Raw genomic sequence first — 57,042 nt, 5'->3', positions numbered from 1 at the left:
TTCCACAGCCCGGCGCAGGACGTCGATCAGGCTTTGGATGCGGGCGTGCTGCATCTTCATCGATGCTTTGTTGACCACCAGCCGGGAGCTGATGTGGGCGATCAATTCCTGGGGTTCCAGGCCGTTGGCACGCAGGGTGTTACCAGTGTCGACGACGTCGATGATCTTGTCGGCCAGGCCGATCAGCGGTGCCAGCTCCATCGAGCCGTACAACTTGATGATGTCGACCTGACGGCCCTGCTCGGCGTAGTAACGCTTGGCGACGTTGACGAACTTGGTCGCCACGCGCAGACGGCCCTTGGGCTCGACTGCGCCGACGGCACCGGCGGTCATCAGCTTGCACTTGGCGATCTGCAGGTCCAGCGGCTCGTACAAGCCCTGGCCGCCGTACTCCATCAGCACGTCCTTGCCGGCAACGCCGAGGTCGGCCGCGCCATGCTCGACGTAGGTCGGCACGTCGGTAGCCCGTACGATCAGCAGACGGACGTCTTCCTGAGTCGTAGGAATGATCAGCTTGCGGCTTTTATCCGGGTTCTCGGTCGGCACGATGCCGGCTTCCGCCAGCAGCGGCAGGGTATCGTCGAGAATGCGGCCCTTGGACAGCGCGATGGTCAACATGGGAAACGTCGGTCCTTATCAGGATACTTCTCGCCGCGCCGGGAACCCCGGCAGGGCGCGAATCAATTCAGTCCAGCATGTCGGGGCGCGTCCGTGCACCCCTTCAGGAAAACTAGCCCGGTACGCGACGGATCTTCGCGCCCAGCATCTGCAGTTTTTCCTCGATGCATTCATAACCACGGTCGATGTGGTAAATGCGGTCGATCAGGGTATCGCCTTCGGCAACCAGTGCCGAGATGACCAGGCTGGCCGAGGCCCGCAGGTCGGTCGCCATCACCGGTGCGCCCTTGAGCGTTTCGGTGCCGGTAACGATGGCGGTATTGCCTTCGACCTGGATCTTGGCACCCATGCGGTGCAATTCATAGACGTGCATGAAGCGGTTTTCGAAAATGGTTTCGATCACAGCGCCGGTGCCGGTGGCGATGGCGTTGAGGGAGACGAACTGCGCTTGCATGTCAGTCGGGAACGCCGGGTACGGAGCGGTACGCAGGTTCACAGCCTTGGGCCGCTTGCCGTGCATGTTCAGCTCGATCCAGTCGACGCCGGAGGTGATTTCGGCGCCCGCTTCCTTGAGTTTTTCCAGTACCGCTTCAAGGATGGTCGGATCGGTGTCCTTGACCTTGACGCGGCCACCGGTCACGGCAGCGGCCACCAGGTAGGTACCGGTTTCGATACGGTCAGGCATCACCTTGTAGTGCGCCGAGTGCAGGCGCTCGACACCGTCGATGGTGATGGTGTCGGTACCGGCACCACTGATCTTGGCGCCCATGGCGATCAGGAAGTTGGCCAGGTCGACGACTTCCGGCTCACGCGCGGCGTTCTGCAGCACGCTTTGGCCTCGGGCCAGGGCCGCTGCCATCATGATGTTTTCGGTACCGGTCACGCTGACGGTATCGAAGAAGAAATGCGCACCTCGCAAGCCACCCTCGGGTGCCTTGGCCTTGATGTAGCCGCCTTCGACCTCGATTTTCGCGCCCATGGCTTCCAGGCCGCGAATGTGCAGGTCAACCGGACGCGAACCGATGGCGCAACCACCCGGCAGCGCAACTTCGGCTTCACCGAAGCGGGCGACCATCGGGCCCAGCACCAGGATCGAGGCGCGCATGGTTTTCACCAGCTCGTACGGAGCGACCAGGGTCTTGATGGTGCGCGGGTCGATTTCCACAGCCAGCTTTTCGTCGATCACAGGCTCAATGCCCATGCGCCCGAACAGCTCGATCATGGTGGTAATGTCGTGCAGGTGCGGCAGGTTGGCAACCGTGACCGGGCCATCGCACAGCAAGGTCGCGGAAAGAATCGGCAGGGCAGAGTTCTTCGCCCCGGAGATGCGGATTTCGCCGTCAAGACGAACGCCGCCAGTAATAATCAGTTTGTCCATAGGGATCTCGACGCCAATTGGCTCAGGTACGCTCAGCCCAGGCTGCGCTGCTGAAAAATTTCATGGTGACCGCGTGGATGCTGCCATCGGCGATCCAGGGGTTCAGATGAGCATAAACCGCCTGCTGACGCTTGACCGGGCTCAGGCCCGACAACTCGTCGCTGATCACGTTCAACTGGAAGTTGCAGCCTTCGCCTTCAACTTCGACCTGGGTTCCTGGCAACTTTCCTTCAAGAAAGCTCTTAACTTCTACGGCCTGCATGCTCAACCTCAATCGGCGCCCAACGCGCGCGGGTCGGCCATCATACAAAAAAGCCCTTCGCCTGCGAACCCCGCAATGGGGAACTCTGACAAAGGGCCTGGCTATTTCAATCCTGGACCAGCAATTCGGTCAGCCCGCTGACCTGGGCAATTTCGCGCATATCGTCGGGCATGGCCCTGATCGACAGCGTCTTGCCCAGCGCTTGAGCGTCGCGCATGAACGCCAGCAGCAAGGAAAGACCCACACTACTGGACTTTTCCACGGCCGAACAATCGACCAGCAGAGCCTGCCCATTGCTGGCATTGATCAGCGCCTGACCTTCCTTGCGCAAGGCCGGGCCAGAGCGGTAATCGAGCACGCCGTGCAGGCTCAACTGCCCCGGCGCGCCAGCACGAACTTCACTGATCGTCATTGTGCCTGTTTCTGCTTCTGTTCATCGGCCGCTTCCTCGGTCACTGCCTTGGCCTTGGCGACTTCGCCCGCCCAGTTGTTGATCGTCTTGTCCAGATCGTTGCCATTGCGCTGCATGGCGTCAGCGAACTGGTCACGGAACAGCTTGCCGACGTTGATCCCGTTGATGATCACGTTGCGGACTTTCCACTGGTCGTTGATCTTCTCCAGGGTGTAGGAAACCGGATAGTTCGCGCCGCTACTGCCCTTGACCGTCATGTCGACGCTGGTACGGTCGCCACTTTCGTCCTTGGCAGGAGAAACGGTAATGCCCTGGTTCTTGTACTCAAGCAGCGCATTGCCATAGAACTGCATCAGGCTGCGCTTGAAGTTCTCCTGGAAGCGCGCCATCTGCTCCGGGGTGGCCTTTTTCGAGTATTTGACCGTCATGATGCTGCGCGAAACGCCGTCAGCATCCACCACCGGCCCGACGATGTTGTTCATGGCATCGTAGAAGGCGCTCGGGTTGGTCTTGTAGGTTTCCTTGTTGGCTTCCAGGTCCGCCAGCAAACGCGTGGTGGTGTCCTGAATCAGTTCATGGGCCGATGGACCGGTGACGGCGTGCGCCAGCATCGGCAGGGCCGCCAACAGCACCAGCAGGCCACGTCGCAGAATAGACATCATGGAATAACTCCTCATTTCACTTGGCTTCTTTGCCAACACTATTGAGCAGGAACTTGCCGATCAGATCCTCGAGCACCAGTGACGACTGGGTATCGTGAATGGTTCCGCCATCCGTGAGCAATTTGTCTTCACCGCCCACGCTGATGCCGATGTACTTCTCACCCAGCAGCCCTGCGGTCAGGATCGAGGCGGTGGAATCGGTGGGCAGGTTGTCCACGCGTTTTTCCAGCTCCAGGGTTACCCGACCGGTATAGGTGTCGCGGTCCAGATCGATTGCCGTGACCTTGCCGATGGTTACCCCGGCCATGGTCACTCTAGCTCTGACAGTCAAACCGGCGATATTGTCGAAGTAAGCGTAAAGTTTATAGGTGTCAGTGCTCGGGGTGGCCGACAGCCCGCTGACGCGCAGCGCCAGCAGCAGCAGTGCCAGAATCCCGGCCAGCAAAAACAGGCCGACACCGATTTCCAGGGTGCGGTTTTGCATCAGAAATCTCCAAACATCAAGGCGGTCAGAATAAAGTCCAGGCCCAGCACTGCCAGCGAGGCATATACCACGGTCTTGGTCGTGGCACGGCTGATCCCCTCCGAGGTGGGCTCACAGTCATACCCTTGGAAAACGGCAATCCATGTGACGACAAAAGCGAATACCAGGCTTTTGACCACGCCATTGAGCACATCATCGGTAAACGATACGCTGTTTTGCATGTTGGCCCAGAATGAGCCCTCGTAGACGCCCAGCCAGTCTACGGCAACCCACGAGCCACCCCAGATGCCGACAACGCTGAAGATGATGGCCAGCAACGGCAGCGAGATGAAGCCGGCCCACAAGCGTGGCGCGACGATGTATTTGAGCGGGTCGACGCCGATCATCTCAAGGCTTGAGAGCTGCTCGGTCGACTTCATGTTGCCGATTTCGGCGGTCAACGCGGAACCGGCACGACCAGCGAACAGCAACGCGGTGACGACCGGCCCCAGCTCACGCAGCAACGTCAGTGCAACCATTTGCCCGACAGCCTGCTCCGAGCCGTACTTGGTCAGAATGCTGAAGCCCTGCAGCGCCAGCACCATGCCGATGAAAACGCCCGACACCACAATAATTGCCAGCGACAGCACGCCCACGGAGTAAAGCTGCTTGATCAGCAGTTGAAAGCCGCCGCCAATACCGCCACGCCCACCCAGGGCATGGGTCAGAAACAGTGTCGAACGGCCCAGGACGGCCAGCACATCGATGCCTGAACGCCCGAACCGCCGAATGCGTTCCAGTAAGGATTTTCTGCGCATCAACGCTTCCCCAGAAGATCAGCGCGGTAGTCCGGCGCAGGAAAGTGGAAAGGTACCGGCCCATCGGGGTCGCCTTTCATGAATTGACGGATGCGCGGGTTATCGGAGCCCATCAGCTCCTTCGGCGTGCCCTGCCCCAGCACCTGGCCATCGCCGACCACGTAGATATAGTCGGCAATACTGGCGGTTTCGGCCAAGTCGTGGGACACCACGATGCTGGTGATGCCCAGGGCATCGTTGAGCAGGCGGATCAGGCGCACCAGCACGCCCATGGCGATCGGGTCCTGGCCCACGAAGGGCTCGTCATACATAAGGATCTGCGGGTCGAGGGCGATAGCCCGGGCCAGCGCCACTCGGCGCTTCATGCCGCCGGAAAGCTCGTCGGGCATCAGTTCGATCGCACCGCGAAGGCCGACGGCCTGCAGCTTCATCAAAACGATGTCACGAATCATTTCATCGGGCAGCTGGGTATGCACCCGCAGCGGAAAGGCGACGTTCTCGAACACATCAAGATCGGTGAACAGGGCGCCGCTCTGGAACAGCACGCCCATTTGCTTGCGGGCATCGAACAGGTCACTGCGCGACAGCTTCGGCAGGTTCTGGCCGTTGACCCAGACTTCGCCGCTGCTGGGCCGCAACTGCGCGCCCATCAAACGCAACAGCGTGGTCTTGCCGCACCCCGATGGCCCCATGATTCCGGTGACCTTGCCACGCGGAATACGAATATCGACGTTATTGAAGATGCTGCGCGTACCGCGCTTGAAGGTAAGGCCCTTCAGCTCGACCGCGTAGGCGTTATCGGCACTCATCTAAACTCCTTGCGATGCAGCCTCTCTCTCAGACGCTCACCCCCTTCTTGGAGGCACGCGCGCACTGGGCGGGCCGAACTGGCGGCGAACTATATCACCGCTGGCACTATCGCCCCAAGGCCTGCGCCGCGCTCGTTCAGTCGCCAGACAGGCAACGCGGCGACGATCGCAGGTGAGGCTTTCGTGCATTACCGCTATAATCCCCGCCTTTTCATCAGGCAATCCGATTTCCGACATGAGCCAATCCAGCGACCTGATCCAATCCGCACAGCGCACCATCCGCCTCGAGCTTGAGGCCGTTGAAGGCTTGCTGGCCCATATCGATGCCGATTTCGTCCGCGCCTGCGAGATGATCCTGGCCAGCAAAGGCCGCGTCGTCGTGGTCGGCATGGGCAAGTCCGGGCACATCGGCAACAAGATCGCCGCGACCCTGGCCAGCACCGGCACCACGGCCTTCTTCGTGCACCCGGCCGAGGCCAGCCACGGCGACATGGGCATGATCACCAAGGATGACATCATCCTGGCACTGTCCAACTCCGGCTCTACCGCCGAGATCGTTACCCTGCTGCCGCTGATCAAGCGTCTGGGCATCCAGATGATCAGCCTGACCGGCAACCCCGACTCGCCACTGGCCAAGGCCGCCGAGGTCAACCTCGACGCGCGCGTTGCCCAGGAGGCTTGCCCATTGAACCTGGCCCCGACCTCCTCGACCACCGCCTCGCTGGTGCTCGGCGATGCCCTGGCGATCGCCCTGCTCGAAGCCCGTGGTTTCACGGCCGAAGACTTCGCGTTCTCGCACCCCGGCGGCGCCCTGGGCCGCCGCTTGCTGCTCAAGGTCGAAAACGTGATGCATGGCGGTGAAGAGCTGCCTCAGGTAGTCCGCGGCACGCTGCTCAAAGACGCGCTTCTGGAAATGTCTCGCAAAGGTTTAGGCATGACGGTGGTACTGGAAGCCGACGGCAAGCTGGCCGGAATCTTCACTGACGGTGACCTGCGCCGCAGCCTGGACCGCAACATCGATATCCACACGGCAAAAATCGAAGACGTCATGACCCTGCACGGCAAGACCGCGCGCCCGGACATGCTCGCGGCCGAAGCCCTGAAGATCATGGAAGACCACAAGATCAGCGCGCTGGTCGTGGTCGACAAGGCCGACCAGCCGGTCGGCGCCCTTAACATGCACGACCTGCTGCGCGCCGGAGTGATGTAAATGAGCAACGATCTGCTGCAACGCGGCAAGGCCATCAAGCTGGCAGTCTTCGACGTGGACGGCGTGATGACAGACGGCCGCCTGTACTTTCTCGAAGACGGCAGCGAGTTCAAGTCGTTCAACACCCTGGACGGCCAAGGCATCAAGATGCTGATGAACAGCGGCGTCACCACCGCGATCATCAGCGGCCGCAAGACCCCGGCGGTCGAACGACGCGCGCGCAACCTGGGCATCCCGCATCTGTATCAGGGCCGCGAAGATAAATTGGTGGTGCTGGACGAGCTTCTCGGCCAACTCAACCTAAGCTATGAACAAGTGGCCTACCTGGGCGATGACCTGCCAGACCTGCCGGTGATTCGCCGGGTCGGCCTGGGCATGGCCGTGGCCAATGCCGCCGCCTTTGTGCGCGAACACGCCGATGGCGTCACCCAGGCCCGCGGCGGCGAAGGCGCCGTGCGCGAGTTCTGCGAACTGATCCTGCGCGCCCAGGGCAACCTTGACGCGGCTCACGCCCACTATCTGTAGAGCGATACATGTTCAGTAAAAAAGCTCGCAACATTGCGTTGTTCTGTGTGATTGCCGCGCTGCTGGCTGCGGTGGGGTACTGGAACATCAGCCCGGAAAGCTTCCTCGACAAGCCGGTAGCGACGGTCGACGAGAGCGCCATCGACTACTACGCCATCAATGCGCGCAGCGTGCAGTTCCTGCCCGACGGCAAGCTGCAATATGAAATGACCGCCGACAAGGTCGAGCACGTGATGACCAGCGAGATCACTCTGCTGACCAAGCCCGACCTGCAGATGTACCGCGGGACTGCCTATCCGTGGCACGTGCAAAGCGAGCGCGGCGAGGTCAACCCTGACGGCACCGAAGTCGAACTGATCGACTCGGTGCGCATCGCCCGGACCGATCAGAAAAACCGCGCCACCCTGATCACCTCTTCGCGCATGACGGTATTCCCGCATAAGGAATATGCGCAAACAGAGCAAGCCGTTAGAATCGAGGGCGCTGGCGGCGTGACCACGGCCACGGGCATGAAAGCGTATTTGAACGACAGCAGGATCAACCTGCTGTCCAACGTAAGAGGACAGTATGAGGTTCGTTAAAACCCTTCCTTTCTTGCTCAGCGTGGGCGCAGCACTGGGAAGCGCGAGCGCCTGGGCTCTGCCGACGGACCGCGACCAGCCTATCCGCATTCAGGCTGACGACGCGCAACTCGATGACAAGCAAGGCATTGCCACGTACAAAGGTGATGTCGTCATCACCCAGGGTTCGATGAAAATCACCGGCAACACTGTGACCTTGACCCGCACAGCCTCGGGCGACGTCGACGTGGTGACCGCCGTCGGCAGCCTGGCGTACTTCGAGCAACAGCAGAAAGCCACCGACCCGGAAAAGGTCAAGGCCTATGCCGTGACCATCCAGTACCACTCCACGCAGGACCGCGTCGTGCTGATCGACCAGGCCAAGGTCATCAACGCCGGTAACACGACCGAGGGCGAGAAAATCGTCTACGACACGGCCAACCAAGTGGCTACCGCAGGCCGCGCCGGCAGCGGCGTGAAAACGCAGCGCCCGCGGATCGACATGGTGATCCAGCCGAAAAAGAAACCCGACGAGCAAAAGGCCCAGTAATGGCGACTCTGAAAGCCCAACACTTGGCCAAGAGCTACAAAAGCCGCCAGGTCGTTCGTGACGTCAGCCTGTCCATCGACAGCGGCCAGATCGTCGGCCTGCTGGGCCCCAACGGTGCCGGCAAGACCACCTGCTTCTACATGATCGTTGGGCTGGTACAGGCCGACCAGGGCCGCGTGCTGATCGACGACATCGACGTCAGCCACCAGCCCATGCATGGCCGCGCGCGCGCCGGCATCGGCTATTTGCCGCAGGAAGCCTCGATCTTCCGCAAGCTGTCGGTGGCCGACAACATCATGGCGATCCTGGAAACCCGCAAGGAGCTGGACAGCGCTGGCCGGCGCAAGGAGCTGGAAAGTCTGCTGCAGGAGTTCCATATCAGCCACATTCGCGACAACCTCGGCATGAGCCTGTCCGGTGGCGAACGGCGCCGGGTCGAAATCGCCCGCGCACTGGCCACCGCGCCCAAGTTCATCCTGCTCGACGAACCCTTTGCCGGCGTTGACCCGATCTCCGTGGGCGACATCAAGCAGATCATTCATCACTTGAAGGCCAAGGGCATCGGCGTCCTGATCACCGACCACAACGTTCGTGAAACCCTGGACATCTGCGAAATCGCTTACATCGTCAACGATGGCCAACTGATCGCCGAAGGCGATTCCGACGCTATCCTGGCCAACGAACTGGTGAAAGAGGTTTACCTCGGCCACGAGTTCCGCCTGTAATCTCGAGGTGTTTGGCGAGTTGCCCAGAGCGCCTGACTGTCGCTTAATTGTTACAGCGCTCTAGGCAAACACTTCAGATTCAGGCATATAACTTGCTTATGTTTGGCGCTTCGGCGCCCTGTAGTGGATGGCGCATGCGCGCCGGCAAATAAGGTGTAAAGCCCCTGCCATGAAACCATCGCTCGTCCTAAGAATGGGCCAGCAACTGACGATGACTCCTCAGTTGCAACAGGCCATCCGTTTGCTCCAGTTGTCGACCCTGGACCTCCAACAGGAAATCCAGGAAGCGCTGGAATCCAACCCGATGCTCGAACGCCAGGAAGAAGGCGACGACTTCGATAACAGCGACCCGCTGGCCGACAACGTCGAACAGAAAACCCCGGCGGAGATCCAGGAGCCCAGCTACCAGGAAAGCACTCCAACCGTGGAGAACCTGGAAGAAGGCGAGTGGAACGAACGCATCCCCAATGAACTGCCGGTGGACACCGCCTGGGAAGATATCTACCAGACCAGCGCCAGCAGCCTGCCCAGCAACGATGATGACGAGTGGGACTTCACCACCCGCACGTCCGCCGGTGAAAGCCTTCAGAGTCACCTGCTCTGGCAGCTGAACCTGGCGCCGATGTCCGACACCGACCGCCTGATTGCGGTCACCCTGATCGACTGCATCAACAGCCAGGGCTACCTCGACGAAACCCTTGAGGAGATCTGCGAGTCGTTCGACCCGGAACTGGATATCGAACTGGATGAGATCGAAGCCGTCCTGCACCGCGTCCAGCAATTCGAGCCGGCCGGCATCGCTGCCCGCAACCTGAGCGAGTGCTTGCTGCTGCAATTGCGTCAATTGCCCGCCAATACGCCATGGCTGCCCGAAGCCAAGCGCCTGGTCACCGATTTCATCGACCTGCTCGGCAGCCGCGATTACAGCCAGCTGATGCGGCGCATGAAAATCAAGGAAGATGAGCTGCGCCAGGTCATCGAACTGGTACAGAGCCTCAACCCGCGCCCAGGCTCGCAGATCGAGTCATCCGAACCCGAATACGTGGTGCCGGACGTGATCGTGCGCAAGGACAGCGAGCGCTGGCTGGTGGAGCTGAACCAGGAGTCGGTGCCACGCCTGCGCGTCAACCCGCAGTACGCAGGCTTTGTGCGTCGCGCCGACACCAGTGCCGACAACACCTTCATGCGCAATCAGTTGCAGGAAGCCCGCTGGTTCATCAAGAGCCTGCAGAGCCGCAACGAAACCCTGATGAAGGTCGCCACCCAGATCGTCGAGCACCAGCGCGGCTTCCTGGACCACGGCGACGAAGCGATGAAGCCGCTGGTCCTGCACGATATCGCCGAGGCGGTGGGCATGCACGAGTCGACGATTTCACGGGTGACGACGCAGAAATACATGCACACCCCGCGCGGCATCTACGAGTTGAAGTATTTTTTCTCGAGCCATGTGAGCACCTCCGAAGGCGGTGAATGCTCGTCTACAGCGATCCGCGCGATCATCAAAAAACTGGTTGCAGCGGAAAATCAGAAAAAGCCGTTGAGTGACAGCAAGATCGCTGGTTTACTGGAGGCACAAGGCATCCAGGTAGCCCGTCGCACCGTCGCCAAATACCGCGAGTCCCTCGGCATCGCACCGTCGAGCGAACGCAAGCGATTGATGTAACGGCCTTGAGATGTGCCACAGCGTTTCAGTGGCAGGCCCTTGGGCCTGCCTCTTTATGCACTGGCAACAAAGGAGAAGCTGTATGCAAGTCAACATCAGTGGACACCAACTCGAAGTCACCGAACCGCTGCGCGCTTACATCGGGGAAAAACTCGATCGTCTGGAGCGGCACTTCGACAAGATTACCAATGTGCAGGTCATCATGGAGGTCGAGAAGCTGAAACAGAAAATCGAGGCCACCCTGCGCATACCTGGCGGCGAAGTCGTCGCCAATGCTGAACATGACGACATGTACGCCGCGATTGACCTGCTCACAGACAAGCTCGACCGCCAACTGAAAAAACACAAGGAAAAACAGCAGAGCCTCCTGCAAGGCGCGACCGCTCGCTGACACCCCCCACTCATGATCCGACTTGAAAACATCCTGACCCCCGGCCGTTCACTCATGAACGTGCCGGGCGGCAGTAAAAAGCGTGTACTCGAACAAATTGCAAACCTGATCCACCGGGAAGTCCCGGAGCTGGATATGCAAACTGTCTTCGAAAGCCTTATCGCTCGCGAAAAACTGGGCTCTACGGGGTTCGGCAATGGCATTGCCATTCCTCACTGCCGACTCAAAGGGTGCGAAGCCCCTATCAGCGCCCTGCTCCACCTCGATGCACCTGTAGATTTCGACGCCATCGATGGCGCCCCCGTCGACCTGCTGTTCGTGTTGCTGGTCCCGGAAGCGGCCACCGATGCTCACCTGGAGCTGCTGCGCCAGATTGCCAGCATGCTCGATCGCAAGGAGGTTCGTGATCGCCTGCGTGCCGCAGGCAACAACGAATCCCTGTATAACGTGGTATTGGAAGTACAGAACGGTCAATAATCATGCGCTTGATCATCGTCAGTGGCCGATCCGGCTCGGGTAAAAGCACCGCCCTCGATGTACTGGAGGACAACGGCTTTTACTGCATCGACAACCTGCCGGCAGGCTTGCTGCCGCAGTTGGCCGAGAATGCGCTGATCAACACCGAGCTGATGCAACCCAAGGTCGCCGTCTCTATCGACGCGCGCAACCTGCCCAGCCATCTTTCGCGCTTCCCTGAATTGCTCGATGAAGCGCGTGGCCGGCACATCCAGTGTGACGTGTTGTACCTGGATGCCGACGAAGAAACCCTGCTCAAGCGCTTTTCCGAGACCCGTCGGCGCCACCCGCTGACCAATCCCGAGCGTTCCCTGGCAGAGGCCATCCGCGTCGAGAGCGAATTGCTCGGCCCGATCGCCGACCTTGCCGACCTCAAGATCAACACCACCAGCCTGAACCTCTACCAACTGCGCGACACCATCAAGTTGCGCCTGCTGGACAAACCCGAGGCGGGCACAGCATTTCTGGTCGAGTCGTTTGGCTTCAAGCGTGGCATGCCGGTCGATGCCGACCTGGTGTTCGATGTGCGCTGCCTGCCCAACCCCTACTGGAAGCCAGAACTGCGCGACCACTCCGGGCTCGAGCAACCGGTAATCGACTATCTGGACGCCCAGCCGGACGTCGAGGAAATGTACCAGGATATCTCCAGCTACCTGCTCAAATGGCTGCCTCGCTTCGCCGCCAGCAACCGCGCCTACGTCACGATCGCCATTGGCTGCACCGGCGGGCATCACCGCTCCGTCTACCTGACCGAGCGCCTCGGCCAGGTCCTGCAGCAATCCCTCAAGAACGTTCAGGTTCGCCACCGCGACCTCAGCTGAAAGGACCCTCCCCGCGATGCCCGCTCTGGAAATCACCATCATCAACAAGCTTGGCTTGCACGCCCGCGCGGCAGCCAAGTTCGTCGGCGTCGCTGGCAAGCACCCTTGCCAAGTCAAGGTTGGGCGCACGCCGCAAACCATGGTCGACGGCAAGAGCATCATGGCCGTGATGATGCTGGCTGCCGGCAAGGGCACCCAGGTTCATCTGCGCACAGAGGGCGAACAGGAACAGGAAGCGCTGAATGCGCTGGTCGAGTTGATCAATAATTACTTTGACGAAGGTGAGTGAACGACCTATCTGTCTCGACCCTCGCCCAATTTTCCAAAACCGCCGCATGGCGGTTTTTTTGTACGTTGCGACTCAGGCAGGTGCCCTACCTAGTAGTTCTGCCAGGTATCCAAATAAGTGACTTTGGCAAAAACTAATAGACCTTCTTTGATAGCGCAGGAGCAACAAAGATGTCTAATACGCCAGACCACCTGATTTCACCCGGCACCACTTTGATCGCAAGCGACTCCCTAAGCTCTGCACTGGTATTTTCCAGTCCTACAGCCCGCCAAGCAGTGATCTATTCTGCTTATGGCTATACGCTACCTGAATTGCACAAAAGGCTTGGTTTCTGCGGGCAGATACGTGAATCGATCGCTGGCATCTATCTCTTGGGAAATGGCTACCGAGGTTACAATTCAACGCTCATGAGGTTTAACAGCCCTGATAATTGGAGCCCCTTCGGAGCTGGTGGGATGAATGCCTATGCCTATTGCCTGGGAGATCCAACAAATTTCAAGGATCCAAGTGGCCATATAAGATTTTTTGGTCGTAGCACAGCCACGACACCCAAAGTTTTGAAAAATGTGCAAATCAACAATCTACCGAAAGAAAAACTCGAATTTGCGACAAATTTCCCGAGCGGATCCCCCGCAAAATCGTTTAACTCGATTCAAGATCTTCAATCGATAGAGCAACATGTCTCCCAAAAATTTGTTCTCACTCAGAAAGGTAGTTTGATCGCTGCCCCCTCCGGCGACCACTTTACTTCTACTTACATTCCACACTCTCTGCTCGCCCCGGGAGAGGAAATCATCAGTGCCGGTAGCCTTGAGCGAGTAGCAAGCAAACGATTTGAAATTAGAGAAAAGTCAGGACATTACCGTCCAAAACCGAAGCATCTGAAGCTTGCGGAAAATCACCTGAAAAACCTTGGAGTCGAGGTCGATATACTCAGCGTCTGACCACAAGCGCCATGCCCTGTCGGCTACCCTCACTGCGGGCAGCCTTAATGCCAGTCATCCAAGGCGCGGAACCGGTAGGATCCGGGCTCATCGGGTCGCCGCACCGCCGCGATGAACGATGACGCGCAACCACTGGAAAACCGCGGCGTCCTCATTCGCGGGCAAGCCCGGCTCCTACATCTATGGTTATCCCCTTTTCTGCAATACTGGTTTTGATGCGTGGTTGGCTTGCTTCCATCTATCCGGCGTGGAAGCCCGACGCAGAGGTCGGGCTTATGGGGGTGAGATCTTGAGGACAATTGTGCTTGCGACCCTCACCTAGCCCTCTCGAGGCGTCGGACCGCCCAGAGGGAGAGGGTTGGGGTGAGGGCCAGCGGACACCGCCGAAATCAGCTGCCAGCCACGGTCATTTTTTCGATCAACACCGAACCTGTGTGAATATTGCTACGAGTTTCAAGATCACTGCCAATCGCGACGATTTGCTGGAACATGTCTTTCATATTGCCGGCAATGGTCACTTCCTGAACAGCAAACTGGATTTCACCGTTCTCAACCCAGAAACCCGCGGCGCCACGCGAATAATCGCCCGTCACCATGTTCAGCCCCTGCCCCATCAACTCGGTCACCAGCAAGCCGCGCCCCATCCGCCGAAGCAGTGCGGCCTGGTCTTCAACCCCGTGAGTAACGAACAGGTTGTGCACACCGCCGGCGTTGGCAGTACTCGGCAACCCGAGCTTGCGACCTGAGTAAGTGCCCAGCACATACGATACCAATTGGCCTTTTTCGACGAACGGTTTGGCGTAGGTCGCCAGGCCATCACCGTCGAATGCGGCGCTAGCCAGTGCACGCGGCAGGTGCGGACGTTCGTCCAGGGTCAGCCACTCGGGGAACAGTTGCTGGCCCATGGCACCTTCAAGGAACGAGGATTTGCGGTACAGGTTGCCGCCCGAAATCGCCGAGAGGAAACTGCCGAACAAACCGCCTGCCAGCTCCGCGGAGAACAGCACCGGCACTTCGCACGTGGGTACCGGACGTGCGCCCAGGCGGCTTGCGGCACGTTGAGCGGCGCGCACACCAATGCTGTGCGGGTCGGCCAGCAACTCGCCCAGACGGTTTACGTCGTACCAATAGTCGCGCTGCATCTGCCCGTCACCTTCGGCGATCATCACGCAACTGAGGCTATGCCGGGTCGAGGCGTAACCGCCAATAAAGCCATGGCTGTTGCCATACACGCGGCAGCCTTGGTGGGTGTTGAGGGTGGTGCCATCGGCGTTCTTGATTCGCGGGTCGGCGTCAAAGGCAGCCGCCTCGCAGGCCAGGGCCTTTTCGATCGCTTGCTCGGGCGTGATGTCCCAGGCGTGGTAAAGGTCGAAGTCTTGCGGATCGCGAGCCATCAGGGCTTTATCGGCAAGGCCTGAGCACTCATCTTCGGAAGTGTGCTTGGCAATGGCCAGTGCCGCCGCCACGGTTTCACGAATGGCATCGCTGCCGCTGGCCGAAGTGCTGGCCGAGCCTTTACGCTGGCCCACATACAAGGTAATGCCGAAACCCTGATCGCGATTGTACTCGACGGTTTCGACCTCACGCTGGCGCACGGTGGTGGACAAGCCCTGTTCCAGCGATACCGCCACTTCGCAGGCGCTGGCGCCCTGGCGGCGAGCCTCGGCGATGATCTGCTCGACCTGCTCCTGCAACTCCGGCAAGGCCTGCGGGCCGACGCTTTGGACTGCGTTCATAGTTTTCTCCACTCAAATTCTGCTTTCGGCGCGGGTCAAGCTACGACCGGGCCGGACAAGCGGCCCCCGACTGGTTATCATGGCGGCGTTTATTAGCGGACTGCCCCCATGGTTGATTACGACGACGCCTTCGACGACGGCGAAAAAAGCAAATCTCAGGTCAAGCGCGAGCTGCATGCGCTGGTGGATCTCGGTGAGCGCCTGACCACACTCAAGCCCGACACCCTGGCTCGCCTGCCCCTGACCGATCCACTGCGCAGGGCCCTGGCCGATGCGCCCAAGCACACCGCGCATATCGCCCGCAAACGGCATCTGTCGTTTATCGGCAAGCTGATGCGTGACCAGGAAGTCGACGCGATTCTGGTGTTGCTCGACCAACTCGATGCCTCCACCCGGCAATACAACGAACGTTTCCACAACCTCGAACGCTGGCGCGATCGCCTGATCGGCGGCACTGACGAGGTGCTGGAGCAATTCGTCGGCGAATACCCTGAAGCGGATCGCCAGCAACTGCGTTCGCTGATCCGTCAGGCCCAGCACGAACAACTGCGCAACAAACCGCCTGCCGCCAGCCGCAAGATCTTCAAATACATCCGCGATCTGGATGAAACCAAACGCGGCTTGCGCTGACATCAACGCGGGCAGCCTTCAGGCGGCCCGCGTCTTTTTTCATGCGCCGGTGCCACCCACCGTGATCGCATCGATCTTCAAGGTCGGCTGACCCACGCCCACCGGTACCGACTGCCCATCCTTGCCGCAGGTGCCTACGCCACTGTCCAGCGACAGGTCGTTACCGACCATCGACACTCGGCTCATCGCCTCCGGCCCGTTGCCAATCAACGTCGCACCCTTGACCGGCGTGGTGATCTTGCCGTCTTCGATCAAGTAGGCTTCGCTGGTGGAGAACACGAATTTGCCGCTGGTGATGTCCACCTGACCGCCGCCGAGGTTGGCGCAGTAGATGCCCTTTTTCACCGAGGCGATGATTTCCGCCGGATCGCTCTGGCCGCCAAGCATGTAGGTGTTGGTCATGCGCGGCATCGGCAGGTGCGCATAGGATTCGCGACGACCGTTGCCGGTACAGGCCACGCCCATCAGACGGGCGTTGAGCTTGTCCTGCATGTAACCCTTGAGCACGCCATTCTCGATCAGCGTGGTGCATTCGGTCGGCGTGCCTTCGTCATCGACGCTCAGCGACCCGCGGCGACCGGCCAGGGTACCGTCATCGACAATGGTGCAAAGGCTGGAGGCAACCATTTCGCCCATGCGACCGCTGTAGGCAGAGCTGCCCTTGCGGTTGAAGTCGCCTTCCAGGCCGTGCCCGACCGCTTCGTGCAGCAGCACGCCGGACCAGCCCGAACCCAGTACCACCGGCAAGGTGCCGGCCGGCGCCGGAATCGCTTCAAGGTTGACCAGCGCCTGGCGCAGGGCTTCACGGGCATAGCCCATGGCCCGGTCTTCGCTCAGGAAGTAGCGGTAATCGGTGCGACCGCCGCCGCCATGGCCACCTCGCTCGCGGCGACCGTTCTGCTCAACGATCACGCTGACATTGAAGCGCACCAGCGGGCGAATGTCTGCGGCCAGGCTGCCATCGGCAGCGGCGATCAGTATGCGCTCCCAGACCCCGGCCAGGCTCACGGTGACCTGCTGGATGCGCGGATCCAAGGCACGGGTGGCGGCGTCGACGCGCTTGAGCAACTCGACCTTCTCGGCCCGGCTGAGAACCTCCAGCGGATTGTCTTCGCCGTACAGGCGCGGGATGTCCTGGCTGGCGAACACCTTCACGGTGCCGTTCTGGCCCGCACGGGAAATCGACCGCGCTGCGCGCGAGGCTTGCAGCAAGGCGTCCTGAGTGATGGCGTTGCTGTAGGCGAAGCCGGTTTTTTCACCGGACTGGGCGCGCACGCCGACGCCTTGGTCAAGGTTGAAACTGCCTTCCTTGACGATGCCGTCTTCCAGCGCCCAGGACTCGGAAATCTGGCCCTGGAAATACAAGTCGGCGGCATCGATGCCGGGACCGGCCAACTCGCCCAACACAGACTGCAGGCTCTCGATGGTCAAGCCACCCGGCGCAAGCAGGTGATCACTGACGGTGGATAACAACTCGCTCATAGTCACTCCGAGGTGTGCGCAGGCCGCAATGCGTCCTGCGAGAAAAATCGCCGGTGACTGGACACCGGCATCCGCGCCCGGATGGACGCCTGTTCACTGCTGTCACGTTCGGCCAGCAGCACGGCTTCGCCTTGATCCTGTTCGGCCAGGATGCGCCCCCAGGGGTCGACAATGGCCGCATGCCCGTAGGTTTCCCTGGGCCCGGGATGGATTCCGCCCTGGGCCGCAGCCAGGACATAGCATTGGGTTTCGATGGCACGTGCGCGTATCAGCACATCCCAATGGGCCGCCCCGGTCACGGCCGTAAAGGCCGACGGGGCGGTAATGATCTCGGCGCCCGCTTCTCGCAGAGCGCTGTACAGCTCCGGAAACCGCAGGTCGTAACACACGCTCAGGCCTACCCGCCCGACTGGCGTGTCGGCCACCACAACGTTTTGACCGTGGGCGTAGTCATCTGATTCACGATAACGCCCCCGACTGTCGGCCACATCGACGTCGAACAGGTGCAGCTTGTCGTAGCGCGCCACCGGCTCGCCGTGCTCGTCCACCAGCAGCGAGCAGGCATGGGACTTGGCCTGCGGCCGGTCGTGCGGCGGCAACGGCAAGGTTCCCGCCACAATCCATAACCTGAGGTCGCGGGCGGCCTGTTTCAACCATGGCAGGATCGGGCCCTGCCCCAACACTTCGGCCTGGCCGATGGCTGCAGCATCACGACGGCCCATGGCGGCGAAGTTTTCCGGCAGCACCGCCAGCCGTGCGCCGCCCTGTGCCGCTTGCTCGAGCAACGCCCGGGCCTGGGCCAGGTTGGCCAGTACGTCGCTCTGGCTGACCATCTGAATCACCGCTAACGACATGCACGACTCCGGGCCTAGCGGGCCTTCTCGAAAGGTTTGATAAAGGTAATCTTAGGCTCTTTCCACGGACCTTCGACGCGATACTGCACACTGGCGAATCGCGCTACCCGATCACCGAGCAGTTTGTCGACCAGAAACAGTGCGCCACCAATGGCCGGCGCGCCGACGATCAACGCCGCCAGCGGCAGGTTGTTGGTTACCTGCAAGCTCACCATCAACTTCGCATCGACACGATCAGCGACCATGTCCAGGGTGCCATCGAGCTCTAGATTGCTGGACGGACCGGTCATGGTGATCGGCTCGCGGGTCACGTATACGCCGTTGCTGGCCTGCAGCAGGCCCTTGACCCGGTCATAGGCCAGGCCTTTGCCGAACAGGTCGGAGAAGTCCAGTCGCAGGCGGCGACCGATCGAATTGAAGTTGAGCAGGCCAAACACCCGCAAAGCCTGGGCGCTGCCTTCGACCTCGACGAACTGGCCATTGCGCAACGTCGCGTCGAGGCTTCCGGAAAGCCGCTTGAGGCCGACCCAGGCCGGTGAACCGGGCCAGCGACCGTCGGCATCGAGGTGGAAACTCTCACTGGTGACAGTGGGTGCAAATTTCCAGGCCTTGAGTACATCGGCGAGATTCTTGCCCTCCAGCCGCCCCTTGAACCAGCTGCTGGTAGCGCCTGGCGCGCCTTCCCAACCGGCATTGCCCGCGAGGGTCATACCCTTGAGGCCAAGGCTCATGTTGTTGAAAGCCACCCCGGTGGCCGTCGGGCGCAGCTTCATCGACCAGGCACCGAGCAACTCGTCGCCCTGGAACAACTTGCCGATCTGCACATCCATGGCCGGGATCTTGCGCGGGTCGCTGGAGGCCAGTGGATCGGGCGGATTTTCTTCAGTGACCGCAGCGGGGTCGGGCGCCGACAAACGCACGGTCGTCAGGTTAATCGCAATAGGCGCGTTCTTGGCATCGGGTGCGCGCATGCTCCCGGTGACTTGCTTGCTGTCGATCTGCAGGGCCCAGTTGTCCGGGTTGCGACGCAAGGCCAGGACCACGTCATCCATATCCATCCCGCCGCCTTTGACACGCCCGATAGTGACGTCGGCACGGCGTAGCAGCTGCTTGGCGCTGCCTTCGGCATCGACATGGGAATAGCGTTCGACTTGAGCCTTCCACGGCTCGAGGTCGAGTTCCGCCAGCCTACCGCGAACCCGCAGGCCCTTGGTGGACGGCACCTGCGCATCGGCGCCGCCGAGCACCAACTCGCCGCGGCCATCACTGGGGCTCGCGGTCGGTGCCGCGTAGGCAAGGTTGGCGACATCGGCGTAATCGACGTCGTAGCGGCGCTCGTCACCTTGCAAGGTCATGCTGAAGGTGGTGTCGCGCGTGTCATCGGCCAGCTTGCCGAAGGGCGCTGGCAGGTCGACCGCCAGGCCCTTGAGATTGGAGTTGATGGTCAACAGGTTGTCGTTGCCGCCGAGCGTCAGTTGCAGCTGATAGGGCAGTTCACCCGTCACCGGCAGTGTCTGCTGGACATGCAGCCAATCGGTGAGTTTGCTGACCTCTACCTGGCCTTTTGCGGTCACGCGGGTACGCAAGGCATCGGGCTTGCCTTCGGCGTGGATCTGCGCGGTGATCGGCTTCCCGAACGCCACGGCAGCGATGTTCTGGCCGCTCAGGCCCTTATCGAAGTCGAAGCGGAAGTCACCCTTGAGCTGGGTCAGTTCAAGCTCCGGCTCGCGGATCTTCAGGCGGGCATTACGGGTGCTGAAGTCCACCAGCACTTTGGGGTGCTCGCCCTTGTGCAGGGGGATGTCGAGGTTGAGCTTGCCCTGCAACGGACCTTCGGCTTCCCAGCCAGCGAAGGTCGGGCCGGTGCCAATGGGCGCGTCCTGAAGGATTTTGATGCCATCGCCAAGGCCACCTTCGAACTCGCCATCGAGGTACAGGTGCGGCTGCGCGCCAGCCCGGACGCGGGGCACGCTGACATTGACGTTGCGGACCTGAGTATCGAGCAGCTGGCCGCTGCGGGCCTGGATTCGCACGCCGCCGTCTTCGATGATCACGTCGCCATCGACCTTGCTGACCACCGGCCAGCCCGGTTGATAGTCCAGGGTCACGTCATGAACCTTGAAAAACAGGCTGATGCTGCGGGCATGGTCCGGGGCGCCACTCTGGATCGAGCCCTGGTACTGGAAATAACCCTCGTCCACTGCGCCTTTGACAATGGCGCCGCGCAGCCACTCATTCAGCGCCGGGCTGAGCACCTTGGGCAGATACTTGCCGGTGTAGCGGCCGTCGCCGTCGACCAGGCCGACGCGCAGGTCCATATAGTCTTCACGCGCCGCATCAAACAGCAGGCGGATCAGGAAGTCGCCGGCAATCCTGCCCTCCTCGCCTAATACCTTCAGGTACGGCGCAACCAGGGTGAGGCCGTCCTGATCGAGGCGCCAGGTGAGCCGCGCATTGGCTTTGAGGTAATGCCAGGGGTCGGCGAAGATCGGGGCCAGGTGCAACATGAACTTCTCGGTATCCAGGCGCAGCTCACCCTGGCCGAGATCGCCGCTGATGCTGCCGCTGACATTCCCGGCCGCCGGTGCGCCGCGATAGGCGTTGAAGCCAACGTTGTCGAGGTTGGCGGCAAAGCTCAGGCGTTGATCGCCCGAAGCCTTGGGCCGGACATCGAGCACCAGGTTGCGCACGCCGCCCGTGATTTTCAGGCCATCGACCACAGCGGCCAGCTTGTCAGGCAAGGGTGCCCAGGCATCGATCAGTGGCGTCAGCGGGGTCAGGTCCAGGCGATCGGCCTGGATATGCCAGGTTTCTTCGGTCGGCTCGCGGGTCGTCACCTGTCGTGCCTGCAGGCGCGACTCCCAGCGTTTGTCGCCGACGCTCATGGCCAGCGAGTTGACCAGCACCTCCATGCCTTGATCCTGACGGCGGAACCAGGCGTTGAGGGCCAGATTCCCGACACCGGCCGGCTTGCGGTCGGCATAGGCACCGCGTAGCGCCGGGGCATTGAGTCGGACCACGGCGCTTTGCAACGCGCCTTTATCCCAGTTCAGCCAGAACTCGCCACCGGCGCGGGCTTCCGTGAGCTTCCACTGCCGGGTCAGGCGCGCTGGCAGCCAGGCGGCCCAATTGCTTTGCGGCAGGCTCAGGTAGGCCTCCAGCTGGCCATCGCGCCATTGGCTGGTGCGGATGCGCGTGCGCAGGTTCAGGGCCATGGGCTGACCGTCAGGCAGGGTCAGGCGCAGGTCCAGGCGCTGACGCACGCTGCCGGTCTTCAGGCTCGCTCCGACATAGGTAAAGGTCATCGGGTCATGCTGGAAAGGTTCGACTGTGACCTGGCTGTCGAGCACCGACAGCCGTGTCACCACCTGCATCTGCTTGAGTAGCTGTTCGGGGTCCAGCGGAATGTCGTCCTTGACCGGCAAGCCCTTGAGGGTCCAGCGACCGCTCTCGTCCTCGGCCAGGTTCAGCTGCAGGCCACCCAGTTCGAGATGGGCGATGCGCACATTGCGCTCAAGCAGGCTCGCCCACAGATCGGGCACCACCCGCACCTGGTCCAGGCGCAAGGCACTGGCGCCCTCGCCCACTTGCACGTCATGGGCCAGCAGCACCGGTGCCAGCCCGCTCCAGCGGCCCTCCAGACTGCCGATCCGAAGGGGGATGCCCAGCGTCTGTTCGGCCTTTTCCTGGACCTGGTCGCGGTACTCGGCGACCAGCGGCACCAGCTCGCGCCCCAGGCTGACATACAAGGCGACCAGCACCGACATCAGCGCACACACCCCCAGACCCCATCGGATCGCGGCAGCCAGAAAGCGAGTCAGACGCTCCATGTCAGCGGTCCCCGAAATATGCTGGAGTAACTATGACCGTGAGGCCGGCTTTTGCCAGTGCCCGCGGCCGGGCTTGAACATCCTGATTCAGAGCAGCACCACGTCGTATTGCTCCTGGGAATACATGGACTCGACCTGGAAACGAATGGTTCGGCCGATAAAGGCTTCAAGCTCAGCGACATTGCCCGACTCTTCGTCCAGCAAACGATCGACCACCTTCTGATTGGCCAACACTCGATAGCCTTCGGCCTGATAGGCCCGCGCTTCCCGAAGAATCTCACGGAAAATCTCGTAGCAGATCGTCTCCGGGGTTTTCAGTTTACCCCGGCCCTGGCAGCACGCGCAGGGCTCGCACAGCACTTGCTCGAGGCTCTCGCGGGTGCGCTTGCGGGTCATTTGCACCAGACCCAGCTCGGTAATGCCGATGATGTTGGTCTTGGCGTGGTCGCGTTCCAGTTGCTTTTCCAGGGTGCGCAACACCTGGCGCTGGTGTTCTTCATCTTCCATGTCGATGAAGTCTATGATGATGATCCCGCCGATATTGCGCAGGCGCAATTGCCGGGCAATGGCCGTGGCCGCCTCCAGGTTGGTCTTGAAGATGGTTTCCTCAAGGTTGCGGTGGCCGACGAACGCACCGGTATTGACGTCGATGGTCGTCATGGCCTCGGCCGGGTCGACGACCAGGTAGCCGCCGGACTTGAGCGGCACCTTGCGCTCAAGGGCGCGTTGTATCTCGTCCTCGACGCCATAGAGGTCGAAGATCGGCCGCTCGCCCGGGTAATGCTCCAGACGGTCGGCAATCTCCGGCATGAGCTCGCCGACGAACTGCGTGGTTTTCTGGAAGGTTTCCCGGGAGTCGATCCGGATTTTCTCGATTTTCGGGCTGACCAGGTCGCGCAGTGTGCGCAGGGCCAAACCAAGGTCTTCGTAGATTTCGCTGGGCGCGCCGACAGTCTTGATCTGCGCGCCGATCTGGTCCCAGAGCCTGCGCAGGTAGCGGATGTCCATCAGGATTTCGTCGGCGCCGGCGCCTTCGGCGGCGGTGCGCAGGATAAAGCCGCCGACTTCCTTGATGCCTTCCTGGGCAACGCAGTCGCTGACCACCTGCTTGAGCCGCTCACGCTCGCTTTCGTCTTCGATCTTCAGCGAAATACCGACATGGCTGGTCTTCGGCATGTAGACCAGGTAGCGCGACGGGATCGACAGTTGGGTGGTGAGGCGCGCGCCCTTGGAACCGATCGGGTCCTTGGTGACTTGCACGACCAGGCTCTGCCCTTCGTGCACCAGGGCGCTGATGGTCTCGACCGAAGAGCCTTCGCGCATGGAGATTTCCGAGGCGTGAATGAAGGCGGCGCGGTCCAGCCCGATATCGACGAAAGCCGCCTGCATGCCTGGCAGCACGCGCACGACCTTGCCTTTGTAGATGTTGCCGACGATCCCCCGGCGCTGAGTCCGCTCGACGTGGACTTCTTGCAAAACACCGTTTTCTACCACCGCCACGCGCGATTCCATTGGCGTGATGTTGATCAGGATCTCTTCACTCATGGCTGGGTCTCGTCAAGATGTACACGATAATGATGGATCCTGCGCCGACTGTCTGCGAGTCGGCTGGGGTACGCGCACTTAGCGCGCCCGCAGGCTTTGCCAGCAGGGTATGCCGAAATCAGCCAGCAGCGCTGCTGTTTCGCACAGGGGCAAACCGACAACGGCCGAATAACTGCCATGCAGGTGGGTCACGAAGACGGCTCCCAGCCCCTGGATTGCATAGCTGCCAGCCTTGTCCCGAGGTTCGCCGTTGTCCCAGTAGGCCTGGGCCTCTTGCACGCTGATGGGACGAAAACCGACCTTGCTTCGGACATTGCGCACCTCACAGCGCTGACCATCGAGCACTGCCACGGCGGTCAGCACCTCGTGCTCGCGGCCCGACAAGGCGGCGAGCATGGCCAGGGCGTCGGCTTCATCGACCGGTTTGCCGAGAATCTGCCCGTCGAGCACCACGGCCGTGTCGGCGCCCAGCACGATGGTGGGAGCACCGGACTCGGTGGCCGCCAGCAGCGCCTGCCCCGCCGCCGCCTTGCCGCGTGCCAGGCGCTCGACATAGGCCGCAGGGCTCTCGCCCGGCAACGGGGTTTCATCGATGTTGGCGCTGATGGTGGTGAAGGGCACGCCGATCTGCGTCAGCAGTTCGCGCCGACGGGGGGAGCCGGAGGCCAGATAGAGCGGGTTCATCAAGACATCTCCCTGTCGGAGCCGAAAGACCGTAAAGCGGCTCGCGCCGGGCTCAATTGATGCTCAGTCGACGGCGCAGACCACGCAGCCCAAAGCTCACCCATGGCCAGAGCAAGGCGCTGACCACGGCGGGCAACAGCAGTGCGAGGGTGGGCTGGCGGTTACCGGTCAAGGCACTGAGCCACAGCTGAACCAGTTGAGCGAGACCGAAGATAACCAGGATCACCAGGCTTTGCTGCCACATGGGGAACATGCGCAGGCGCTGCTGCAACGACAGCACCAGGAAGGTGATCAAGGTCAGGATCAAGGCATTCTGGCCGAGCAAGGTGCCATACAGCACGTCTTCTGCCAGGCCCAGTAGAAACGCAGTGGTCATGCCGACCTTGTGCGGCAGCGCCAATGACCAGAAGGCCAGCAGCAAGGCCAGCCACAGGGGCCGAAGGATTTCCATGAACTGCGGCAGCGGCGAGACGCTGAGCAGCAGGCCGATCAGAAAGGTCAGCCAGACGACCCAGCCGTTCCTGGCACGTGTTGTAACCATTAGTGCCTCTCCCGTGAGGTGGTCGACGCTGTGCCGTGGCCGTTGCTGCGCGCGGCCGGCGCCGGGGCGACAGCCGGAGCCGCGGCGGGCGCAACAGCCGGTGTGGCGGCAGGCGGAGCAGAGATTGCCGGCGTTGCTGGAGTGGCGGGTGCAGCTGGAGAAGCCGACGTTGCACCGCTATTGGCGCCGCCTGGCAGGCCTTGTCGGTCAGCGGCTTCCTGCGCCTGGGCAGCATCGCTGGCGCGCTGTTCCGGCGAGCGGCTGTCGGTGAACACCAGCAGCAAATAACGGCTGCGGTTCAGGGCGGCGGTCGGTACGGCGCGCACAATGGCAAACGGCTGACCGGAATCGTGGATGACTTCCTTGACGGTGGCCACCGGATAACCCGCCGGGAAGCGCTGCCCCAGGCCTGAACTGACCAACAGGTCGCCCTCCTTGATGTCAGCGGTGTCGGCCACGTGGCGCAATTCCAGACGTTCCGGATTACCGATCCCGCTGGCAATGGCGCGCAGCCCGTTGCGGTTGACCTGCACCGGGATGCTATGGGTCGTGTCGGTGAGCAGCAGCACCCGTGAGGTGTACGGCATCAACTCGACGACCTGCCCCATCAAGCCGCGCGCATCGAGCACCGGTTGACCGAGCACGACGCCGTCGCGCTCCCCCTTGTTGATCAGGATGCGGTGACTGAACGGGTTCGGGTCCATGCCGATCAACTCGGCCACTTCGACCTTTTCATTGACCAGTGCCGAGGAATTGAGCAACTCGCGCAGCCGAACGTTCTGCTCGGTCAGGGCCGCCAGCTTTTGCAGGCGACCTTGCAGCAGCAAGGCTTCGGTCTTGAGTTTTTCGTTTTCGGCGGCAAGCTCGGTACGGCTGCCGAACTGGCTGGCCACGCCTTGCCACAGGCGCTGCGGCAGGTCGGTGACCCAGTAGGACTGCATCAAGACCAGTGACATCTGGCCACGCACAGGCTTCAACACCGTGAAACGGGCGTCGACCACCATCAACGCGACCGATAGCACCACCAGCACCAGTACGCGTACGCCCAATGAGGGGCCTTTGGCGAAAAGCGGTTTAATAAGCCGCTCCTCGTGGGCAAATGATCAATAGGTCAGTCATACGGCAGCGAACCGGTCTGGAAGCGGATTGGCAAAAACGACGCCCGACAGGCGCCGGCCCGACGCATACAGGTAGCACCGCTGGCGCGACCTGTAAACGGGGCAGCAGGACGTACAGCTCCGGGCTTATTCGCTGGAGAGCAGGTCCATGGTGTGCTTGTCCATCATTTCCAGCGCACGACCACCGCCGCGGGCGACGCAAGTCAGCGGGTCTTCGGCGACGATCACTGGCAGCCCGGTTTCCTGAGCCAGCAGCTTGTCCAGGTCACGCAGCAGTGCGCCACCACCGGTCAGCACCAGGCCGCGCTCGGCGATGTCCGAAGCCAGTTCCGGAGGCGATTGCTCCAGGGCGCTTTTCACCGCCTGGACGATGGTCGCCAGCGATTCCTGCAGGGCTTCGAGCACTTCGTTGGAGTTCAGGGTGAAGGCACGCGGTACGCCTTCGGCCAGGTTGCGGCCACGGACGTCGACTTCGCGGACTTCGCCACCCGGGTAGGCGGTACCGATTTCCTGCTTGATGCGCTCGGCGGTGGATTCACCGATCAGGCTGCCGTAGTTGCGACGCACGTAGGTCACGATCGCTTCGTCGAAGCGGTCGCCGCCGACGCGCACGGACTCGGCATAGACCACGCCATTCAGGGAGATCAGGGCGATTTCAGTGGTACCACCGCCGATATCGACGACCATCGAACCACGCGCCTCTTCAACCGGCAGGCCGGCACCGATGGCGGCGGCCATTGGCTCTTCGATCAGGAATACTTCACGCGCGCCGGCACCAAGTGCCGATTCACGAATGGCCCGACGCTCCACCTGGGTGGATTTACACGGTACGCAAATCAACACGCGCGGGCTGGGCTGCAGGAAGCTGTTTTCGTGAACCTTGTTGATGAAATACTGCAGCATCTTTTCGCAGACGCTGAAGTCGGCGATGACGCCGTCCTTCATCGGACGAATGGCAGCAATGTTGCCAGGCGTACGGCCCAGCATGCGCTTTGCTTCGGTACCGACAGCGACGACACTTTTCTGGTTGCCGTGGGTGCGAATGGCCACAACCGATGGCTCATTCAGGACGATACCGCGCTCACGCACGTAAATAAGGGTGTTGGCCGTTCCCAGGTCGATCGAAAGATCGCTGGAGAACATGCCACGCAGTTTCTTGAACATGGGAAAGTGACCCTAGGCAACGCGTGGGTAAAAAAGTGCGGCAAACTCTAACAATGGCAGGGATTTTGGGCAAGGCGCCAATATGTTAAATTGGTCGTTTTTCCGAGCATGCCCTCACCTGATCGCGGCCATCTGACCGTAGAATCACTGATGTGTTCCAATATCGACGAACGGTAACATTCCGTTTCGTTTTCCACTGGAGAATCCCATGGCGCTTGAACGCTCCGACGTGGAAAAAATCGCTCATCTGGCTCGTCTGGGCCTCAATGAAGCCGATCTCCCACGCACCACCGATGCATTGAACCGTATTCTCGGGCTGGTCGACCTGATGCAAGCCGTCGACACCAGCGGTATCGAACCGCTGGCCCACCCGCTGGAAGCCAGTCAGCGCCTGCGCGCCGATGTGGTCACCGAGCACAACCAGCGCGACGCCTATCAGGCCATCGCACCGTCCGTCGAAAACGGCCTGTACCTGGTTCCGAAAGTCATCGAGTAAGGGATTAAGAGCCTGCCATGCATGAATTGACTCTGGCCGAGATCGCCCGCGGACTCGCCGACAAGAAGTTCTCCTCCGAAGAGCTGACCCGTGCGCTGCTGACGCGCATCCATCAACTCGACCCGCAGCTTAACAGCTTCATCAGCGTCACCGACGAACTGGCCATCAGCCAGGCCCGTGCCGCCGACGCCCGCCGCGCAAACGGCGAAAGCGGTGCCCTGCTGGGTGCTCCGCTGGCGCACAAAGACCTGTTCTGCACTCAGGGCATCCGCACCAGCTGCGGTTCGAAGATGCTCGACAATTTCAAGGCCCCTTACGACGCCACGGTCGTGTCGAAACTGGCGGCTGCCGGTGCCGTGACGCTGGGCAAGACCAACATGGACGAATTCGCCATGGGCTCGGCCAACGAGTCCAGCTACTACGGCGCCGTGAAAAACCCATGGAACCTTGAACACGTGCCCGGTGGCTCGTCCGGTGGCTCCGCCGCGGCCGTGGCTGCGCGCCTGCTGCCCGCTGCGACCGGCACCGACACTGGCGGTTCGATTCGCCAGCCGGCAGCGCTGACCAACCTTACCGGCCTGAAACCGACCTACGGTCGTGTTTCGCGCTGGGGCATGATTGCCTACGCATCGAGCCTGGATCAGGGCGGCCCGCTGGCCCGCACCGCCGAAGACTGTGCGCTGTTGTTGCAAGGCATGGCCGGCTTCGACCCGCAAGACTCCACCAGCATCGATGAGCCAGTGCCTGACTACAGCGCCAACCTCAACGGCTCGCTGGAAGGCCTGCGCATCGGCCTGCCGAAGGAATACTTCGGTGCCGGTCTCGACCCGCGCATCGCCGAGCTGATCATGGCCAGCGTCAAGGAGCTGGAAAAGCTCGGCGCGGTGGTCAAGGAAATCAGCCTGCCGAACATGCAGCATGCCATCCCGGCGTACTACGTGATCGCGCCAGCCGAAGCCTCGTCGAACCTGTCGCGTTTCGACGGCGTGCGTTTCGGCTACCGCTGCGAGAACCCGGCCAACCTGACCGACCTTTACGAGCGTTCGCGCGCCGAAGGTTTTGGTGCTGAAGTCCAGCGCCGGATCATGGTCGGTGCCTACGCCCTGTCCGCCGGCTACTACGATGCCTATTACCTGCAGGCGCAGAAAATCCGCCGCCTGATCAAGAACGACTTCATGACCGCCTTTGGCGAAGTCGACGTGATCCTCGGCCCGACCACGCCTAACCCGGCCTGGAAAATCGGCGCCAAGAACAACGACCCGGTCGCTGCCTACCTGGAAGACGTCTACACCATCACTGCCAACCTCGCCGGCTTGCCGGGCGTGTCGATGCCGGCCGGTTTCGTCGAAGGTCTGCCAGTCGGCGTCCAGTTGCTGGCTCCGTATTTCCAGGAAGGCCGCCTGCTCAACGTTGCGCACCGCTATCAGCAAGTGACTGACTGGCACACGCGCACACCAACCGGCTTCTGAGGGGTCCACACATGCAATGGGAAGTTGTCATCGGGCTGGAGATTCACACCCAGCTCGCCACCCAGTCGAAGATTTTCTCCGGCAGCGCCACCACATTCGGCTCCGAGCCGAACACCCAGGCCAGCCTGGTTGACCTGGGGATGCCCGGCGTCCTGCCGGTGCTGAACCAGGAAGCCGTGCGCATGGCCGTCATGTTTGGCCTGGCGATCGACGCCGAGATTGGCCAGCACAACGTGTTCGCGCGCAAGAACTACTTCTACCCGGACCTGCCCAAGGGCTACCAGATCAGCCAGATGGAACTGCCGATCGTCGGCAAGGGCCACCTGGACATTACCCTGGAAGACGGCACGGTCAAGCGCGTCGGCATCACCCGTGCGCACCTTGAAGAAGACGCCGGCAAGAGCCTGCACGAAGACTTCAGCGGCTCAACCGGTATCGACCTGAACCGCGCCGGCACCCCGCTGCTGGAGATCGTCTCCGAGCCGGACATGCGCAGCGCCAAGGAAGCCGTGGCCTACGTCAAGGCCATCCATGCGCTGGTGCGCTACCTGGGCATTTGCGACGGCAACATGGCCGAAGGCTCGCTGCGTTGCGACTGTAACGTGTCGATCCGCCCGAAAGGCCAGGCCGAGTTCGGCACCCGCTGCGAGATCAAGAACGTCAACTCGTTCCGCTTTATCGAGCGCGCGATCAACAGCGAAGTGCAACGCCAGATCGAGCTGATCGAAGACGGCGGCAAGGTTGTCCAGCAAACCCGCCTGTACGACCCGAACAAGGACGAAACCCGCGCCATGCGCAGCAAGGAGGAAGCCAACGACTACCGTTACTTCCCCGATCCGGACCTGCTGCCGGTGGTGATCGAGGATTCGTTCCTGGACGCCACCCGCGCCACCCTGCCGGAACTGCCGCCGCAGAAGCGCGAGCGCTTCCAGTCCCAGTTCGGCCTGTCGGCCTATGATGCCAGCGTGCTGGCTTCCAGCCGCGAGCAAGCGGACTACTTCGAGAAGGTCGTGAGCATCGGCGGCGACGCCAAGCTGGCCGCCAACTGGGTCATGGTCGAGCTGGGCAGCCTGCTCAACAAGCTGGGCCTGGAAATCGACCAGGCGCCGGTCAACGCCGAGCAATTGGGCGGCATGCTCAAGCGCATCAGCGACAACACCATCAGCGGCAAGATTGCCAAGATGGTCTTCGAGGCCATGGCGGCCGGTGAAGGCGACGCTGACCAGATCATCGAAGCACGCGGCCTGAAACAGGTGACTGACACCGGCGCCATCGAGAAGGTACTCGATGAAGTGCTGGCGGCCAACGCCGAGCAGGTCGAACAGTACCGTGCGGCGGATGAAGCCAAGCGCGGCAAGATGTTCGGCTTCTTCGTCGGCCAGGCGATGAAAGCGTCCAAGGGCAAAGCCAACCCGCAGCAAGTGAACCAATTGCTCAAAAGCAAGCTCGAAGGCTGATTGCCTGTGTGTAGGAGCCGGACTTGCCCTAATGCCAGTCAGTTAAGGCGAGATCCATGTAGGAGCGGCGGTCCGGCGTCCCGGCCTGGCCGCGATGGGCCGCACAGCGGCCCCTTAGGCCAGTGACATCTGCGACTCAGCTTGCGAGTGCAGGTGGTTTCAGAATCGCCGGGGCCGCTGCGCAGCCCATCGCGGCCAGGTCCGCTCCTACAGGAGGTTTGCGCCAGATCTGAAAGCGGCTCTGATGCTTAACTGGCATTGGGGCTCGCCCGGCTCCTACGCAAACCCGACAGGTTCACAAATAATCAGCGAGTTGGAGAACACCTATGTGGCGTCTGTTGAGTGCCAGCCTTATGCTGACCCTGCTGGCCGGTTGCGCCAGCCATGACATTGATTCTGGCGGTTATGACAAGAAAGGCGTCGCCTCTTATTACGGTTCTCGCCACCATGGCAAGCGCACTGCCAGCGGCGAACGCTTCAACCAGCACGGCCTGACCGCCGCCCACCGCAGTTTGCCATTCGGCACCCGCGTTCGCGTGACTAATCTGAGCAATGACCGTTATGTTGTGGTGCGCATCAATGACCGCGGCCCGCATACGCGTGGCCGGCTGATCGACCTGTCGCGCGCCGCCGCCGACAAACTGGGCATGCTGCGCAGCGGTACCGCCCGCGTACGGATACAAAGCCTCGACGACTGACTGGGAGCCTTGACCATTTTCGACCTGGCCGCCTTACCCACCTTCAGCCTGCTGCAGTTGATCATTGGTCTGTTGCTGCTGGTGCTCGGTGCGGAATTGCTGGTGCGTGCCGCCATTCGCCTGGCAGCCGCGCTAAAGGTTCGCCCGCTGATCATGGGCCTGAGCATGGTCGCCTTCGGCAGCAGCGCGCCGCAATTGGCGGTCAGCCTGCAAGCCGCGATTACCGGCGTGCCCGACATTGCCGTCGGCAGTGTGCTGGGTAGCAATATCTTCAATATTCTGGTGACGCTGGGCCTGTCGGCGCTGATCATTCCGTTGCGTGTATCGCGGCAACTGGTGCGCCTGGACATCCCGCTGATGATCGGTGCCAGCCTGCTGGTCTGCGTGCTGGCCTGGAATGAAGTGCTCGGGCCGCTGGAAGGTTTGCTGCTGCTGATTGCGTTGCTGGTGTACCTGGGCCTGCTCTGGAATCAGTCACTTCACCATGGTCGCACTTATCCACATGCCGATGACAAGACCGCACACGTCCCCTGGCTCAAATGCACTTCGCTGATGCTCGGCGCCCTGGCGCTGCTGACGGTTGCAGGCCATCTGGTACTGGAAGCAGCCGTCGAGGTCGCCGTCGACCTGGGGCTGTCGGAGCGGATCATCGGACTGACCGTTGTCGCCGTGTGCACATCGCTACCGGAACTGGCGACCTCCCTGATTGCAGCTATTCGCGGCGAGCGGGAAATTGCCGTGGGTAACGTCATCGGCAGCAACCTGTTCAATCTGCTCGGCGTGCTTGGCGTCACCGCCCTGCTCGCGCCGGCCCCGCTGTCCGTCTCCCCTAATGCATTGGATTTCGACTTGCCGGTCATGCTCGGCGTCGCGCTGTTGACCCTGCCGGTGTTCTACTCCGGCTACCGCGTGACCCGGGCCGAAGGGGTGCTGTTCCTGTGCCTGTACCTTGCCTACGGCCTGCACGTGGTGTCGTTCACCACCGGCATGGCGCTGGCCAATCGGCTTGAACACTTGATGCAGTTTTACCTGCTGCCAGTACTTGCACTGTATCTGCTGCTCAGTACGGTGCGTGCCTGGCGCCACCAACAATAGGAGAGGCTTTGATGACCGATAACAACAACACATCCGGCGAACAGATCCGCCGCCAGGTCATGGGCGATGAGTTCGTCGACCGGGCACTGGGCAATGCGACCGCTTTCACTCAGCCCCTGCAGGAATTCGTCAATGAGCACGCCTGGGGCGGCGTCTGGAACCGCCCGGGCCTGGAGCTCAAGACCCGCAGCCTGATCACCCTCGCGACGCTGACCGCGCTCAAATGCCCGCAAGAGCTCAAGGGCCATGTGCGTGGCGCCCTGAACAATGGCTGCACGGTCGAGGAGATTCGTGAAGCCCTGCTGCATTGCGCCGTCTATGCCGGCGTACCGGCGGCGATCGATGCGTTCCGTGCCGCCCAGGAAGTGATCGACAGCTACAGCAACTGATTGATCACTGCCCGGCGCCTGCGATCAGGAAACGGCAGGCGACTTGGCGGCCTTGTCGTTCTTTTTCTTGAGCCAGTAGGCGAAGCCCAGTACCGCCAGCCACACTGGAATCAACAGCACCGAAATACGGATGCCCGGGGTCATGTACATGATGACCAGGATGACTGCCAGGAATGCGAGACAGAGGTAGTTGGTGAACGGGTAGCCCCAGCTCTTGTAGAAGGTGGTCTGCCCCGCAGCCTGCTTGGCCCGGCGGAATTTCAGGTGAGTCATGCTGATGATGCCCCAGTTGATCACCAGCGAAGACACCACCAACGCCATCAGCAGGCCAAAGGCTTTGGCCGGCATGATGTAGTTGATCACTACGCACAGCCCGGTCGCGAGCGCCGAAATCCCCAGCGCCGCCAGCGGTACGCCGCGCTTATTGACCTTTAGCAGGCTGCGCGGAGCATCGCCCTGCTCGGCCAGGCCGAACATCATGCGGCTGTTGCAGTACACGCAGCTGTTGTAGACCGACAGCGCGGCGGTCAGCACCACCAGGTTGAGCACGGTAGCCACGACGTTGCTGTCCAGTGCGTGGAAAATCATCACGAATGGGCTGCCGCCGTCGGCCACTTTGGTCCACGGGTAAAGGGACAACAGGATCGCCAGTGCACCGATGTAGAACAGCAGGATGCGGTAGATCACCTGATTGGTCGCGCGCGGGATGCTGTGCTTCGGATCGCTGGCTTCAGCGGCGGTGATGCCCACCAGCTCCAGGCCACCGAAGGAAAACATGATCACGGCCATGGCCATCATCAGGCCGCCAACGCCATTGGGGAAGAAGCCGCCGAACTGCCACAGGTTGGCAACGCTGGCATCCGGCCCGCCGGTGCCGGTGGCCAGCATCCAGGTGCCGAAGGCGATCATGCTGACAATCGCGACCACTTTGATCAGCGCGAACCAGAACTCCGTCTCGCCGTAGACTTTGACCTGGGTCAGGTTGATCAGGTTGATGAGTACAAAGAACACCGCTGCCGACGCCCAGGTCGGGAAGCCCGGCCACCAGTACTGGATATAAATGCCGACCGCGGTCAACTCTGCCATCCCCACCAGCACGTACAGTACCCAATAGTTCCAGCCGGACATGAAGCCGGCCAGCTCACTCCAGTAACTGTGGGCAAAGTGGCTGAAGCTACCGGAGACCGGTTCTTCCACCACCATCTCGCCGAGCTGGCGCATGATGAAAAAGGCGATCAGCCCGGCAATGCCGTAACCGAGCAGCACCGAAGGCCCGGCCAGTTGAATGGTCTGGGCGATGCCCAGAAACAACCCCGTGCCGATGGCGCCGCCCAGGGCGATCAGCTGGATATGCCGATTTTTCAAGCCCCGGTGCAAACGCTCGGGGGCAGCTTGTTGTTCCATTGGAGTTCCTTTGGCTGCCGCAGCAGCGATGTGTTCGTGTAACGCGTTCAGATCCAGCCGCCCCATTGCAGCAGGAAGATGCCGATGTTGGTCGTCACCGCCGCTGCCAGGGTGGTTATTACAATGATTGCAGCCGCCAGTTCGTGGTTGCCGTTGGCCGAGCGGGCCATGACATAGCTGGCGGCAGCGGTCGGGCTGCCGAAATAAAGAAACAGGATACCCAGTTCCGCACCACGAAAGCCGTACAACCAGGCGCCGAATGTCGCGAGTATCGGTATCCAGACCATTTTTGCCATGCTCGCACTGATCGCCATTTTGCCGCTGGCACGCAGAGATGCCAACGACAGGGTACCGCCGATGCAAATCAGCGCCAGTGGCAGGGTCATCTGAGCCAGATAGTCGCTGGAAGTCAGCAACCAGTTGGGCAATGGCACCTCCCCATAGGCCATGGGCGTGGCCAGCAGCACGCTGATGATCAGCGGATTGCACAGCACGCTTTTGAAGATGCTCCAGGGGTCGGATTTAATGCTTGGGCTGTAGATCGCCAGGACGATGGTCGACAGCGAGTTGTACAACAGAATCACCACGCCCGCGAGAATCGCCCCCAGGGAAATCCCGTAATCTCCGTACATGCTGGCCGCCAATGCCAGGCCGATGACGCCGTTATTGCCGCGAAACGCGCCCTGAGTGTAGATGCCCCGGTCCTCGCGCGGGCAGCGCCAGATCGCCAGGCCCCAGGCCAGGGCAAAGCCTGCGAAGGTCGCCACCGTGAAAAAGATCAGCAGGCCAGGCTGCATCGCCGCACCCAAGTCGGCGTGATAGATCCCCAAAAACAACAGCGCCGGCATGCACACGTTGAACACGAGTGTCGAGGCGCTGTGGATAAAGTTGTCGTTGATCAGGTTCACGCGCTTGAGAAACACGCCCATGAATAGCATCGCAAATACCGGTGCCGTGATATTCAGGGTTTGGACAAAAAGGGCCAGCATGCGGTAAGAACCTGTTGCCTGTTTTCAGGTGGCCCATGATAAGCCAGCGCATGGGGCGAAGGGCTGCTTTATGCGCTGATCGCCAGAAGTGACCGTGCACAGCATCGTTGACCGCAGAATACTCAGCGTTCTGATGCATCGTTCAAGCTCATGGGAAGGGGTAACGCGAGGCCGGGCAGGTCGCTGCCGACCTCCCGGACTGTGGCGGTGCGCATGGCGCGCTTGACTCAGCGCCGAACCGGCCGCTTCTGAAGCTTGCGCTGCAAGGTGCGCCGGTGCATGCCCAGGGCGCGGGCAGTGGCGGAAATATTGCCTTCATGCTCGGTCAGCACGCGCTGGATGTGCTCCCACTGCAGGCGGTCGACCGACATGGGGTTTTCCGGCACCAGGGAATCCAGGTCGGCGTGCTCGGAGAGCAAGGCGGCCAGCACGTCATCGGCGTCGGCGGGTTTGCACAGGTAGTTGCAGGCACCGCGCTTGATGGCCTCGACCGCCGTGGCGATGCTCGAATAGCCGGTCAGGATCAGCACGCGCATTTCCGGGTCGAGCTCGAGCAGCTTGGGCAGCAGCACCAGTCCGGAATCGCCGTCCATTTTCAGGTCCAGCGCGGCGTAGTCGGGCACGTCCTGCTGGGCCAGGATCAGGCCCTCTTCCGCCGAGCCTGCGGTGCTGACGCGAAAGCCCCGACGGGCCATCGCCCGAGCCATCACGCGGGTGAAGGTGGCGTCGTCGTCTACCAGCAACAGGTGCGGCAGTTCTTCGCCTTCGACCTGGGTTTCGTCACTCATGCTTCGTCTCCTCGGGCGTCGCGGGGCAGGCGCAGCTCGGTGAGCGTACCGCCTTCCTCGTGACTATAGAGTTTCACCGAGCCGCCCGCGCGTGTCACGCTGGCCTTGCTCAAAAACAGGCCCAGGCCGAAGCCTTTGCCCTTGGTTGTAAAGAACGGTTTGCCGATTTGCTCGGCAATCGCCAGCGGCACGCCCGGCCCGTGGTCGCGAATGCTGATGACAATGTCTTCGGCACTCCAGTCCAGATGCACTTCCAGCCCTTCCGGGCAGGCATCGGCAGCGTTGTTCAGCAGGTTCAGCAGCGCCTGGGTCAAGTCCGGCGGCGGTGCCAGGCGCGGCACGCTGCCCTGGCCCAGGCGCTGGAAGCGGTAACTGGCTTCCGGGCGCATCAGGTGCCAGCGATTGAGCGCCTCGTCGACCCAGAACGTCACCTCCTGGTCCTCGACCGCCAACCGGCGGTTGGCCTCGGCGGCGCGCACCAGTTGCTGGAGGGTTTCCTTGCACAGCTTGACCTGATCGGACAGCACTTGCAGGTCGTCCTGCAGCAACGGGTCGTTGTGATCCTGACGCATTTCCTTGATCAACACGCTCATGGTCGCCAGCGGTGTGCCCAACTCGTGGGCGGCACCGGCGGCCTGGGTGGCGACGGCCAGCAATTGCTGATCGCGCAGGCCTTCTTCCCGGCGCTGGCCGCGCCATTGCTCCTGGCGGCGCAGTTCTTCGGCCATTTTTGCGGCGAAGAAGGTGATCACCCCGGCGGCCAGCGCGAAGCTCAGCCACATGCCGTAGATCTGCATCTTCTCTCTTGAGAGCGGCGTTTCCAGCGGATAGAACTGCACCAGCAATAAGGTATAGGCCACCAGCGCAATGCCGGACAGGATCAACGAATAGATCCAGGGCAGGGTCACCGCCGCGATGGTCAACGGCACCAGGTAATACGACACGAACGGGTTGGTCGAGCCGCCGGAGTAATACAGCAACGCACTGTGGATCAGCAGGTCGCAGGCCAGCTGCACGGCGTATTCCAGCTCGGTGACTGGCAACGAAGTGCGCAGACGGATGGCCGTCACCAGGCACAGCACCATGGAACAGGCCAGCGTGATACTGAGCTCGAACCAGGGCAGTGGCAGCAGGTCGGTCCAGTAGGCAACGCCCACCGAGCCGGCTTGGGCAGCCAGGACCAGGATACGGATAAAGTGCAACCGCCAGAGGTTTTGGCGGGTGGCAGACAGCATTTGTACGGGGGCGAGCATGAGCTCTCCTGATGAGCGCTCCAGGCGGATCGTGCTGAGTATAACCAAGCGGCGGCCGGCGCTGGGCAAGTGCGGCAAAGCGCCACAGTTTTTCCGGGCTTGTGAACCTGACCCCAGACGCTAGAGTCTCATGGGTCTGCGTGGCAAGGACCTCGATACGCCACGCCCTCGTTCTCAAGGAGTTCTACATGCACAACCTCAGTCGCCACGCAGCCTGGGCATTGGCCGCAAGCACGCTGGTCAGCCTGCCAGCCCTGGCCGAGGAGCCGCGCTACAACCAGGTCTCGCTGCGCGCCGAAGCCAGCCAGGAAGTGGCTCGCGACCTGATGATCGTCACCCTGTACAGCGAAGCGCAAAACACCGACCCCGGCAAACTGGCCAGCGAAATCACTGAAACCCTAAACAAAGCGCTGGGCCAGGCACGCCAGGTCAAGGACATCAAGTTGAGCCAGGGCAGCCGCAACAGCTACCCGGTCTACGACGAAAAGGGCCAGAGGATCATCGGCTGGCGCGAGCGTGCTGAAATTCGCCTGGAAAGCACCGATTTTGCCGCCCTCTCCAAGCTCACTGGCGAGCTCTTGCAGGACCTGAAAATGGGCGGCATGGACTTCTCCATCGCGCCGCCAACCCGCAAGGCCAGCGAAGACGCCTTGCTCAAACAAGCCGTGGAAGCCTTCAAGGCCCGCGCTCAACTGGCCACTGAAGCGCTGGGTGGCAAGGGTTACAAGGTGGTCAACCTGAACCTGAGCAGCAGCGGTTATCCACATCCCTACGCACGCGGCCCGATGATGAAGGCCAGCATGGCCGACAGCGCACCGGTCACGCCTGAAGTCGAGGCCGGGACCAGCCAGGTCACCCTCAATGCCGACGGCACCATTGAAGTGCTGATGCCGCAATGACGACCAGGCGGTTGACTGCTTCACTGTAACTGGGGCGCCATGCCCGGTAGGAGCAGAGCTTGCTCGCGATGGCAACACCTCGGTCCGACTGATACACCGTGGCGCCTGTATCGCGAGCAAGCTCTGCTCCTACTTCGTGCTTAAAATCGGACATATGCACCAAACTACGGCGATAAAAGTTGCAAAATGCTACAAAGAAAACGTTCAAATAGGTAATTTGTTTCATCAATGCGACATTCCTGTACGCTCGTGCCACAAATGTGGTGCGCCGGCGTCTGGACGCCTTGCATTGGGTACGGGCCCTGCATAAACATCCTGCAGGTCGGCCCACAAGGTCGCCCTCACTCAAAAATGACAACAATGAGGCCACCATGCTCAAACATGCAGTCATTCCGTTTTTAGTCGGCGCAGGCTTGCTCGCCAGCGCACCCTTCACCCACGCAGCGACTAACCTGGTGTTCTGCTCTGAAGGGAGCCCGGCCGGTTTCGACCCCGGCCAGTACACCACCGGAACCGACTTCGACGCCTCCGCCGAAACCATGTTCAACCGCTTGAGCCAGTTCGAGCGTGGCGGTACCGCCGTTATTCCAGGCCTCGCGACCCGTTGGGATATCTCCGATGATGGCCTGACCTACACCTTTCACCTGCGTGAAGGCGTGAAGTTCCACACCACCGACTACTTCAAGCCGACCCGTCATTTCAACGCCGACGACGTGCTGTTCACGTTCAACCGCATGCTCGACAAGGACATGCCCTTCCGCAAGGCCTACCCCACCGAATTCCCTTACTTCACCGACATGGGCATGGACGCCAACATCAAGAAGGTGGAGAAAATCGACGACAACACCGTCAAGTTCACCCTCGCCACCGTCGACGCCGCGTTCATTCAAAACATGGCCATGAGCTTCGCCTCGATCCAGTCGGCCGAATACGCAGACCAGCTGCTCAAGTCAGGCAAGCCGCAGGACATCAACCAGAAGCCGATCGGCACCGGCCCGTTCGTGTTCAGCAAGTACCAGAAGGACGCCCAGATCCGCTTCAAGGGCAACAAGGAGTACTGGGTGCCCGAGGACGTGAAGATCGATAACCTGATCTTCGCCATCACCACCGACGCCTCGGTGCGCATGCAGAAACTCAAGAAGAACGAGTGCCAGGTCACTCTCTTCCCGCGCCCCGCCGACCTCAAGACACTGCAGGAAGACAAGACCTTGCAGATGCCGCACCAGGCCGGCTTCAACCTGGGCTACATCGCCTACAACGTGATGGACAAGATCAAGGGCAGCGACCAGCCCAACCCGATGTCTCAGCTCAAGGTTCGCCAGGCCCTGGACATGGCGGTGAACAAGAAGCAGATCATCGAGTCGGTCTACCAGGGCGCCGGCCAGCTGGCCGTCAACGCCATGCCACCGACCCAGTGGTCCTATGACGACACTGTCAAGGACGTCGCCTACGACCCGGAAAAAGCCAAGGCCCTGCTCAAGGAAGCCGGCATCAAGGACGGCACCGAGATCACCCTCTGGGCCATGCCGGTACAGCGACCGTACAACCCCAACGCAAAACTGATGGCCGAAATGCTCCAGTCCGACTGGGCCAGGATCGGCATCAAGGCCAAGATCGTCAGCTACGAATGGGGTGAATACATCAAGCGCTCCAAGGCCGGCGAGAACGGTGCCATGCTGATTGGCTGGAGCGGCGACAACGGTGACCCGGACAACTGGCTCGGCACCCTGTTCGGCTGCGACGCCATCAATGGCAACAACTTCTCCAAGTGGTGCAATGCCGATTACGACAAGCTGATCAAGCAGGCCAAAGCCACCTCCGACCAGGCCAAGCGCACCGAGCTGTACAAACAGGCGCAACACGTGCTCAAGGACAACGTCCCGCTCACTCCGATCGCCCACTCGACGGTGTACCAGCCCATGCGCACCACCGTGCAGGACTTCAAGATCAGCCCGTTTGGCTTGAACTCCTTCTACGGCGTCAGCGTCAGCCAATAACGCCTTGCCCCGGGCGCGCCAGGGACGGCGCAACCGCGGCCACTGGCCCGACGTGAATTCATGCAGGCACCTGAAGTTCGTGCTGTCAGAAGTAAGCCCGTCTTAACCGGAAACTTCCTACAAGCCTAAGAGCCTACTCGCATAGGCACGCTCCCATTGACCACATACCGTCAACGGGCAGCCGCTGCTTTGCGTTAATTCAGTGGCGCTACCCGCACTGGCTCGCCCGGCCCCGCATGAACACGCACGCCTCGAGCCAGCACCTGAATAAAAGAGATTAGGGATCGCCATGCGCCATACGCATACATTTGCCTCATTGCTGGGCCTGGGCCTTTTTGCCCTCGCCCTGCCCAGCCACGCTACCAGCAGCCTGGTGTATTGCTCGGAAGGCAGCCCTGCCGGGTTCGACATCGCTCAGTACACGGCAGGCACCGAAAACGACGCCGCCGAACCGATCTACAACCGGCTGGTGGAGTTCGAAAAAGGCGGCACCGCCGTACAACCGGCGCTGGCGACTCGCTGGGATGTTTCCGCCGATGGCCTGACCTACACCTTCCATCTGCGTGAAGGCGTCAAGTTCCACGCCAACAAGGACTTCAAGCCGACCCGCGACTTCAACGCCGACGACGTGCTATTCACCTTCAACCGCATGCTCGACAAGCAACACCCCTTCCGCAAGGCCTACCCCACCGAGTTCCCCTACTTCGTGAGCATGAGCCTGGACCGGAACATCGCCAAGGTCGAGAAAGCCGACGAGCACACGGTGGTGTTCACCCTCAACTCGGTCGATGCCGCCTTTATCCAGAACCTGGGCATGAGCTTCGCCGGGATTCTGTCCGCCGAATACGCCCAGCAGCTCACAACCTCGGGCAGGCCAAGCGACATCAATCAGAAGCCGATCGGCACTGGCCCGTTCGTGTTCCAGCGTTACCAGAAAGACACGCAAATCCGCTATCTCGCCAACAAAGAGTATTGGGACCCGGACCAGGTCAAGCTGGACCAGTTGATCTTCTCCATCAACACCGACGCCTCGGTACGCGTACAGAAGCTGCGCAAGAACGAATGCCAGATCACGCTGCATCCACGGCCCGCCGATCTGGCAGCCCTGAAAGCAGACCCGAAGCTGAAGGTTATTGACCAGCCGGGTTACAACCTCGGCTATATCGCTTACAACGTGCAGCACAAGCCTTTCGACCAATTGCAGGTTCGCCAGGCCATGGACATGGCCGTCAACAAGGCGGCGATCATCCAGGCGGTGTATCAGGATGCTGGCCAGATGGCCGTCAACGCCATGCCGCCGACTCAATGGTCCTATGACGACAGCATCAAGGACGCCGCTTACGACCCGGAAAAAGCCAAGGCCCTGCTCAAGGAAGCCGGCGTCAAGGAAGGCACTGAAATCACGCTGTGGGCCATGCCTGTGCAGCGCCCTTACAACCCCAACGCCAAGCTGATGGCCGAAATGCTCCAGGCCGACTGGGCCAAGGTCGGCATCAAGGCAAAAATCGTCAGCTACGAATGGGGCGAGTACGTCAAACGCACCAAAAAAGGCGAGCACGATGCCGTGCTACTGGGCTGGACCGGTGACAACGGCGACCCGGACAACTGGCTAGGCACCCTCTACAGCTGCGACTCGATCGGCAGCAACAATGTGTCGATGTGGTGCGACCCGGAGTACGACGCGCTGGTCAAAAAGGCCAAGACCCTCACCGGCCAGGATGAACGCTCCAAGCTGTACAAACAGGCGCAACAACGCCTCAAGCAGCAGGTGCCGATTACCCCGATCGCCCACTCCACCGTCCATCAACCCGTCAGCGCGAAGGTGGACGGCTTCTTCGTCAGCCCCTTCGGCCGCATGGCGTTCTCCGGTGTGAGTATCGAGTGAATTAACCCCCTCCAAACGCCCCGTCGCGACTGATCACAACAGCCGCGATGAGGTGATTTTTGCCCAAAAATCACGAGCAAACGTTTGTAACAAGGTTCTACCGCAACACCGACCCACAAGGTCAACACCATAAAAAAATAGAAATCAAAGGAGCTTCACCTTGAGACTGACAAAAAAGGCATTACTCGCGATATCCATAAGCGGGCTTTCAACCCTGGTCCATGGCGAGTCCGCCAGCCAGGACTACGTACCCTTCACGCTCAAAAGCAGCGCCCAGGCCGAGGCTTCGGGGTTTATCGAGGGGCAGAGCCTGGGGGGCTCGACCCGCAACTGGTACGCCAATGAGCTGAAACGTCGCGGGGGGACGTTCCGCTACCAGAAACACGGCGAATTCCAAGAAACACCACGGCGGATCAACTGGCTCCAGGGCACCATCCTCAACCACACTTCCGGCTTCACCCAAGGCACCGTCGGCATCAGTACCGAAGTGGCCGCCTACAATGTCATCGCGCTGGACCGCAGCCGCAAGCACATCGCCAACGGCTCCAACCGGACCCTGGCGGAAAACAACGGCGATGCGGTGGATCAGTGGAGCAAGATCGGCCTGGCCAACGTCAAGGCGCGGATCTCCAACACCACCCTGACCGCCGGCCGCCAGGGCTTCAGCAGCCCCACGGTCGATGTGATCGGCAACCGCCCGCTGCCTTCCAGCTTCCAGGGCATCAGCCTGCACAGCGCCGAATTCGACAACCTGTCCTTCGATCTGGCGACTTTCGACCGGGTATCGCCACGCACCGAACAAAGCCTGTCGAAATTTCGCTCCGCGTATTCGGCCAACTCGGCCGAAACCGATCATGTGCGCGTTGCCGGTCTGACCTACCAGCCGCTCAAGAGCCTGACCACCAGCCTGTACGCCACCCAGGCCGAAGATTTCTGGGACCAGTACTACTTCGGTGCCGTGCATAAACTGGGGGACAGCTCGGTGCTGGGCCTGACCACTGGCCTGAACTACTACAAGACTAATGATTCGGGGAGCAAGAAACTCGGCGACATCGACAACGACACCTTCAGCCTGTCGCTGGGTCTGCAGCACCTGGGTCACACCTTGAGCTTCGCCTACCAGCAGGTCTCGGGTAACGAGTACTTCGATTACCTGCATGAAACCAACGGCATCTACCTGGCCAACTCCCTGCTGTCGGACTTCAACGGCCCGAACGAGAAGTCCTTCCAGGTCTCGTACGTGATGGACATGGCCCAATATGGCATTCCAGGCCTGAAGTTCAACATCTACCAGGCCCGCGGCTGGGGCATCGACGGCACGCACTACAAGGGCACCGCCTATGACGTGCGCAACCAGGATGGCGAGCACCACTACGAATATGGCATCGGTACCTCTTACGCGGTGCAGAGCGGCCCGCTGAAAAGCACCGCGATTCGCGCCACCTACACCACCCACCGCGCCAGCGAATTCCAGGCGGATGGCAGCATCAATGAATTCCGTCTGGTGACGACCATTCCGTTCAACATTCTGTAAGTGGCCCCGGGCGGCCGATTCGACGAATCGGCCGCAGCGGCTAATCTGGACTATTGATCGCAGAGGCATCTATGAAACTGCTATCCCTACAGGCTGCCCTGGCAGCCGCCCTGCTGAGCGTCACCATGGGCATCTCGGCCAAACCGCTGGTGGTCTGCACCGAAGCAAGCCCCGAGGGCTTCGATGTGGTCCAGTACACGACCGCAGTGACCTTTGATGCCGCCGCCGAAACCGTGTTCAACCGTCTGGTCGACTTCAAGCCGGGCACCACCGATATCGAGCCGGCCCTGGCCGAATCCTGGGACATCAGCCCGGATGGCCTGACCTACACCTTTCACCTGCGCCCGGGCGTCAAGTTCCACAGCACCGACTACTTCACCCCCACCCGCCAATTCAATGCCGACGACGTGCTCTGGAGCTTCGACCGCCAGCGCGATCCGAAACACCCCTGGCATGACAAAACCAGCATCGGTTTCCCTTACTTCGAAAGCATGGGCTTTAAAGAACTGCTCAAAAGCGTCGAAAAACTCGACGAGCATACCGTGCGCATGACCCTGACCCGCCCCGCAGCGCCGTTCTTGCGTGACGTGGCCATGGACTTTGCGTCGATCTATTCGGCCGAGTACGCCGACCAGCTGCTCAAGGCCGGCAAGACCCAGGACCTGAACAGCAAACCGATCGGCACCGGCCCCTTCATCTTCGTGCGCTATGCCAAGGACGCCCAGGTGCGCTTCAAGGCCAACCCGGAATACTTCCGCGGTGCGCCGCCAAGCGAGTCGCTGGTGTTTGCCATCACCACCGACAACAACGTGCGCCTGCAAAAGCTCAAGGCCAACGAATGCCAGATTGCCCTGTACCCCAAACCCGATGACATTCCCAGCATGAAGGCCGACCCCAAGCTCAAGGTCGCCGAGCTTGAAGCCTTGATGACCGGCTATATAGCCATGAACACCACGCACCAGTACCTCAGTGATGTGCGTGTTCGGCAGGCGATCAATATTGCCTTCGACAAAGAGGCTTATATCAACAGCCTGTATGGCCAAGGCAACGCCCTGGCCGGTATCAACCCTTATCCGCCGACCCTGCTGGGCTTCAACGCAGACCTCAAGGAACCCCCGCGCGACCTCGATCGGGCCCGTGAGTTGCTCAAGCAGGCAGGTGTGCCCGAAGGCACTGTGCTGACCCTGTTCACCCGCAATGGCGGTGGCGCGACCAACCCCAACCCGTTGCTCGGTGCCCAAATGATGCAGGCGGACCTGGCAAAAATCGGCATCAAACTCGACATCCGTGTGATGGAATGGGGCGAGATGCTCAAACGGGCGAAAAATGGCGAGCACGACATGGTCTCGACCGGCTGGTCAGGCGACAACGGCGACCCGGATAACTTCCTCACGCCATTGCTCGGTTGTGACGCCGTCAAAAACGGCGAAAACTACGCCCGTTGGTGCAACAAAGCCTTCCAGGACCTGATCGACAGCGCCCGGATCAAAACCGAACCGGGTGAGCGCGCCGCCCTCTATGAAAAAGCCCTGGCGGTTTTCCACCAGGACCAGCCATGGATCAGCATGGCCCACCCGAAAGTGTTTACCGCAATGCGCAGCAACGTAGAGGGCTATCAGATTAGCCCACTGACCAATAATAACTTCGCCACCACCCAGGTGAAGTAGATCGAACCGCCCGCCGCCCCGACCCTTCGGGGCTTGCGGCGGGTACGCCAGACCGGCTGATGAGGTACCACTGAAGATGTTTAGTTTTATTGCCCGACGCCTGGGATTACTGATCCCGACTTTTTTCGGCATCACCCTGCTGACGTTCGCACTCATACGCCTGATACCCGGTGACCCGGTCGAGGTGATGATGGGCGAACGCCGGGTCGATCCGGAAATGCACGCCCAGGCCATGGAACGGCTCGGTCTGAACAAACCGCTGTACGCGCAATACCTGGACTATATCGGCAAGCTGGCCCAGGGCGACCTGGGCGAGTCACTGCGCACCCGCGAAAGCGTGTGGCATGAATTTACCCAATTGTTTCCCGCCACCCTGGAACTGTCGATTGCCGCGCTGATCTTCGCCGGCATTCTCGGCCTGCTGGCCGGTGTGATTGCGGCGCTCAAGCGAGGGTCGCTGTTCGACCATGGGGTGATGGGCATCTCCCTGGCCGGCTATTCGATGCCGATCTTCTGGTGGGGCCTGATCCTGATCATGTTCTTCTCGGTGAGCCTGGGCTGGACGCCCGTCTCCGGGCGCATCGACCTGCTGTATGACATCGAGCCGAAAACCGGCTTCATGCTCATCGACACCCTGCTCAGCGACGAAGAAGGCGCCTTCAAGGACGCCCTCATGCACCTGATTCTGCCGGCCATCGTGCTCGGCACCATCCCTTTGGCGGTGATCGCACGCATGACCCGCTCCTCGATGCTCGAAGTGCTGCGCGAAGATTACGTGCGCACTGCCCGCGCCAAGGGCCTGTCGCCCGCCCGCGTGGTCTTCGTGCACGGCCTGCGCAATGCGCTGATCCCGGTGTTGACCGTGTTTGGCCTGCAAGTCGGCACCTTGCTGGCCGGCGCCGTGCTGACCGAAACCATCTTCTCGTGGCCCGGCATCGGTAAATGGCTGATCGAAGCCATCGGCGCCCGTGATTACCCCGTCGTACAAAACGGCATCCTGTTGATCGCCTGCCTGGTGATCCTGGTCAACTTCGTCGTGGACATCCTCTACGGCCTGGCCAACCCACGCATCCGTCATCAGCGCTGAGGCCATAGCAATGACTACCCCTATTTCGACCCCCGTGCCCGCTGCAGCGCCCGACCAGAGCCTGCTCTACCCGTCGCCATACAAAGAGTTCTGGCAACAATTTTCCAAGAACAAGGGCGCCGTGGCCGGCCTGCTGTTCATGCTGCTGGTGGTGTTCTGCGCCGTCTTCGCGCCTTGGGTCGCGCCCCATGACCCGAGCGAGCAATATCGCGACTTCCTGCTGACCCCGCCGGTGTGGCTTGAAGGCGGCCAGTGGCAATTTATCCTCGGCACCGACGAACTGGGCCGTGATCTGCTGTCGCGCCTGATCACAGGCTCGCGGCTGTCGCTGCTGATCGGTTTGTCGTCAGTGGTGATGTCACTGATCCCGGGCATCCTGCTGGGCCTGCTGGCCGGCTTCTTCCCGCGTATTCTCGGGCCTTCGATCATGCGCCTGATGGACGTGATGCTGGCGCTGCCGTCGCTGCTGCTGGCGGTGGCCATCGTCGCCATCCTCGGCCCTGGCCTGATCAACACCGTGATCGCCATTGCGATCGTGTCCCTGCCCTCCTACGTGCGCCTGACCCGCGCCGCTGTCATGGGCGAACTGAACCGCGACTATGTCACCGCCGCGCGCCTGGCCGGTGCCGGGCTGCCACGCCTGATGTTCATCACCGTGCTGCCCAACTGCATGGCGCCGCTGATCGTGCAGGCCACCTTGAGCTTCTCCTCGGCGATTCTCGATGCCGCCGCGCTGGGCTTCCTCGGCCTCGGCGTCCAGCCGCCCACCCCGGAGTGGGGCACCATGCTGGCTTCGGCCCGCGATTACATCGAACGTGCCTGGTGGGTCGTGAGCCTGCCTGGCTTGACCATTTTGCTCAGCGTGCTGGCAATCAACCTGATGGGGGACGGGTTGCGCGATGCCCTGGACCCGAAACTCAAGAATGCCGCCTGAGGAGATTCCCATGTCACTGCTGCAAATCAAGAATCTCAATGTTCGCTTTGGCGACGCCAGCGCCGTGCCGGTGGTCGACGGCCTGGACCTGAGTGTGGAAAAAGGTGAAGTACTGGCCATTGTCGGCGAGTCGGGTTCGGGCAAGTCCGTGACCATGATGGCGCTGATGGGCCTGATTGACCCACCGGGCAAGATTACGGCCGACGCCCTCAGCTTCGACGGCAACGACATGCTCAAACTGAGTAATCGACAACGCCGCAAAGTGGTCGGCAAGGACCTGGCGATGGTTTTCCAGGACCCGATGACCGCGCTCAACCCGAGCTATACCGTGGGGTTCCAGATTGAAGAAGTGCTGCGTCAGCACCTGAATCTATCCGGCAAGGCCGCCCGCCAACGGGCGCTGGAGCTGCTGAAAAAAGTTGAAATCCCGGCCCCGGAAAGCCGCCTGAACGCCTACCCTCACCAACTCTCCGGCGGCATGAGCCAACGGGTGGCGATTGCCATGGCGATCGCCGGTGAACCGAAACTGTTGATCGCCGACGAACCCACCACGGCCCTGGACGTCACCATCCAGGCGCAGATCATGGAGCTGCTGCTCAACCTGCAACGCGAGCAGAACATGGCACTGATCCTGATCACCCACGACCTGGCCGTGGTCGCCGAAACCGCCCAGCGTGTGTGCGTGATGTACGCAGGCCAGGCCGTGGAAGTCGGCCAGGTGCCGGAGCTGTTCGACCTCCCTGCCCACCCCTACACCGAAGCCTTGCTCGCGGCGATTCCCGAGCACAGCCAAGGCGCCGAGCGGCTGGCGACTTTGCCGGGCATCGTCCCCGGCCGTTATGACCGGCCACAAGGGTGCCTGCTGTCCCCACGCTGCCCCTATGTGCAGGCAAACTGCCGGCAACAGCGCCCCGGCCTTGATCCCAAATCCCACAGCCTTGCCCGTTGCTTCTACCCGTTGAACCAGGAGGTGGCGTGATGAGCGTCGTACTGACCGCCCGCGACCTTACCCGTCATTACGAAGTCTCCCGCGGGCTGTTCAAGGGCCATGCCCTGGTCCGCGCCCTCAACGGGGTGTCGTTCGAACTGGAGGCTGGCAAGACCCTGGCCGTGGTCGGTGAATCGGGCTGTGGCAAATCCACCCTGGCCCGTGCCCTGACCCTGATCGAAGAGCCGACGTCCGGCTCGCTGAAAATCGCCGGCCAGGAAGTCACCGGCGCCAACAAGCAGCAACGCAAGCAACTGCGCCGCGACGTGCAGATGGTGTTCCAGAGCCCGTATGCCTCGCTGAACCCACGACAGAAAATCGGTGATCAACTGGGCGAGCCATTGCTGATCAACACCAACCTGTCGCGCACCGAGCGTAGGGAGAAAGTCCAGGCGATGATGCAACAGGTCGGCCTGCGGCCCGAGCATTACCAGCGCTACCCGCATATGTTTTCCGGCGGTCAGCGCCAGCGGATTGCCCTGGCACGGGCAATGATGCTGCATCCCAAGGTGCTGGTGGCGGATGAGCCGACCTCGGCGCTGGACGTGTCGATTCAGGCGCAGGTGCTCAACCTGTTCATGGACATGCAGCAGCAGTACCAGACGGCCTACGTATTTATCTCCCACAACCTGGCAGTGGTGCGCCACGTGGCCGATGACGTGCTGGTGATGTACCTGGGCCGGCCAGCGGAAATGGGGCCCAAGGAAGACATCTACACCAAGCCGTTGCACCCTTACACCCAGGCGCTGCTGTCGGCCACGCCAACCATCCACCCGGACCCGCTCAAGCCGAAAATCAAGATTTCCGGCGAGTTGCCCAACCCCCTCAATCCGCCCAGCGGCTGCGCCTTCCACAAGCGTTGCCCGTATGCGACCGAGCGGTGTGCCCGCGAGGTTCCGGAATTTCGGAGGGTGGAGACACGGCTGGTGGCGTGTCACTACGCCGAGCAGTTCCTGTAGAAACGACAATGCCCGCGATGGTCACCATCGCGGGCATTTGAGTCCCCTGTGGGAGCGGATTTATCCGCGAATAAATACGCTGCGGTTTATCAGGCAGACCGCGTTGCCTTTATTCGCGGATAAATCCGCTCCCACATGTATGGGGGCGTCCCACCAGGGGTTTAGTGGTGTTCGCGCGTCGCGCGGAATTTCACATCCGGCCAGCGCTCTTCCATCAGCGCCAGGTTCACACGGGTCGGCGCCAGGTAGGTCAGGTGACCACCGCCATCCACGGCCAGGTTCTCCACGGCCTTGACCTTGAATTCCTCCAGCTTCTTCTTGTCGCTGCAGTCGATCCAGCGCGCGGACCAGACGGTGATCGGCTCGTAGCCGCATTCGACCTTGTACTCTTCCTTCAGGCGGCTGGCGACCACATCAAACTGCAGCACACCGACGGCGCCGAGGATGATGTCGTTGCTGCGCTCCGGGAAGAACACCTGGGTCGCGCCCTCTTCAGCCAGCTGCTGCAAGCCCTGGCGCAATTGCTTGGACTTGAGCGGGTCTTTCAGGCGCACGCGGCGGAACAGTTCCGGGGCGAAGTGCGGAATACCGGTAAAGCCCAGGCTTTCGCCTTCGCTGAAGGTATCGCCGATCTGGATGGTGCCGTGGTTGTGCAGGCCGATGATGTCGCCAGCAAAGGCTTCTTCCAGCTGCTCACGCTCGGACGAGAAGAACGTCAGTGCATCACCGATACGCACGTCCTTGCCGGTGCGCACGTGGCGCATCTTCATGCCCTTTTCGTACTTGCCCGAGCAGATGCGCATGAACGCAATGCGGTCACGGTGCTTGGGGTCCATGTTCGCCTGGATCTTGAAGATAAAGCCCGAGAACTTCTCTTCCACCGGCTCCACGGTTCGCTCGTGGGCGACGCGGGCCAGCGGGCGTGGCGCCCAGTCGACGACCGCATCAAGCACGTGATCGACACCGAAGTTGCCCAGCGCGGTACCGAAGAACACCGGAGTCAATTGACCGTTGATGAACTCATCCTGGTTGAACTCGTGGCAGGCGCCCTGAACCAGTTCCAGCTGCTCGATGAAGCGCTCGTACTCATCGCCCAGGTGTGCGCGGGCTTCGTCCGAGTCGAGCTTCTCGATGATCTTCACCTCGGTCCGCTCATGGCCGTGGCCCGGGGTGTAGACGATGATGTAGTCGCCAGCCAGGTGATAAACACCCTTGAAGTCCTTGTAGCAGCCGATCGGCCAGGTGATCGGTGCGGCCTTGATCTTCAGGACCGCTTCGATTTCGTCGAGCAGCTCGATCGGGTCGCGGATATCGCGGTCCAGTTTGTTGATGAAGCTGACGATAGGGGTGTCACGCAGACGGCAAACGTCCATCAGGGCGATGGTCCGCGGCTCTACACCTTTACCGCCGTCGAGGACCATCAACGCCGAGTCGACCGCGGTCAGGGTGCGGTAAGTATCTTCGGAGAAGTCTTCGTGACCGGGGGTGTCGAGCAGGTTGATCATGTGCTCGCGGTACGGGAACTGCATCACCGACGTGGTGATGGAGATGCCGCGCTGCTTCTCCATTTCCATCCAGTCGGAGGTGGCGTGGCGATCGGATTTACGCGATTTCACCGTACCGGCGACGGAAATGGCCTTGCCCATCAGCAAGAGTTTCTCGGTGATGGTGGTTTTACCCGCATCCGGGTGGGAAATGATGGCAAACGTGCGTCTGCTGTTGACTTCATTGACAATTTTACTATCGGACATCGCTTAAAATCTCGATTGTGTACACGGCTATGTACACAGCTAAAAAAGTACCTTTGGCCGATTGCAAAGGCCAACACAGAGAACCGCGCATTGTAACAAATGGCAGTCCTGAATGCCCGGTGCGATGAAGTCCCGCCTCTGGGCGTAGGATCGATACGCCTCCCCCAAGGCATGCCGTTCTCCGGAAGCCCTCCTCCCTGCCCCTAAGGAAGGCACCCTATGCAGTCGATGGACAGAGTGATGGCAAATAGGTAGCTTCGATCTGCCGCGTTGAGTCCGCAAGAAATTTGCCATCGTTCACGTCACGCTTCTTTCGGGAAGTATGTCCTGTTTGTTGCAGGCTCTCTGAGCTAGAAAAGGGCTTGCAGCGCGACAAGGAAGGTTATACGACATCATTAACGCCCAGCTCGGGGAGAAACATGAGCGAAAATTCTTTCAGGTCAATTCGGAACGGCGCAATCGCTTCTGTGATTTCCGGTATTTTACTGATGCTAACTCCAGACGCCAGAGCATATGCCGTAAGGTTCTTTTCTTGGGTGTGGTCTGGCTTGGCATGGTGCTGGAATAGCCTCATGTCCTCATATGCTTTGCCAGGCTGGATATGGATTATCGTTTTTTTGTTTGCCCTCATAGGCGCGGCTAGTATTTTCTTTAGGCTTAAAGGAGAAACCGCTAAACCCGAATATCACTCCTATGTCGAAGACACTATGTACGGGACAAAATGGCGCTGGCAATGGGTTTCTAATCGGATATTTGACCCATGGTGCTATTGCCCACGATGCGAAGCCACTCTTGTTTATGATGACAGCTCTTGCCGCAAATTTTCTTACGACGCAAAGAAAACAGACTTCATATGCGAAAACTGTGGCCACTCGGTCATTGCCTCTATCCCAGGCGGCAATAAAACTTACGCAATAGGAGCAGTAGAGCGTGAGATTGATAGGCGAATCAGGACAGGCGAATACAAAAGTCACTAACAGCTGACCTCAGCACAAGGAGAGAATATGAAAGTTAAAGAACTCATCGCAGAACTCAGCAAGCAAGACCCCGAGCTAGAAATACTCTGCTACACCGAAGATGAAAATATTCTGCCTGCGGATCATTTGTTTCGGCTGATAGACATTGAAAGCGTCAGTATTCTCGAAGGGGAAAAACGTCGTGGCGACGATGGTGTTCCAACGCTAAAAATCGGCACCGAAGGCTATACTCAGAAGCACGTAATAATTAATCTTCTTACCGACTTCTAACGAGCGTAACATATGCGGCAGCCTCGTTAACTCAAGAACCACATAACGAGCTTCCGCCAGCCAATCCATTCGACACATCATCAATCGAGATTCAAAGAATTGAAGCCCATTACCCCAAACAAAGTTCGCTTTATCAAGCTCGGTGAGGGTGGTGAGTGGGAGCAGTCCTGCATTCAAAATAATGCCATTCGGCTCGGCTACCACAGCCCTCACCACGAAGATTCTTTGACAGGAAACTGGGACAGCGTGAGGCAATATTGGCTAAATTATCGTAAAGGCAGTGAGGGCACGGCAACACGAGATATAAACCAAATTCGAGACTTTTATGAGCTTGAAGAAAGCGATGTCTGGATTACTTTTTACAAGAAGAAATTATACTGGTGCCATGCTGCCAAAGAAGTCATAGAGCTTGACGACAAGAGCCGCATCAGGAATGTCATCGGAAGCTGGTCGTCCACTGACATAAATGGCAAAACCCTAAGAGTTGAAAACATCGATGGACGCGTGACGAAAGTCCAGGGGTTTCGAGGAACCATTTGCTCCATTGAATTACAGGATTACCTTGTAAAGAAAATAAATGGACACTCTATCGACGAGGTTGAAAGCGCAACATCCTCCCTCAACAAACTAAAAGCCGACGTCGAAGAACTTATCAAAGGATTATGGTGGCATGACTTCGAATTGATGATTGATCTGGTATTCTCAAAATCGGGATGGCAGAGATTTTCTGTATTGGGAAAAACAGAAAAAGACATTGATCTTGACGTTTATTCCCCCGCCACACAGAAAAGAGCATTCGTACAAATAAAATCGGCAACCACCAGAGCCGAGCTAAAATCCTACATCGATACATTCCATGAGTACGAGCAATTTGACGAAATGTATTTCGTCTATCACACCTGTCACGAAAACCTATCCGATTTGGAAACGCACTACAAAAACATCCATCTGTGGGATTTAAAACGGATTTCGGGGCTTGTCGTGAATGCAGGCCTGGTTGAATGGTTAATCAACAAACGAACATAACAATTCTCAAACAATACTAAGCTGTGCTGGAGAAGGTCGTGAGCGCAAAGGAAATACTGGAAAAATACGAGGAAGCCATAAAAAGTGCGCCAAGGGTTACACCGCTATCCTTTATTGGCTGGGCCAACCACATACCGAAAGAAGCGGGTATTTATGTGATCTGGAAGGCAGAAACACCTTTTTATGTTGGCGAAACCTCTAGCTTGCGCCTTCGCATGTCCGATCTCGCTCGGCCAATAAATCATTCGTTCACAAAGAAAATAGCGCGTCTGCATAAAATTTCTGAAACCGCCTATGCTGATTTGGCCAGAGAAATTTCAACGCACTACCGACTCTCGCATATCAAAGTTGAATTAGGCCGGGCTGAAATCGAGGAATACCTCATTCTGCGCTGGCGCAATAGTCTAATAAACAAGCCTACTAAACGCCTGCTTCACAGCACGCAGTACCAATGGGTTGAGCATGCCTGACGCCAAGCTAAAGTTCGTCTCACCCGCTGAAGAATTTTCAGGCGTCATCTATCCCGATCATGCTCGTCACCCTTGCGGTGACGTGGCGGCGTGATCGGCTTGGACTTCTCAAGCCCCTCACCTTCCCGTTGCGCCTGCTTCCCTTTGCGCAATATGGCGGTGGCGCGATCAAACGCCGCCATCACGTCAGGGAACGGCCTGCGCGGTACTTGGGCCTTCTCAAACGCGGCCATGACATCAGGAGCGGCTCCCCTGCCCGGAGTGCGCTTGCGGCCCGTCAGGTGATCCAGCGACGGCATCACGCCGTCCTTGCCACGCGCCCGGATGCGTTGCGTCTGCTGCTGGTCGCGCATGAAAGCTGAAAGCTCCCGTTTATCGATCTTTTCCAGAGATGCACTCTGACGGTCGAGGTCGAGCGCTTGAAGTTTGAGCCGGAATGCCAGTGTTCCGGATTCCTGCGATTGCCGCGCTTTGAGCTGAGCGTTTTGATCAAGATACGAGCGGATGCGTTTGGCATCCTGATAGCGGTGAAGCTTGTGCCGCAGGAAATTCACGCCACTGACCTTACCCAGGAAGTCGGCCAATCCGGTGGGGCGGTTCTGATACCGCTCCAGGCGTACCTTCCGCATGATTGCCAGATGATCCCTGCGCAGCCTGTCCCGCTCTGCCTGGTGCTTTGCCTGCTGTGCCAAACGCAGGCAATGCTGCCGGTGTTTAAGAGATTCACGCTGCTGCTCCAGTACCTGTCGTCGTTCCCGCTGCGCGTCTTTGAGCTCAGCGAGCTTGTCGGCGTAATCCTCCTCCCGCACCGATCTCTCGACCTGTTTGCGGTGGTCGGCTACCAGCTTTTGCGCCTCCTCCACGGTGGGCAGCGATTCACATGGGAATTCTTTCTCCAGGAACTCACGGACGTCCTTGGTGCGGACAGACTTGTCGTCGATCAGCCGGGGCAGCGCATTCACGTTTCCGTACAGATCCACCAGCACATACGGGCGGTTGCCGGTGGCGAGCATGTAGCCGCGCTCACTCAAGGCCTGGACGAATGAGCGGGCATTGTCGCTCTGCTGCCAGGCCTCGGTGACCTGCCGCTTGTGATCGTCGGTGGAGAGCCCCGTTTGCTGCAACTGCGCGCGCTCATAGAGGGAGAGCTGACCGGCATTGCGGGACTTCTCATATCCAGGAGGTAACGTCAGCCCGTGATCACGGGCAAAAGACCGCGTCACCCGCATCAGCTTGTCGCGATCAAAGGCAAGATGGACGGCCTTCTGGTTGTCGGCATCAATCCGTGACCAGACCACATGACAATGTTCCCGTCCCTCCTTGATATGGAACACCACGGCGCGGGGCTGATCACCGAGGCCCAGAGCTTCTTCCGTGCGGCAGATATAGTCCATGTACTGATCGCGGGTCAGCTTCCCCTGCGCGGGATCAGGGTTAATCGACATGCTGTAGAGATACTTTTGGCACCGGGTCAGCGTTTCAGCCTGCACCTGCCATTCCTTGAAGGCACCGTGCAGATCCCCGGCAATGGCTCCGCGCAGATGAGCCACTTCCGCCAGCTCATTGTCGTAAGCGTTCAACAGGTGCGTGGCGAGGTCTTGACCGCTGCCCCGCTGTGAGGAAAAAGGGATCATAGCTCGCGCCCCAAGGCCAGCATGAGATAGCTCCTGATCTCCGCAAGCTCATCCCGGCACTCCTGCAGGAGATGACTATGGTCGCCCTCCTCGGACGCACCGCAGGCCTGCTCCAGCCGGTCGTTGATACGGGCGGCCTGCGAGAGCAGCATGGCCACCAGTTTTCTTTCCAGGGATGAGATGGGTCTGGCGCGTTGTAAGGCCTGCCCAAATACCGCTTCGGTGATGAAGGCGTTGATCGACTGACCAGAGTTCATAACGCGCAAATGAAACTCCTCGCGCAGCCGTTCGGGCGGGCGGTAGGAAATAGGCGCAGGGCGTTGTTTCGTTCGTCTGGTCATGCCATCAACATATCCGCTCGAAAAACACTGCCTCCTCTCGGCTTCCACGCGCAGTCAGCACCCGCGCTGCTGGTCGATGGGATTCCAAAGGGAGAGCTGACTTCTCCTTTTGGTCGGCACCGGGCCGAATTCCCGGTCGTGGTTTTAAGGACGCGAAAGTCCTTAATCAAGGGTCGCAAGGGGCTACGAAGTGCCCTTTGCTCGATGGAGTGCAGCAGGAGAACCGAAGTCTCCTCTGCTCGCGATGCAACGACGACACGTTGCGCCTTAATCCCTTGGCGACAAAGTTCCTAGAAGAACATTGAAGCCTAGGGATTCCCAGGGGGGATCGTGGGGGACTGGAAGTCCCCTCGCAAGGTGGGCGTGGTACTACCACGCACACCTTGTGCTCACTTCGTTCGCATCTGGCCCTTACGTCCAGTGTATGGCTGGGGATATGAATATTTTCTAAAAAAATGGCCGCTTCAAGCGAGCCCATCCTTTTCAGCAAATGTCTTGCTGATCGTCCATAGCACGCCTCAGTGTGCATGGATACAAATAAGTCCCGGATCAAAACAGACCGCAATGTACTTGTACGGATTGCCTGTGCCGGGATCGAAACGGACCGGGGCGGACTGATACGGATTGCAAAAAAAAGACGAGCCTTGCGGCCCGTCTTGGTGATGGTCGATCAGTAGCGGTTATTCGCCGGACTGGTCGGTGCTTTCGATTTCGTAAAGCATGAAGTCGGAGACGACCTGCGTACCGGCTAATTTGATGTAGAAAGAGCCATCGGTATTTTTCCAGGCGACACCGATGCGTTCGTACACGGCTTGCTCGCCTGTACCTTTACGAGTCTTCGCAACGAAGCCGGGTTTACGGGATTCAGATGTGGTGGATTTGGTGTTCATGGTTTAGCTCCTTTTCGCTTTAAGGCTGGTTTATTCCAGCGACGAGCCCCCTGACAGCCAGCGGGCGACGACGTGTCATGGGCAACACGGGCCTGCACCAGGGCAACGCCCGAACAGGTGCAGGCTGGCGCGGGCCACCCATTGACACGCTGGCAAGGCATCGGCGAACGGTGGCTAAAGGGTAATGGCTTATAGCTGGGATAAAGGCAGCCTCGAAAAAGGGAGCGTTTGAACACCCCTTCCACAGCCTGAACAGACCCCAAGAGGGTTTCGAGAAAAAGGCTGCGTACAGCCATATGCCATACTGATCGCAACGCCTGCGCGTGAGACCAAAACCATGAGCGATTTCTTCCAGGAGTTTATGCGGGACGGCGTTTTTCAAGGTAGTTGTCGCGTCAGCCGTCTAACTATGCCGCTCTTTTCTCGACCTGTTGCTCTCGATCCGGGTTCAACAACACGGTACCGATCGGCTCCCAGTTACGCGTCCGGCCTGAC

At 60.3% G+C, this 57,042-nt stretch carries 55 protein-coding genes (1 of these 55 only partly in view); 30 read left to right on the top strand and 25 right to left on the bottom strand.

Annotated elements, in window-relative coordinates:
• The 8 genes from hisG to GUY40_RS19645 form a co-directional block, all read right to left on the bottom strand.
• A protein-coding gene (hisG, locus tag GUY40_RS19680; RefSeq protein ID WP_166570572.1) for an ATP phosphoribosyltransferase crosses the window boundary here: on the bottom strand, positions 1-618 show its 5' portion. The gene continues 18 nt to the left of window position 1, outside the view; the window shows 618 of its 636 coding nt (coding positions 1-618); its start codon is at positions 616-618; its stop codon lies off the left edge, out of view.
• A 112-nt stretch (positions 619-730) separates the two neighbouring features.
• Positions 731-1,996: a UDP-N-acetylglucosamine 1-carboxyvinyltransferase gene (murA, locus tag GUY40_RS19675; RefSeq protein ID WP_166570571.1), complete on the bottom strand. Its 1,266-nt coding sequence runs from the start codon at positions 1,994-1,996 to the stop codon at positions 731-733.
• Between the two features lie 22 nt (positions 1,997-2,018).
• On the bottom strand, positions 2,019-2,258 hold the full coding sequence (locus tag GUY40_RS19670) for a BolA family protein (protein WP_166570570.1): 240 nt from the start codon (positions 2,256-2,258) through the stop codon (positions 2,019-2,021).
• A gap of 106 nt (positions 2,259-2,364) precedes the next feature.
• Positions 2,365-2,670, bottom strand: a complete 306-nt coding sequence (locus tag GUY40_RS19665; RefSeq protein WP_166570569.1) for a lipid asymmetry maintenance protein MlaB — start codon at positions 2,668-2,670, stop codon at positions 2,365-2,367.
• Positions 2,667-3,332 (bottom strand): phospholipid-binding protein MlaC, encoded by a 666-nt coding sequence (locus GUY40_RS19660; RefSeq protein ID WP_166570568.1) that lies wholly within the window; start codon positions 3,330-3,332, stop codon positions 2,667-2,669. The genes GUY40_RS19665 and GUY40_RS19660 overlap by 4 nt, the downstream gene beginning before the upstream one ends.
• 16 nt (positions 3,333-3,348) lie before the next feature.
• Complete coding sequence (mlaD, locus tag GUY40_RS19655) at positions 3,349-3,816, bottom strand: outer membrane lipid asymmetry maintenance protein MlaD (protein WP_166570567.1); 468 nt, start codon at positions 3,814-3,816, stop codon at positions 3,349-3,351.
• Positions 3,816-4,613, bottom strand: coding sequence for a lipid asymmetry maintenance ABC transporter permease subunit MlaE (mlaE, locus tag GUY40_RS19650; protein WP_166570566.1), 798 nt, complete (start codon positions 4,611-4,613; stop codon positions 3,816-3,818). The genes mlaD and mlaE overlap by 1 nt, the downstream gene beginning before the upstream one ends.
• Positions 4,613-5,422: an ATP-binding cassette domain-containing protein gene (locus GUY40_RS19645; RefSeq protein WP_166570565.1), complete on the bottom strand. Its 810-nt coding sequence runs from the start codon at positions 5,420-5,422 to the stop codon at positions 4,613-4,615. The genes mlaE and GUY40_RS19645 overlap by 1 nt, the downstream gene beginning before the upstream one ends.
• A gap of 235 nt (positions 5,423-5,657) precedes the next feature.
• On the opposite strand from GUY40_RS19645, the gene GUY40_RS19640 reads away from it, so the two are divergent.
• The 11 genes from GUY40_RS19640 to GUY40_RS19590 all read left to right on the top strand — a co-directional run bounded on the left by GUY40_RS19640 (position 5,658) and on the right by GUY40_RS19590 (position 13,616).
• Positions 5,658-6,632: a KpsF/GutQ family sugar-phosphate isomerase gene (locus GUY40_RS19640; protein WP_166570564.1), complete on the top strand. Its 975-nt coding sequence runs from the start codon at positions 5,658-5,660 to the stop codon at positions 6,630-6,632.
• The gene (locus GUY40_RS19635; RefSeq protein WP_166570563.1) at positions 6,633-7,157 is read left to right on the top strand and encodes an HAD family hydrolase; all 525 of its coding nucleotides are present in this window, start codon (positions 6,633-6,635) and stop codon (positions 7,155-7,157) included.
• An 8-nt stretch (positions 7,158-7,165) separates the two neighbouring features.
• Positions 7,166-7,738: an LPS export ABC transporter periplasmic protein LptC gene (gene lptC, locus GUY40_RS19630; RefSeq protein ID WP_166570562.1), complete on the top strand. Its 573-nt coding sequence runs from the start codon at positions 7,166-7,168 to the stop codon at positions 7,736-7,738.
• Positions 7,725-8,267 carry a lipopolysaccharide transport periplasmic protein LptA gene (lptA, locus tag GUY40_RS19625; protein ID WP_166570561.1) on the top strand — a complete coding sequence of 181 codons (543 nt, stop codon included), beginning with the start codon at positions 7,725-7,727 and terminating at the stop codon, positions 8,265-8,267. The genes lptC and lptA overlap by 14 nt, the downstream gene beginning before the upstream one ends.
• Positions 8,267-8,992 carry an LPS export ABC transporter ATP-binding protein gene (gene lptB / locus GUY40_RS19620; protein WP_166570560.1) on the top strand — a complete coding sequence of 242 codons (726 nt, stop codon included), beginning with the start codon at positions 8,267-8,269 and terminating at the stop codon, positions 8,990-8,992. Before lptA ends, lptB begins: the two co-directional genes overlap by 1 nt.
• Positions 8,993-9,161: 169 nt before the next feature.
• A complete protein-coding gene (locus GUY40_RS19615) occupies positions 9,162-10,655 on the top strand; it encodes an RNA polymerase factor sigma-54 (protein ID WP_166570559.1) in 1,494 nt (497 codons plus the stop codon).
• 82 nt (positions 10,656-10,737) lie between these two features.
• On the top strand, positions 10,738-11,046 hold the full coding sequence (gene hpf / locus GUY40_RS19610; RefSeq protein ID WP_166570558.1) for a ribosome hibernation-promoting factor, HPF/YfiA family: 309 nt from the start codon (positions 10,738-10,740) through the stop codon (positions 11,044-11,046).
• A 12-nt stretch (positions 11,047-11,058) separates the two neighbouring features.
• Positions 11,059-11,523: a PTS IIA-like nitrogen regulatory protein PtsN gene (gene ptsN, locus GUY40_RS19605; protein WP_166570557.1), complete on the top strand. Its 465-nt coding sequence runs from the start codon at positions 11,059-11,061 to the stop codon at positions 11,521-11,523.
• Positions 11,524-11,525: 2 nt separating this feature from the next.
• Positions 11,526-12,383 carry an RNase adapter RapZ gene (gene rapZ, locus GUY40_RS19600; RefSeq protein ID WP_166570556.1) on the top strand — a complete coding sequence of 286 codons (858 nt, stop codon included), beginning with the start codon at positions 11,526-11,528 and terminating at the stop codon, positions 12,381-12,383.
• A gap of 16 nt (positions 12,384-12,399) precedes the next feature.
• The gene (locus GUY40_RS19595) at positions 12,400-12,672 is read left to right on the top strand and encodes an HPr family phosphocarrier protein (protein ID WP_166570555.1); all 273 of its coding nucleotides are present in this window, start codon (positions 12,400-12,402) and stop codon (positions 12,670-12,672) included.
• 170 nt (positions 12,673-12,842) lie between these two features.
• Positions 12,843-13,616: an RHS repeat-associated core domain-containing protein gene (locus tag GUY40_RS19590; protein WP_166570554.1), complete on the top strand. Its 774-nt coding sequence runs from the start codon at positions 12,843-12,845 to the stop codon at positions 13,614-13,616.
• 389 nt (positions 13,617-14,005) lie between these two features.
• Here GUY40_RS19590 and pmbA read toward each other — a convergent pair whose 3' ends face one another.
• Complete coding sequence (gene pmbA, locus GUY40_RS19585) at positions 14,006-15,352, bottom strand: metalloprotease PmbA (RefSeq protein ID WP_166570553.1); 1,347 nt, start codon at positions 15,350-15,352, stop codon at positions 14,006-14,008.
• A 108-nt stretch (positions 15,353-15,460) separates the two neighbouring features.
• Between pmbA and yjgA the strand changes: the two genes are divergently transcribed.
• Positions 15,461-15,982 carry a ribosome biogenesis factor YjgA gene (yjgA, locus tag GUY40_RS19580; RefSeq protein WP_166570552.1) on the top strand — a complete coding sequence of 174 codons (522 nt, stop codon included), beginning with the start codon at positions 15,461-15,463 and terminating at the stop codon, positions 15,980-15,982.
• Positions 15,983-16,021: 39 nt separating this feature from the next.
• Here yjgA and tldD read toward each other — a convergent pair whose 3' ends face one another.
• The 8 genes from tldD to mreB all read right to left on the bottom strand — a co-directional run bounded on the left by tldD (position 16,022) and on the right by mreB (position 27,200).
• Complete coding sequence (gene tldD, locus GUY40_RS19575) at positions 16,022-17,464, bottom strand: metalloprotease TldD (protein WP_166570551.1); 1,443 nt, start codon at positions 17,462-17,464, stop codon at positions 16,022-16,024.
• A gap of 2 nt (positions 17,465-17,466) precedes the next feature.
• Complete coding sequence (locus GUY40_RS19570; RefSeq protein ID WP_166570550.1) at positions 17,467-18,318, bottom strand: carbon-nitrogen hydrolase family protein; 852 nt, start codon at positions 18,316-18,318, stop codon at positions 17,467-17,469.
• 14 nt (positions 18,319-18,332) lie between these two features.
• Positions 18,333-22,148 carry a YhdP family protein gene (locus GUY40_RS19565; RefSeq protein ID WP_166570549.1) on the bottom strand — a complete coding sequence of 1,272 codons (3,816 nt, stop codon included), beginning with the start codon at positions 22,146-22,148 and terminating at the stop codon, positions 18,333-18,335.
• Between the two features lie 87 nt (positions 22,149-22,235).
• On the bottom strand, positions 22,236-23,693 hold the full coding sequence (gene rng, locus GUY40_RS19560) for a ribonuclease G (protein WP_166570548.1): 1,458 nt from the start codon (positions 23,691-23,693) through the stop codon (positions 22,236-22,238).
• A gap of 78 nt (positions 23,694-23,771) precedes the next feature.
• Positions 23,772-24,377, bottom strand: a complete 606-nt coding sequence (locus GUY40_RS19555; protein ID WP_166570547.1) for a nucleoside triphosphate pyrophosphatase — start codon at positions 24,375-24,377, stop codon at positions 23,772-23,774.
• Between the two features lie 52 nt (positions 24,378-24,429).
• Positions 24,430-24,918 carry a rod shape-determining protein MreD gene (mreD, locus tag GUY40_RS19550; protein ID WP_166570546.1) on the bottom strand — a complete coding sequence of 163 codons (489 nt, stop codon included), beginning with the start codon at positions 24,916-24,918 and terminating at the stop codon, positions 24,430-24,432.
• Positions 24,918-25,967: a rod shape-determining protein MreC gene (gene mreC / locus GUY40_RS19545; protein WP_178117888.1), complete on the bottom strand. Its 1,050-nt coding sequence runs from the start codon at positions 25,965-25,967 to the stop codon at positions 24,918-24,920. Before mreC ends, mreD begins: the two co-directional genes overlap by 1 nt.
• Before the next feature lie 195 nt (positions 25,968-26,162).
• Complete coding sequence (mreB, locus tag GUY40_RS19540) at positions 26,163-27,200, bottom strand: rod shape-determining protein MreB (RefSeq protein ID WP_008371426.1); 1,038 nt, start codon at positions 27,198-27,200, stop codon at positions 26,163-26,165.
• A 208-nt stretch (positions 27,201-27,408) separates the two neighbouring features.
• On the opposite strand from mreB, the gene gatC reads away from it, so the two are divergent.
• The 6 genes from gatC to GUY40_RS19510 all read left to right on the top strand — a co-directional run bounded on the left by gatC (position 27,409) and on the right by GUY40_RS19510 (position 32,804).
• Positions 27,409-27,696, top strand: coding sequence for an Asp-tRNA(Asn)/Glu-tRNA(Gln) amidotransferase subunit GatC (gatC, locus tag GUY40_RS19535; protein WP_166570545.1), 288 nt, complete (start codon positions 27,409-27,411; stop codon positions 27,694-27,696).
• A gap of 17 nt (positions 27,697-27,713) precedes the next feature.
• Positions 27,714-29,165: an Asp-tRNA(Asn)/Glu-tRNA(Gln) amidotransferase subunit GatA gene (gene gatA / locus GUY40_RS19530; RefSeq protein WP_166570544.1), complete on the top strand. Its 1,452-nt coding sequence runs from the start codon at positions 27,714-27,716 to the stop codon at positions 29,163-29,165.
• Between the two features lie 11 nt (positions 29,166-29,176).
• Positions 29,177-30,622 (top strand): Asp-tRNA(Asn)/Glu-tRNA(Gln) amidotransferase subunit GatB, encoded by a 1,446-nt coding sequence (gatB, locus tag GUY40_RS19525; protein WP_166570543.1) that lies wholly within the window; start codon positions 29,177-29,179, stop codon positions 30,620-30,622.
• Positions 30,623-30,948: 326 nt separating this feature from the next.
• Positions 30,949-31,320: a septal ring lytic transglycosylase RlpA family protein gene (locus GUY40_RS19520; RefSeq protein ID WP_166570542.1), complete on the top strand. Its 372-nt coding sequence runs from the start codon at positions 30,949-30,951 to the stop codon at positions 31,318-31,320.
• Positions 31,321-31,368: 48 nt separating this feature from the next.
• Positions 31,369-32,415: a calcium/sodium antiporter gene (locus GUY40_RS19515; RefSeq protein ID WP_166570581.1), complete on the top strand. Its 1,047-nt coding sequence runs from the start codon at positions 31,369-31,371 to the stop codon at positions 32,413-32,415.
• Positions 32,416-32,426: 11 nt separating this feature from the next.
• Positions 32,427-32,804 carry a carboxymuconolactone decarboxylase family protein gene (locus GUY40_RS19510; protein WP_166570541.1) on the top strand — a complete coding sequence of 126 codons (378 nt, stop codon included), beginning with the start codon at positions 32,427-32,429 and terminating at the stop codon, positions 32,802-32,804.
• A 24-nt stretch (positions 32,805-32,828) separates the two neighbouring features.
• Here the strand turns inward: GUY40_RS19510 and GUY40_RS19505 are convergent, their stop codons facing one another.
• The 4 genes from GUY40_RS19505 to GUY40_RS19490 form a co-directional block, all read right to left on the bottom strand.
• Complete coding sequence (locus GUY40_RS19505; protein ID WP_166570540.1) at positions 32,829-34,208, bottom strand: amino acid permease; 1,380 nt, start codon at positions 34,206-34,208, stop codon at positions 32,829-32,831.
• Positions 34,209-34,255: 47 nt separating this feature from the next.
• On the bottom strand, positions 34,256-35,197 hold the full coding sequence (locus tag GUY40_RS19500) for an AEC family transporter (protein ID WP_166570539.1): 942 nt from the start codon (positions 35,195-35,197) through the stop codon (positions 34,256-34,258).
• A gap of 227 nt (positions 35,198-35,424) precedes the next feature.
• Positions 35,425-35,985, bottom strand: a complete 561-nt coding sequence (locus GUY40_RS19495) for a response regulator transcription factor (RefSeq protein WP_166570538.1) — start codon at positions 35,983-35,985, stop codon at positions 35,425-35,427.
• On the bottom strand, positions 35,982-37,238 hold the full coding sequence (locus GUY40_RS19490; protein WP_166570537.1) for an ATP-binding protein: 1,257 nt from the start codon (positions 37,236-37,238) through the stop codon (positions 35,982-35,984). The genes GUY40_RS19495 and GUY40_RS19490 overlap by 4 nt, the downstream gene beginning before the upstream one ends.
• Positions 37,239-37,426: 188 nt before the next feature.
• Here GUY40_RS19490 and GUY40_RS19485 point away from each other — a divergent pair, with 188 nt between their 5' ends.
• The 9 genes from GUY40_RS19485 (at position 37,427) to GUY40_RS19445 (ending at position 49,188) form a co-directional block, all read left to right on the top strand.
• Positions 37,427-38,137, top strand: coding sequence for an SIMPL domain-containing protein (locus GUY40_RS19485; RefSeq protein WP_166570536.1), 711 nt, complete (start codon positions 37,427-37,429; stop codon positions 38,135-38,137).
• A 371-nt stretch (positions 38,138-38,508) separates the two neighbouring features.
• Complete coding sequence (locus GUY40_RS19480; protein WP_166570535.1) at positions 38,509-40,134, top strand: ABC transporter substrate-binding protein; 1,626 nt, start codon at positions 38,509-38,511, stop codon at positions 40,132-40,134.
• 289 nt (positions 40,135-40,423) lie between these two features.
• Entirely contained in the window at positions 40,424-42,019 is a 1,596-nt protein-coding gene (locus tag GUY40_RS19475; protein ID WP_166570534.1) for an ABC transporter substrate-binding protein, read from the top strand.
• 160 nt (positions 42,020-42,179) lie between these two features.
• Positions 42,180-43,553 carry an OprD family porin gene (locus tag GUY40_RS19470; RefSeq protein ID WP_166570533.1) on the top strand — a complete coding sequence of 458 codons (1,374 nt, stop codon included), beginning with the start codon at positions 42,180-42,182 and terminating at the stop codon, positions 43,551-43,553.
• A gap of 71 nt (positions 43,554-43,624) precedes the next feature.
• A complete protein-coding gene (locus tag GUY40_RS19465; RefSeq protein WP_166570532.1) occupies positions 43,625-45,220 on the top strand; it encodes an ABC transporter substrate-binding protein in 1,596 nt (531 codons plus the stop codon).
• Between the two features lie 76 nt (positions 45,221-45,296).
• On the top strand, positions 45,297-46,307 hold the full coding sequence (locus GUY40_RS19460) for an ABC transporter permease subunit (protein ID WP_166570531.1): 1,011 nt from the start codon (positions 45,297-45,299) through the stop codon (positions 46,305-46,307).
• Positions 46,308-46,317: 10 nt separating this feature from the next.
• Complete coding sequence (locus tag GUY40_RS19455; protein ID WP_166570530.1) at positions 46,318-47,241, top strand: ABC transporter permease subunit; 924 nt, start codon at positions 46,318-46,320, stop codon at positions 47,239-47,241.
• Positions 47,242-47,251: 10 nt separating this feature from the next.
• Positions 47,252-48,220, top strand: coding sequence for an ABC transporter ATP-binding protein (locus GUY40_RS19450; protein WP_166570529.1), 969 nt, complete (start codon positions 47,252-47,254; stop codon positions 48,218-48,220).
• A complete protein-coding gene (locus tag GUY40_RS19445; RefSeq protein ID WP_166570528.1) occupies positions 48,220-49,188 on the top strand; it encodes a peptide ABC transporter ATP-binding protein in 969 nt (322 codons plus the stop codon). Before GUY40_RS19450 ends, GUY40_RS19445 begins: the two co-directional genes overlap by 1 nt.
• A gap of 161 nt (positions 49,189-49,349) precedes the next feature.
• Here the strand turns inward: GUY40_RS19445 and GUY40_RS19440 are convergent, their stop codons facing one another.
• Entirely contained in the window at positions 49,350-50,939 is a 1,590-nt protein-coding gene (locus GUY40_RS19440) for a peptide chain release factor 3 (protein ID WP_166570527.1), read from the bottom strand.
• Positions 50,940-51,943: 1,004 nt separating this feature from the next.
• On the opposite strand from GUY40_RS19440, the gene GUY40_RS19430 reads away from it, so the two are divergent.
• The 3 genes from GUY40_RS19430 (at position 51,944) to GUY40_RS19420 (ending at position 53,682) form a co-directional block, all read left to right on the top strand.
• A complete protein-coding gene (locus GUY40_RS19430; protein WP_166570526.1) occupies positions 51,944-52,186 on the top strand; it encodes a hypothetical protein in 243 nt (80 codons plus the stop codon).
• A 99-nt stretch (positions 52,187-52,285) separates the two neighbouring features.
• Complete coding sequence (locus GUY40_RS19425; RefSeq protein ID WP_166570525.1) at positions 52,286-53,212, top strand: hypothetical protein; 927 nt, start codon at positions 52,286-52,288, stop codon at positions 53,210-53,212.
• Positions 53,213-53,250: 38 nt separating this feature from the next.
• Complete coding sequence (locus GUY40_RS19420) at positions 53,251-53,682, top strand: GIY-YIG nuclease family protein (protein WP_166570524.1); 432 nt, start codon at positions 53,251-53,253, stop codon at positions 53,680-53,682.
• Positions 53,683-53,726: 44 nt separating this feature from the next.
• Here the strand turns inward: GUY40_RS19420 and GUY40_RS19415 are convergent, their stop codons facing one another.
• The 3 genes from GUY40_RS19415 to GUY40_RS19405 all read right to left on the bottom strand — a co-directional run bounded on the left by GUY40_RS19415 (position 53,727) and on the right by GUY40_RS19405 (position 56,547).
• Positions 53,727-55,316 carry a relaxase/mobilization nuclease domain-containing protein gene (locus tag GUY40_RS19415; RefSeq protein WP_166570523.1) on the bottom strand — a complete coding sequence of 530 codons (1,590 nt, stop codon included), beginning with the start codon at positions 55,314-55,316 and terminating at the stop codon, positions 53,727-53,729.
• Positions 55,313-55,657, bottom strand: a complete 345-nt coding sequence (locus GUY40_RS19410) for a hypothetical protein (protein WP_256675795.1) — start codon at positions 55,655-55,657, stop codon at positions 55,313-55,315. The genes GUY40_RS19415 and GUY40_RS19410 overlap by 4 nt, the downstream gene beginning before the upstream one ends.
• A gap of 680 nt (positions 55,658-56,337) precedes the next feature.
• On the bottom strand, positions 56,338-56,547 hold the full coding sequence (locus tag GUY40_RS19405; protein WP_166570522.1) for a hypothetical protein: 210 nt from the start codon (positions 56,545-56,547) through the stop codon (positions 56,338-56,340).
• Between the last annotated feature and the right edge of the window lie 495 nt (positions 56,548-57,042).

Source organism: Pseudomonas sp. R5(2019) (assembly GCF_009905435.1).
Classification (GTDB): domain Bacteria; phylum Pseudomonadota; class Gammaproteobacteria; order Pseudomonadales; family Pseudomonadaceae; genus Aquipseudomonas.
This window is presented reverse-complemented; position numbering and strand designations above follow the sequence as displayed.

Bases quoted from the DNA above. Each gene is read 5' to 3' on its own strand.
- GUY40_RS19510 (WP_166570541.1), top strand. From the start codon at position 32,427: ATGACCGATAACAACAACACATCCGGCGAACAGATCCGCCGCCAGGTC.
- lptC (WP_166570562.1), top strand. From the start codon at position 7,166: ATGTTCAGTAAAAAAGCTCGCAACATTGCGTTGTTCTGTGTGATTGCC.
- GUY40_RS19460 (WP_166570531.1), top strand. From the start codon at position 45,297: ATGTTTAGTTTTATTGCCCGACGCCTGGGATTACTGATCCCGACTTTT.
- GUY40_RS19465 (WP_166570532.1), top strand. From the start codon at position 43,625: ATGAAACTGCTATCCCTACAGGCTGCCCTGGCAGCCGCCCTGCTGAGC.
- GUY40_RS19480 (WP_166570535.1), top strand. From the start codon at position 38,509: ATGCTCAAACATGCAGTCATTCCGTTTTTAGTCGGCGCAGGCTTGCTC.
- murA (WP_166570571.1), bottom strand. From the start codon at position 1,996: ATGGACAAACTGATTATTACTGGCGGCGTTCGTCTTGACGGCGAAATC.
- GUY40_RS19640 (WP_166570564.1), top strand. From the start codon at position 5,658: ATGAGCCAATCCAGCGACCTGATCCAATCCGCACAGCGCACCATCCGC.
- GUY40_RS19565 (WP_166570549.1), bottom strand. From the start codon at position 22,148: ATGGAGCGTCTGACTCGCTTTCTGGCTGCCGCGATCCGATGGGGTCTG.
- GUY40_RS19570 (WP_166570550.1), bottom strand. From the start codon at position 18,318: ATGTCGTTAGCGGTGATTCAGATGGTCAGCCAGAGCGACGTACTGGCC.
- GUY40_RS19665 (WP_166570569.1), bottom strand. From the start codon at position 2,670: ATGACGATCAGTGAAGTTCGTGCTGGCGCGCCGGGGCAGTTGAGCCTG.
- GUY40_RS19430 (WP_166570526.1), top strand. From the start codon at position 51,944: ATGAAAGTTAAAGAACTCATCGCAGAACTCAGCAAGCAAGACCCCGAG.
- mlaD (WP_166570567.1), bottom strand. From the start codon at position 3,816: ATGCAAAACCGCACCCTGGAAATCGGTGTCGGCCTGTTTTTGCTGGCC.
- rng (WP_166570548.1), bottom strand. From the start codon at position 23,693: ATGAGTGAAGAGATCCTGATCAACATCACGCCAATGGAATCGCGCGTG.
- GUY40_RS19555 (WP_166570547.1), bottom strand. From the start codon at position 24,377: ATGAACCCGCTCTATCTGGCCTCCGGCTCCCCCCGTCGGCGCGAACTG.
- GUY40_RS19615 (WP_166570559.1), top strand. From the start codon at position 9,162: ATGAAACCATCGCTCGTCCTAAGAATGGGCCAGCAACTGACGATGACT.
- hpf (WP_166570558.1), top strand. From the start codon at position 10,738: ATGCAAGTCAACATCAGTGGACACCAACTCGAAGTCACCGAACCGCTG.
- gatB (WP_166570543.1), top strand. From the start codon at position 29,177: ATGCAATGGGAAGTTGTCATCGGGCTGGAGATTCACACCCAGCTCGCC.
- GUY40_RS19415 (WP_166570523.1), bottom strand. From the start codon at position 55,316: ATGATCCCTTTTTCCTCACAGCGGGGCAGCGGTCAAGACCTCGCCACG.
- rapZ (WP_166570556.1), top strand. From the start codon at position 11,526: ATGCGCTTGATCATCGTCAGTGGCCGATCCGGCTCGGGTAAAAGCACC.
- GUY40_RS19405 (WP_166570522.1), bottom strand. From the start codon at position 56,547: ATGAACACCAAATCCACCACATCTGAATCCCGTAAACCCGGCTTCGTT.
- GUY40_RS19590 (WP_166570554.1), top strand. From the start codon at position 12,843: ATGTCTAATACGCCAGACCACCTGATTTCACCCGGCACCACTTTGATC.
- GUY40_RS19475 (WP_166570534.1), top strand. From the start codon at position 40,424: ATGCGCCATACGCATACATTTGCCTCATTGCTGGGCCTGGGCCTTTTT.
- GUY40_RS19505 (WP_166570540.1), bottom strand. From the start codon at position 34,208: ATGGAACAACAAGCTGCCCCCGAGCGTTTGCACCGGGGCTTGAAAAAT.
- GUY40_RS19455 (WP_166570530.1), top strand. From the start codon at position 46,318: ATGACTACCCCTATTTCGACCCCCGTGCCCGCTGCAGCGCCCGACCAG.
- pmbA (WP_166570553.1), bottom strand. From the start codon at position 15,352: ATGAACGCAGTCCAAAGCGTCGGCCCGCAGGCCTTGCCGGAGTTGCAG.
- gatA (WP_166570544.1), top strand. From the start codon at position 27,714: ATGCATGAATTGACTCTGGCCGAGATCGCCCGCGGACTCGCCGACAAG.
- ptsN (WP_166570557.1), top strand. From the start codon at position 11,059: ATGATCCGACTTGAAAACATCCTGACCCCCGGCCGTTCACTCATGAAC.
- GUY40_RS19645 (WP_166570565.1), bottom strand. From the start codon at position 5,422: ATGAGTGCCGATAACGCCTACGCGGTCGAGCTGAAGGGCCTTACCTTC.
- lptB (WP_166570560.1), top strand. From the start codon at position 8,267: ATGGCGACTCTGAAAGCCCAACACTTGGCCAAGAGCTACAAAAGCCGC.
- gatC (WP_166570545.1), top strand. From the start codon at position 27,409: ATGGCGCTTGAACGCTCCGACGTGGAAAAAATCGCTCATCTGGCTCGT.
- GUY40_RS19635 (WP_166570563.1), top strand. From the start codon at position 6,633: ATGAGCAACGATCTGCTGCAACGCGGCAAGGCCATCAAGCTGGCAGTC.
- mreB (WP_008371426.1), bottom strand. From the start codon at position 27,200: ATGTTCAAGAAACTGCGTGGCATGTTCTCCAGCGATCTTTCGATCGAC.
- yjgA (WP_166570552.1), top strand. From the start codon at position 15,461: ATGGTTGATTACGACGACGCCTTCGACGACGGCGAAAAAAGCAAATCT.
- GUY40_RS19520 (WP_166570542.1), top strand. From the start codon at position 30,949: ATGTGGCGTCTGTTGAGTGCCAGCCTTATGCTGACCCTGCTGGCCGGT.
- GUY40_RS19670 (WP_166570570.1), bottom strand. From the start codon at position 2,258: ATGCAGGCCGTAGAAGTTAAGAGCTTTCTTGAAGGAAAGTTGCCAGGA.
- GUY40_RS19490 (WP_166570537.1), bottom strand. From the start codon at position 37,238: ATGCTCGCCCCCGTACAAATGCTGTCTGCCACCCGCCAAAACCTCTGG.
- GUY40_RS19410 (WP_256675795.1), bottom strand. From the start codon at position 55,657: ATGACCAGACGAACGAAACAACGCCCTGCGCCTATTTCCTACCGCCCG.
- lptA (WP_166570561.1), top strand. From the start codon at position 7,725: ATGAGGTTCGTTAAAACCCTTCCTTTCTTGCTCAGCGTGGGCGCAGCA.
- GUY40_RS19445 (WP_166570528.1), top strand. From the start codon at position 48,220: ATGAGCGTCGTACTGACCGCCCGCGACCTTACCCGTCATTACGAAGTC.
- GUY40_RS19450 (WP_166570529.1), top strand. From the start codon at position 47,252: ATGTCACTGCTGCAAATCAAGAATCTCAATGTTCGCTTTGGCGACGCC.
- mlaE (WP_166570566.1), bottom strand. From the start codon at position 4,613: ATGCGCAGAAAATCCTTACTGGAACGCATTCGGCGGTTCGGGCGTTCA.
- mreD (WP_166570546.1), bottom strand. From the start codon at position 24,918: ATGGTTACAACACGTGCCAGGAACGGCTGGGTCGTCTGGCTGACCTTT.
- GUY40_RS19485 (WP_166570536.1), top strand. From the start codon at position 37,427: ATGCACAACCTCAGTCGCCACGCAGCCTGGGCATTGGCCGCAAGCACG.
- GUY40_RS19500 (WP_166570539.1), bottom strand. From the start codon at position 35,197: ATGCTGGCCCTTTTTGTCCAAACCCTGAATATCACGGCACCGGTATTT.
- GUY40_RS19440 (WP_166570527.1), bottom strand. From the start codon at position 50,939: ATGTCCGATAGTAAAATTGTCAATGAAGTCAACAGCAGACGCACGTTT.
- tldD (WP_166570551.1), bottom strand. From the start codon at position 17,464: ATGAGCGAGTTGTTATCCACCGTCAGTGATCACCTGCTTGCGCCGGGT.
- GUY40_RS19495 (WP_166570538.1), bottom strand. From the start codon at position 35,985: ATGAGTGACGAAACCCAGGTCGAAGGCGAAGAACTGCCGCACCTGTTG.
- GUY40_RS19595 (WP_166570555.1), top strand. From the start codon at position 12,400: ATGCCCGCTCTGGAAATCACCATCATCAACAAGCTTGGCTTGCACGCC.
- GUY40_RS19660 (WP_166570568.1), bottom strand. From the start codon at position 3,332: ATGATGTCTATTCTGCGACGTGGCCTGCTGGTGCTGTTGGCGGCCCTG.